48 protein-coding genes and 1 pseudogene are annotated in these 43,756 nt (G+C 67.8%); 37 read left to right on the top strand and 12 right to left on the bottom strand.

The features are described from left to right. A partial coding sequence (locus tag GX543_RS03720) for a helix-turn-helix domain-containing protein (RefSeq protein ID WP_290849874.1) occupies positions 1–152 on the top strand: 152 nt, incomplete at its 5' end. Between the two features lie 10 nt (positions 153–162). Here GX543_RS03720 and GX543_RS03715 read toward each other — a convergent pair. Then, positions 163–1,026 carry a hypothetical protein gene (locus GX543_RS03715; RefSeq protein WP_290849869.1) on the bottom strand — a complete coding sequence of 288 codons (864 nt, stop codon included), beginning with the start codon at positions 1,024–1,026 and terminating at the stop codon, positions 163–165. Between the two features lie 80 nt (positions 1,027–1,106). Here GX543_RS03715 and GX543_RS03710 point away from each other — a divergent pair, with 80 nt between their 5' ends. The 9 genes from GX543_RS03710 (at position 1,107) to GX543_RS03670 (ending at position 8,883) form a co-directional block, all read left to right on the top strand. Then, positions 1,107–2,057 carry a Ppx/GppA phosphatase family protein gene (locus GX543_RS03710; protein WP_290849867.1) on the top strand — a complete coding sequence of 317 codons (951 nt, stop codon included), beginning with the start codon at positions 1,107–1,109 and terminating at the stop codon, positions 2,055–2,057. Between the two features lie 98 nt (positions 2,058–2,155). Then, complete coding sequence (locus tag GX543_RS03705; RefSeq protein WP_290849866.1) at positions 2,156–3,103, top strand: hypothetical protein; 948 nt, start codon at positions 2,156–2,158, stop codon at positions 3,101–3,103. A 19-nt stretch (positions 3,104–3,122) separates the two neighbouring features. Continuing rightward, on the top strand, positions 3,123–3,986 hold the full coding sequence (locus tag GX543_RS03700) for a sugar phosphate isomerase/epimerase (RefSeq protein ID WP_290849865.1): 864 nt from the start codon (positions 3,123–3,125) through the stop codon (positions 3,984–3,986). Continuing rightward, positions 3,986–4,846: a thioesterase family protein gene (locus tag GX543_RS03695; protein WP_290849864.1), complete on the top strand. Its 861-nt coding sequence runs from the start codon at positions 3,986–3,988 to the stop codon at positions 4,844–4,846. Before GX543_RS03700 ends, GX543_RS03695 begins: the two co-directional genes overlap by 1 nt. Before the next feature lie 79 nt (positions 4,847–4,925). Further along, complete coding sequence (gene proC / locus GX543_RS03690; protein WP_290849863.1) at positions 4,926–5,804, top strand: pyrroline-5-carboxylate reductase; 879 nt, start codon at positions 4,926–4,928, stop codon at positions 5,802–5,804. A 183-nt stretch (positions 5,805–5,987) separates the two neighbouring features. After that, complete coding sequence (locus GX543_RS03685; RefSeq protein WP_290849862.1) at positions 5,988–6,227, top strand: helix-turn-helix domain-containing protein; 240 nt, start codon at positions 5,988–5,990, stop codon at positions 6,225–6,227. A gap of 237 nt (positions 6,228–6,464) precedes the next feature. After that, complete coding sequence (locus tag GX543_RS03680) at positions 6,465–6,566, top strand: AURKAIP1/COX24 domain-containing protein (protein WP_003402602.1); 102 nt, start codon at positions 6,465–6,467, stop codon at positions 6,564–6,566. A 93-nt stretch (positions 6,567–6,659) separates the two neighbouring features. After that, entirely contained in the window at positions 6,660–7,718 is a 1,059-nt protein-coding gene (locus tag GX543_RS03675; protein WP_290849861.1) for an NAD-dependent epimerase/dehydratase family protein, read from the top strand. An 88-nt stretch (positions 7,719–7,806) separates the two neighbouring features. Beyond that, a complete protein-coding gene (locus GX543_RS03670) occupies positions 7,807–8,883 on the top strand; it encodes a lysophospholipid acyltransferase family protein (protein ID WP_290849860.1) in 1,077 nt (358 codons plus the stop codon). Between the two features lie 49 nt (positions 8,884–8,932). Here the strand turns inward: GX543_RS03670 and GX543_RS03665 are convergent, their stop codons facing one another. Next, entirely contained in the window at positions 8,933–10,111 is a 1,179-nt protein-coding gene (locus GX543_RS03665; protein WP_290849859.1) for an HAD-IB family hydrolase, read from the bottom strand. A gap of 113 nt (positions 10,112–10,224) precedes the next feature. Between GX543_RS03665 and GX543_RS03660 the strand changes: the two genes are divergently transcribed. From GX543_RS03660 to ccsB, 15 genes are all read left to right on the top strand, one after another. Beyond that, on the top strand, positions 10,225–10,485 hold the full coding sequence (locus GX543_RS03660; protein ID WP_290849857.1) for a glutaredoxin family protein: 261 nt from the start codon (positions 10,225–10,227) through the stop codon (positions 10,483–10,485). A 176-nt stretch (positions 10,486–10,661) separates the two neighbouring features. Then, positions 10,662–11,996 (top strand): glutamyl-tRNA reductase, encoded by a 1,335-nt coding sequence (locus GX543_RS03655; protein WP_290849855.1) that lies wholly within the window; start codon positions 10,662–10,664, stop codon positions 11,994–11,996. 110 nt (positions 11,997–12,106) lie between these two features. Then, on the top strand, positions 12,107–13,075 hold the full coding sequence (gene hemC, locus GX543_RS03650) for a hydroxymethylbilane synthase (protein ID WP_290849853.1): 969 nt from the start codon (positions 12,107–12,109) through the stop codon (positions 13,073–13,075). 102 nt (positions 13,076–13,177) lie between these two features. Next, positions 13,178–14,785 carry a bifunctional uroporphyrinogen-III C-methyltransferase/uroporphyrinogen-III synthase gene (locus tag GX543_RS03645; protein ID WP_290849851.1) on the top strand — a complete coding sequence of 536 codons (1,608 nt, stop codon included), beginning with the start codon at positions 13,178–13,180 and terminating at the stop codon, positions 14,783–14,785. Positions 14,786–14,795: 10 nt separating this feature from the next. Continuing rightward, positions 14,796–15,782 (top strand): porphobilinogen synthase, encoded by a 987-nt coding sequence (hemB, locus tag GX543_RS03640; RefSeq protein ID WP_290849850.1) that lies wholly within the window; start codon positions 14,796–14,798, stop codon positions 15,780–15,782. Between the two features lie 28 nt (positions 15,783–15,810). Continuing rightward, complete coding sequence (locus tag GX543_RS03635; RefSeq protein WP_290849848.1) at positions 15,811–16,368, top strand: hypothetical protein; 558 nt, start codon at positions 15,811–15,813, stop codon at positions 16,366–16,368. Further along, complete coding sequence (locus GX543_RS03630; protein ID WP_290849846.1) at positions 16,365–16,838, top strand: hypothetical protein; 474 nt, start codon at positions 16,365–16,367, stop codon at positions 16,836–16,838. The genes GX543_RS03635 and GX543_RS03630 overlap by 4 nt, the downstream gene beginning before the upstream one ends. Beyond that, the gene (locus GX543_RS03625; RefSeq protein ID WP_366929048.1) at positions 16,835–17,470 is read left to right on the top strand and encodes a DUF3093 domain-containing protein; all 636 of its coding nucleotides are present in this window, start codon (positions 16,835–16,837) and stop codon (positions 17,468–17,470) included. The genes GX543_RS03630 and GX543_RS03625 overlap by 4 nt, the downstream gene beginning before the upstream one ends. 3 nt (positions 17,471–17,473) lie before the next feature. Beyond that, a complete protein-coding gene (locus tag GX543_RS03620) occupies positions 17,474–18,415 on the top strand; it encodes an SGNH/GDSL hydrolase family protein (protein WP_290849845.1) in 942 nt (313 codons plus the stop codon). 106 nt (positions 18,416–18,521) lie between these two features. Then, the gene (hemL, locus tag GX543_RS03615) at positions 18,522–19,865 is read left to right on the top strand and encodes a glutamate-1-semialdehyde 2,1-aminomutase (protein WP_290849844.1); all 1,344 of its coding nucleotides are present in this window, start codon (positions 18,522–18,524) and stop codon (positions 19,863–19,865) included. Continuing rightward, positions 19,865–20,491 (top strand): histidine phosphatase family protein, encoded by a 627-nt coding sequence (locus GX543_RS03610; RefSeq protein ID WP_290849843.1) that lies wholly within the window; start codon positions 19,865–19,867, stop codon positions 20,489–20,491. Before hemL ends, GX543_RS03610 begins: the two co-directional genes overlap by 1 nt. Before the next feature lie 4 nt (positions 20,492–20,495). Continuing rightward, positions 20,496–21,116 carry a TlpA disulfide reductase family protein gene (locus GX543_RS03605; RefSeq protein WP_290849842.1) on the top strand — a complete coding sequence of 207 codons (621 nt, stop codon included), beginning with the start codon at positions 20,496–20,498 and terminating at the stop codon, positions 21,114–21,116. Then, positions 21,113–21,922, top strand: a complete 810-nt coding sequence (locus tag GX543_RS03600) for a cytochrome c biogenesis CcdA family protein (RefSeq protein WP_290849840.1) — start codon at positions 21,113–21,115, stop codon at positions 21,920–21,922. The genes GX543_RS03605 and GX543_RS03600 overlap by 4 nt, the downstream gene beginning before the upstream one ends. Beyond that, entirely contained in the window at positions 21,919–23,547 is a 1,629-nt protein-coding gene (locus GX543_RS03595) for a cytochrome c biogenesis protein ResB (protein WP_290849838.1), read from the top strand. The genes GX543_RS03600 and GX543_RS03595 overlap by 4 nt, the downstream gene beginning before the upstream one ends. 34 nt (positions 23,548–23,581) lie before the next feature. Continuing rightward, on the top strand, positions 23,582–24,616 hold the full coding sequence (gene ccsB, locus GX543_RS03590; protein WP_290849836.1) for a c-type cytochrome biogenesis protein CcsB: 1,035 nt from the start codon (positions 23,582–23,584) through the stop codon (positions 24,614–24,616). Positions 24,617–24,723: 107 nt separating this feature from the next. On the opposite strand, the gene GX543_RS03585 is transcribed toward ccsB, so the two are convergent. Both GX543_RS03585 and GX543_RS03580 read right to left on the bottom strand, forming a co-directional pair. Next, the gene (locus GX543_RS03585) at positions 24,724–24,888 is read right to left on the bottom strand and encodes a hypothetical protein (protein ID WP_290849835.1); all 165 of its coding nucleotides are present in this window, start codon (positions 24,886–24,888) and stop codon (positions 24,724–24,726) included. Positions 24,889–25,105: 217 nt separating this feature from the next. Beyond that, entirely contained in the window at positions 25,106–25,327 is a 222-nt protein-coding gene (locus tag GX543_RS03580) for a BldC family transcriptional regulator (RefSeq protein WP_290849834.1), read from the bottom strand. A gap of 217 nt (positions 25,328–25,544) precedes the next feature. Between GX543_RS03580 and GX543_RS03575 the strand changes: the two genes are divergently transcribed. From GX543_RS03575 to GX543_RS03550, 6 genes are all read left to right on the top strand, one after another. Continuing rightward, the gene (locus GX543_RS03575; protein ID WP_290849833.1) at positions 25,545–25,874 is read left to right on the top strand and encodes a DUF4229 domain-containing protein; all 330 of its coding nucleotides are present in this window, start codon (positions 25,545–25,547) and stop codon (positions 25,872–25,874) included. A gap of 13 nt (positions 25,875–25,887) precedes the next feature. Continuing rightward, positions 25,888–26,994, top strand: coding sequence for a PLP-dependent cysteine synthase family protein (locus GX543_RS03570; RefSeq protein ID WP_290849871.1), 1,107 nt, complete (start codon positions 25,888–25,890; stop codon positions 26,992–26,994). Positions 26,995–27,033: 39 nt separating this feature from the next. Beyond that, positions 27,034–27,717, top strand: coding sequence for an ABC transporter ATP-binding protein (locus GX543_RS03565; RefSeq protein ID WP_290849832.1), 684 nt, complete (start codon positions 27,034–27,036; stop codon positions 27,715–27,717). A gap of 1 nt (position 27,718) precedes the next feature. Continuing rightward, positions 27,719–30,259 (top strand): FtsX-like permease family protein, encoded by a 2,541-nt coding sequence (locus GX543_RS03560; protein ID WP_290849830.1) that lies wholly within the window; start codon positions 27,719–27,721, stop codon positions 30,257–30,259. Positions 30,260–30,476: 217 nt separating this feature from the next. Beyond that, positions 30,477–30,746, top strand: a complete 270-nt coding sequence (locus GX543_RS03555; RefSeq protein ID WP_290849829.1) for a helix-turn-helix domain-containing protein — start codon at positions 30,477–30,479, stop codon at positions 30,744–30,746. Beyond that, on the top strand, positions 30,739–31,482 hold the full coding sequence (locus tag GX543_RS03550) for a Clp protease N-terminal domain-containing protein (protein WP_290849828.1): 744 nt from the start codon (positions 30,739–30,741) through the stop codon (positions 31,480–31,482). The genes GX543_RS03555 and GX543_RS03550 overlap by 8 nt, the downstream gene beginning before the upstream one ends. Positions 31,483–31,543: 61 nt before the next feature. Here the strand turns inward: GX543_RS03550 and GX543_RS03545 are convergent, their stop codons facing one another. After that, the gene (locus tag GX543_RS03545) at positions 31,544–32,413 is read right to left on the bottom strand and encodes a 1,4-dihydroxy-2-naphthoate polyprenyltransferase (RefSeq protein ID WP_290849827.1); all 870 of its coding nucleotides are present in this window, start codon (positions 32,411–32,413) and stop codon (positions 31,544–31,546) included. A gap of 264 nt (positions 32,414–32,677) precedes the next feature. On the opposite strand from GX543_RS03545, the gene GX543_RS03540 reads away from it, so the two are divergent. Beyond that, positions 32,678–34,003, top strand: coding sequence for a PE-PPE domain-containing protein (locus GX543_RS03540; protein WP_290849825.1), 1,326 nt, complete (start codon positions 32,678–32,680; stop codon positions 34,001–34,003). An 11-nt stretch (positions 34,004–34,014) separates the two neighbouring features. Here GX543_RS03540 and menE read toward each other — a convergent pair whose 3' ends face one another. The 4 genes from menE to GX543_RS03520 are packed head-to-tail and all read right to left on the bottom strand — an operon-like array spanning position 34,015 to position 37,093. Beyond that, positions 34,015–35,133 carry an o-succinylbenzoate--CoA ligase gene (gene menE / locus GX543_RS03535; protein ID WP_290849823.1) on the bottom strand — a complete coding sequence of 373 codons (1,119 nt, stop codon included), beginning with the start codon at positions 35,131–35,133 and terminating at the stop codon, positions 34,015–34,017. Positions 35,134–35,177: 44 nt separating this feature from the next. Continuing rightward, positions 35,178–35,519, bottom strand: a complete 342-nt coding sequence (locus GX543_RS03530; RefSeq protein WP_290849822.1) for a DUF3349 domain-containing protein — start codon at positions 35,517–35,519, stop codon at positions 35,178–35,180. Positions 35,520–35,561: 42 nt separating this feature from the next. Next, positions 35,562–35,834 carry a hypothetical protein gene (locus GX543_RS03525; RefSeq protein WP_290849821.1) on the bottom strand — a complete coding sequence of 91 codons (273 nt, stop codon included), beginning with the start codon at positions 35,832–35,834 and terminating at the stop codon, positions 35,562–35,564. A gap of 29 nt (positions 35,835–35,863) precedes the next feature. Next, entirely contained in the window at positions 35,864–37,093 is a 1,230-nt protein-coding gene (locus GX543_RS03520) for an inorganic phosphate transporter (RefSeq protein WP_290849819.1), read from the bottom strand. A 270-nt stretch (positions 37,094–37,363) separates the two neighbouring features. Here GX543_RS03520 and GX543_RS03515 point away from each other — a divergent pair, with 270 nt between their 5' ends. Beyond that, positions 37,364–38,425: an LLM class F420-dependent oxidoreductase gene (locus GX543_RS03515; RefSeq protein WP_290849818.1), complete on the top strand. Its 1,062-nt coding sequence runs from the start codon at positions 37,364–37,366 to the stop codon at positions 38,423–38,425. A 138-nt stretch (positions 38,426–38,563) separates the two neighbouring features. Here GX543_RS03515 and GX543_RS03510 read toward each other — a convergent pair whose 3' ends face one another. Both GX543_RS03510 and GX543_RS03505 read right to left on the bottom strand, forming a co-directional pair. Beyond that, positions 38,564–39,055, bottom strand: a complete 492-nt coding sequence (locus GX543_RS03510) for an SRPBCC family protein (RefSeq protein WP_290849816.1) — start codon at positions 39,053–39,055, stop codon at positions 38,564–38,566. 50 nt (positions 39,056–39,105) lie between these two features. Beyond that, positions 39,106–40,041 (bottom strand): 1,4-dihydroxy-2-naphthoyl-CoA synthase, encoded by a 936-nt coding sequence (locus GX543_RS03505; RefSeq protein ID WP_290849815.1) that lies wholly within the window; start codon positions 40,039–40,041, stop codon positions 39,106–39,108. 164 nt (positions 40,042–40,205) lie between these two features. Between GX543_RS03505 and GX543_RS03500 the strand changes: the two genes are divergently transcribed. Genes GX543_RS03500 through GX543_RS03485 form a run of 4 tightly spaced genes read left to right on the top strand, consistent with a single transcriptional unit; the run spans position 40,206 to position 43,470 of the window. Then, positions 40,206–41,279 (top strand): enoyl-CoA hydratase/isomerase family protein, encoded by a 1,074-nt coding sequence (locus GX543_RS03500; protein ID WP_290849814.1) that lies wholly within the window; start codon positions 40,206–40,208, stop codon positions 41,277–41,279. Positions 41,280–41,304: 25 nt separating this feature from the next. Beyond that, entirely contained in the window at positions 41,305–42,081 is a 777-nt protein-coding gene (locus GX543_RS03495) for an enoyl-CoA hydratase (RefSeq protein WP_290849812.1), read from the top strand. 13 nt (positions 42,082–42,094) lie between these two features. Beyond that, complete coding sequence (locus GX543_RS03490; RefSeq protein WP_290849811.1) at positions 42,095–42,817, top strand: TetR/AcrR family transcriptional regulator; 723 nt, start codon at positions 42,095–42,097, stop codon at positions 42,815–42,817. Continuing rightward, positions 42,814–43,470 (top strand): PaaI family thioesterase, encoded by a 657-nt coding sequence (locus GX543_RS03485; protein WP_290849810.1) that lies wholly within the window; start codon positions 42,814–42,816, stop codon positions 43,468–43,470. The genes GX543_RS03490 and GX543_RS03485 overlap by 4 nt, the downstream gene beginning before the upstream one ends. A gap of 28 nt (positions 43,471–43,498) precedes the next feature. Here the strand turns inward: GX543_RS03485 and GX543_RS03480 are convergent. After that, positions 43,499–43,756, bottom strand: a pseudogene (locus GX543_RS03480) (enoyl-ACP reductase); the annotation flags it as partial.

Raw genomic sequence — 43,756 nt, 5'->3', positions numbered from 1 at the left:
TGATCGACCGAGTCTGGGGCGCCGACTACGTCGGCGACACCAAGACCCTCGACGTCCACGTGAAGCGCCTGCGCTCCAAGGTGGAACCCGACCCGTCACAGCCCCGCCACCTGATCACGGTGCGAGGTCTGGGGTACAAGTTCGAACAATGAGACGGAGTCTTTACAACTGCTCGTACTTGATGTCCGTCTCCCGCCGCGAGGTGGCGGCCTCGGTCGCCGGATGCACGGCGATCAAGCCGAGGCCGTTGCGTCGTCGGCACGCGGCGGCGAGCACGTCGTAGGCCGGTTCGCCGATCAGTTCGATCAGTTCGGGACGGTACGACTCGAAGACCTGCTTGGCGCCGGTGTGGGCTTCGGGAGACCCCGAGCAGTACCAGTCGAGATCGTGCCCGCCCTCCCCCCAGCCGCGACGGTCGAACTCGGTGAGCGAGGTCTTCAAGATCTGCGTGCCGTCGGGCCGGTCCACCCACTCCTCGGTGCGCCGCATCGGTAGCTGACAGCACACCTCGGGCTTCACGGTCAGCGGCTCCAATCCCCTGCGCAGGGCCATCGAGTGCAGTGAGCACCCCTGGCCGGCGGGAAAGCCCGGGCGGTTGAGGAAGATGCAGGCACCGTCGTGCAGCCGGGTCTTGAGCGCGGGCTCGTCGTCGAGGTCTTCGGCCTCCTCGAGGTAGCCGCGCTTGCCGAGCGGATCCTTGCCGGAGCCGAGGGGATGAAACTCCCAGTCCTCGGGGGTCAGCATCGCCACGCCCGCGGCGAGCTTCTGGCGGTCGTCGTCGTCGGTCAGGTAGGCGCCGTGCGTGCAGCAGCCGTCGGGCTGGCGGCCGGCGATGATGCCGTGGCACGCCGGGGTGCCGAAGACGCAGTTCCAGCGCGACAGCATCCAGGTGAGGTCGGCGTTGATCAGGTGCTCGGGGTCCGCCGGGTCGATGAACTCGTACCACTCGCGTGGAAAGTCCAGGGGTACTTCGGGAACCGGGGCCCCGGGCCGCGCGCCCCCGGTCTTCTTCTTTGAGCCGGTCACGGTGATTCCTCCAATGATTCAACGCACCACGGTAGTCGTTCGGTTAGCGCGGACGCTTCCGGCGCAGTAATTTTGATCGCGTGCGACTAGGAGTGCTCGACGTGGGCAGCAACACCGTGCATCTGCTGGTGGTCGATGCACATCGGGGCGGTCATCCGAATCCGATGAGTTCGACCAAAGCGGTGCTCCGTCTTGCCGAGGAGATCGACGACAGCGGCAAGATGACCGAGCGCGGTTCGGATGCCCTCACGGCGACGGTCAAGGACTTCACCCGGATAGCCAAGGCATCGGGATGCGAGCAGGTGATGGCGTTCGCCACCTCGGCGGTGCGCGATGCCACCAACACCGACGAGGTGCTGGCTCAGGTCAAGGAGGCCTCCGGGTTGACGGTGGACGTCCTCGAGGGCATCGATGAGGCGCGACTGACGTCGTTGGCGGTGCGCCGCTGGTACGGCTGGAGCGCCGGCCGCATCCTGACCTTCGACATCGGCGGTGGAAGCCTGGAGATGACGAGCGGGGTGGACGAGGAGCCCGAGGTGGCGCTGTCGCTGCCGCTGGGCGCGGGACGTCTCACGCGCGAGTGGCTGCCCGGTGATCCGCCGAGCAAGCGCCACGTGTCGGTGCTGCGCGATTGGCTCGACGCGGAACTCCGCGAGCCTGCCAAGGAACTGCGGAGCGCGGGAAAGCCGGACATCTCGGTCGGCTCGTCGAAGACCTTCCGTTCGCTCGCACGCCTCACCGGCGCCGCACCGTCGGGAGCGGGTCCTCGGGTCCGGCGGACGCTCACCGTGAGCGGCTTGCGCCAACTGATCGCGTTCATCTCCCGGATGACGGCTGCCGACCGCGCGGACCTGGAAGGGGTCAGCTCCGACCGGGCGTCGCAGATCGTCGCGGGCGCGCTGGTCGCAGAGGCCGCCATGCGCGCGACCGGTGTGGATACACTTGACATCTCGCCGTGGGCCCTGCGCGAGGGCGTGATTCTGCGCCGCCTCGACGCCGAGCCCGCGGGAGCGCTGGTCACCACCGACTAGCCGAGTAGTGTCGGAGCGGGCGTCGGTCGGAAGCATCTCGCGACCGTCCGGCAGGCCGAGACCGAAACACGATCGATCCACGAGGGGAGCTCCCAGACATGGCTAAGGAATCCGAGCCTCGCTCGAAGCCGATCACGGTTTCCGAGTTGATTGCGCGGTCCGAACCGGCAGGATCGGCGTTCCCGAAGTCCGTGTCCGACGAGGCCTCCCGCACCAGGAGGCCGATCGGGGCCTCCGGCATGCCGTTCCATGCTCCCGCCGAACCGGCGGCGGTCGAAGACAGTGAGCCCGGCCCGGAGGCGAACGTGGTCACCGGCATCATCCCGGTGGTCAGTGACGAGCCCGCTGTCGATCAGACCGCAGGCCTGCAACGAGTACCGTTCGACGACCTGGTGGGCGTCGAGTTGCCCGCGGTCGAGATCCGCGAGGCGGAGCTGCGCGCGGCAGCCGCCGAAACCGGACCGGTGCCGGTTGTCACGTCGCCCGTCGCCGAATACGAGGGCGATTACACCGACCCCGAGACATATCAAGACCCCGAGACTTATGAAGACGACTACGGGGACGAGGACTACGGGGACGAGGACTACGGGGACGATAACTACGGGGACGAGGTCGAGCCGAGCGCCGACGACGGCACTGAGCACCGGCACGTCGCCTCGTCCGCTGAACTGCTGGCCGCACAAGAAGCGGAAGACGAGGCAGCCGCCGAAGCGCTCGAGCGGGATCGAGCCGAGAAGGCGGAGAAAGCCGCGGCGAAGAAGGCTCGGAAGGAACGCGACCGGTCGGAGAAGTCGCCGCTGATGGGCTGGCTGACGCTGATCGGCGAAGTGGTGCTCGGCCTGGCTGTCGGCGCGGGACTGTTCTGGGGCTTCACCGAATTGTGGAAGCGCTACATCTACCTCGCGCTGATCCTGGCGGTCGTCGTGATCTTCGCGATCGTCACGTTCGCGCACATCCTGCGCAAGCGGGACCTGCCGACGACGCTGCTGGCGCTGGGCGTCGGGATGCTGGTCACGATCGGGCCGCTGGTCCTGTTGGCGGCTTGAGTCGGTAGACGTGTCCCAAATGCGTTTCCCGATTCCGATCGGTTTGTCGACCGCATCGGTCTACCCGCAGAACACCGAGGCGGCGTTCGCATACGCCGCCGACCTCGGGTTCGACGGCGTGGAACTGATGGTGTGGGGCGAATCGGTGAGCCAGAACGTCGCGCAGGTCGCGCACCTCTCGCAGCGCTACCAGGTTCCGGTGCTGTCGGTGCACGCCCCGTGCCTGATCATCTCGCAGCGGGTGTGGGGCCGCGATCCGGCGGCCAAGCTCCGGCGGTCGGTCCAGGCCGCCGAGGACCTCGGCGCGACGACGGTCGTCGTGCATCCACCGTTTCGCTGGCAGCGCGAGTACGTCCGGGCCTTCGACGACCTCGTCACCGAACTGGAGGCGTCGTCCGACGTCTCGGTCGCCGTCGAGAACATGTTTCCGATGCGAGCCGATCGGCTCTTCGGTGCGGGGGAGCGGTCCGCGCGTCGAATGAGTGACCGCGGCGGGAGCCCGGGCGCCAGCGCGTCGGCGTTCGGCAAGTCCATCGACCCGACGGTGGACGGCTACGACCACTACACGCTCGACCTCTCGCATGCGGCCACCGCGGGCGTCGATGCCCTCGGCCTCCAGACCCGAATGGGCACCGGGCTCGAACACCTGCACCTCACCGACGGGACGGGTGCGGCGCACGATGAGCATCTGATTCCCGGTGACGGTTCGCAGCCCTGCATCGAGGTCTGCCGCCGGCTGGCCGACAGCGACTTCTCCGGGGCGGTGGTCCTCGAGGTGCACACCGGCTCGGCGCGAACCAAGAACGAGCGTGCGGCGATGCTCGCGCGCTCGCTGGACTTCGCCCGCACACACCTCCACCGTGAACAGAAGGAACTCGTCTGATGACGATTGAGTTGTCGCCGACGACGCTGGACTCGTTGATCACACTGGACGGCCTCACCCGCGGCAGCGGCGACGCGGCATACCGCGGGAACCTCGATCCGACCTTCACCATCGGGCCCAAGGTGCACGGAGGCAGCATCCAGATGATGATCGCCGCAGCCGCCCGTCGTGCGCTGTCGGAACTCGCCGACCCCGCCGACGAGGTGGCGGTCATCGCCATCGCCAGCGACTTTCTGGCCGCGCCCGATCCCGCACCGGTCGAATTGCATGCGAGCCTGATCAAGACCGGCCGCACCGTGTCCCTGATGCGCGTCGACGTCCGCCAGAACGATCGGCTGATGGTGACTTCCACCGTCACGCTGGGACGTCCCGACCACGGCGATGCGCGCTTCCGCGGTCCGACGCCGGTCTCGGACCTCGACGTGGCGCCGCCCGCGGACGCGCCGGGGCTGTATTCGACGTCGGTCGGCGAGGTGGTCCACCTCGGTGCGGCGATCGAGGTGGTCCTGGACATGGACCACTTCCCGGCGCTACGCGGTGAGACCGGCGAACCGCTGGTGCGGGGATGGACGCGACCGAAAGCGGCAGACGTCCCCGCAACCGTGCAGGCCGGCTTCCCGGTGCTGGTGTGCGACCTCTCGCCGCCCGTCGTGATGAACCTCGGCATGTTCGGCTGGGCGCCGACCGTCCAGCTGACCACATACGTGAGCCGGGTGCCTGCAGCCGGTTGGCTCCGGTTCGCGGCGTCGGCTCAAGAGGTCGGACAGGGCATGTTCGCCGAAGACCACGTGGTGGTCGACGCCACCGGGGCCACGGTGGCGCAGTCGCGCCAGCTCGCGCTGATTCCGGCCGCACGCTAGTTTCCGGGCCCTCGTCGTCGCACGGGAGCCGAATCACCTTCTCCAGACGCTAGAAACAACTTCGAAAGGCAGTGATCACATGACCGAACGGGTCGCGATTATCGGTGGCGGCAAGATCGGTGAGGCCCTGCTGGCTGGTCTGATCGGCGCGGGCAAGCCTGTCCGCGACCTGGTGGTGGCGGAACGGTCTCCGGACCGTGCCGCAGAACTGGGAGAAGACTACGGCGTCCGCGTCACCGACGACATCTCGGATGCGGCCGAGGGGGCCCGCGTGGTGTTCATCGCGGTGAAGCCGGACGCGGTGGACGGCGTGCTGCAGACGCTGTCGGTGACGGACGACGAGGGTGAGCTGGAACGCATCACGGTGACCCTGGTCGCAGGCATCCCGACGACGCGCTACGAGGCTGCTCTCCAGGCAGGCTCGCCGGTGATTCGAGTGATGCCCAATACCCCGATGCTGGTGAACGAGGCGATGTCGGCCGTCAGCCCGGGCCGGTACGCCGAAGAGGAGCAGGTGGCGCTCACGGTGCGGCTGCTGGAGTCCGTCGGCAAGGTGATGGTGGTCCCGGAGAAGCTGATGGACGCCGTCACGGCGATCTCCGGTTCCGGGCCCGCCTACTTCTTCCTGATGGTCGAAGCGATGATCGACGCGGGCGTCGCCCTCGGCCTCACGCGTCCCCAGGCGAGCGAACTGGCGGTGCAGACCATCAAGGGTGCAGGCATGCTGCTCAGCGAATCGGGCCTCTCCCCGGTGGAACTGCGCGCTGCGGTCACCTCGCCCGCGGGCACCACCGCGGCTGCGCTGCGCGAGTTCGAAAGGGCAGGCCTGCGTCATGCGGTCAACGAAGCGACGGCGGCCTGCGCGGAGGTCAGCGCCAAAACTGCACGTCGAGTGGAAGTTGAGGGTTCAGGCCAAGGCGTCCAGCTCGGCGCCGAGACGGCAAGCGAGCAACTGTAGCGCCTCGGCCTGCGGATATGCGGGATCTTTGATGGGCGTGGCGAGTTATCCCTCCGGAGTTTCGCCACTCACGTCGCACTTTTCACATTGGTCACGCTAAGCTGCTGGCAGCACGTACGTGTCTGATGTCCGCCGGAGGGGAAGCCGGTGGCCGCGATGCGTGCACTTAAGGTTGGTATTTTCATGGCTGCAGAAAAGCCCGGCGACCGGAACGACTTCGCAGACCGCGGAGCCGCGAACGCATCCGCCACTCAGTTCCTGACCGTCGCAGAGGTCGCGTCCCTGATGCGCGTCTCGAAGATGACCGTCTACCGGCTCGTGCACAACGGCGAGCTGCCCGCGGTGCGCGTGGGACGTTCGTTCCGCGTCCACGCCAAGGCTGTCCACGAGTACCTCGAGACCTCGTACTTCGACGCAGGCTAGAACGACGATCATGCCTCCGAACCCCCTCCGGCCTCATGGCCGAGGGGTTCGTCGGCATTTCTGCCGCCGATGCGTTGAAAGCCGATATGGGGCCGAATTCGCCTCAGCTTCATCGGGTCGGTAATATTGTTCGTCAGGTCGCTGTCGCCTGGTTGTAACCCCTGTCGGCGACGGCTCGGCCACAGGTTCTCGGACCCGGCCACATGAGTTCATCAGTACCGATCGTAGGGAGACCCCATGGGTTCCGTTATCAAGAAGCGTCGCAAGCGCATGTCGAAGAAGAAGCACCGCAAGCTGCTGCGTCGCACGCGAGTGCAGCGTCGTAAACTCGGCAAGTGATAGACCAGAACCCGCCTCTCGAGGCGGGTTCTGTGCGTTCAGGGGTTGTTCCTCGCGGTGGGCGCGTCACGCGCAGGCGATAGGCTGAGGAGCATGACCGACGACAACGGCAGCCAGACGACTCCGCGCTCCGTTCTGGTGACCGGCGCCTCCACCTTTCTCGGCGGGTACCTGGTGGCTCGACTGGCCGCGAACCCGGACATCGAGCGTGTCGTGGCCGTCGACTCGCGGGTGCCGACCAAAGACCTGATGCGGCGGATGGGGCGCGCGGAGTTCCTGCGTCTCGACATCCGGCGGCCGGCCATCGCGAAGGCCATCTCGAACTACGAGGTCGACACCGTGGTGCATGCTGCGCCGTCGATCATGGATTCGGTGGAGCACTCGGCGGCCATCAAGGAACTCGACGTGGTCGGCACCATGCAGGTGTGTGCGGCCTGCCAGCGGAGTCCCTCGGTGAAGCGGCTGGTGCTGCGGTCGAGTGCGATGGTGTACGGCGCGGGCCCGAGCGATCCGGTGGCGTTCACCGAGGGCACTCCCGCGCGGAAGGAGCCTCGCCGCGGGTATGGTCGCGACCTCATCGACATGGAGGGCTATGCCCGCGGGTTGTCGCGCAGGCGGCAGGACATCGGGGTCTCGATCCTGCGGTTCCAATCGATCCTCGGGCCGCGAATCCGCACGCGGATGAGTTCGTACCTGTCGATGCCGTTGGTTCCCACCGCGTTCGGCTACCAGCCTCGGCTGCAGTTTCTGCACGAGGAGGACGCGCTCGCCGCGCTGGAACACGCGACGCTGAACCCCCGGCCGGGAACGTTCAACGTGGCGGGCGAGGGCATCGTCACGCTGTCGCAGTCGGTGCATCGGGCGGGGCACCTCAAACTGCCGGTCCCGCAGCCCCTGATCTCACCGCTGGTGAGCGTGCTGCAGAACGGTCGCCTGCCCGGCATCCGGTCGGACAACACGCCGTATCTCTCCTACGGTCGGGTCCTCGACACGACGCGGATGCGCACCGAGTTGGGATTCGCGCCGAAGTACTCGTCGATCGAGACGCTCGACGATTTCGTCGCCCGCGGTCGTACCGGACCGGTGATCTCGTCGGAGACCTGGCGCGGCCTGGAGCAGCGGGCCGTGGCGGCGGCCACGCGGCTGCAGTGACCGGGTATGTCCGAAGTAGTATGTGGAACGACTGTTCCACGGGCCGACGACGTCGGTACCCGGTGATTTCCGAGCGGAGGTGTCGACCATGGCGGCAGCTGAGAAACCAGGCGAATCACGCACAGCGAAGGTGATCGCGCTCTACACCGATCCCAATGTGCAACGACGTTCGGCACACATCGGGCACCCCAACACCGACGACTTCGGTCGGCCGGCGGCCGAGGTGACGCCGATCCACGAGGGCATCGAGTTCCACGACGAGCCGAGCGCTCCGGTCGACCCCGCGCGCAGCGCTCCGCTGTTCAGTCTCGGCGGGATCAGGGGAGCCATCGCCGACTCGCTGATGGCGACCAGCGGCTTCATTCGTGAACGGATGACCGGCGACTACGCCGTCGACGAGTTCGGTTTCGATCCCCACTTCGCCGAGTCGGTCTGGTTCCCGGCCGTCCGCCAGGTGTACGAGAAGTGGTTCCGTGTCGAGGTCACCGGTATCGAGAACCTCCCGGCGACCGGGGCGGGACTGCTCGTCGCCAACCACGCGGGATCGATTCCGATCGATGCCGTGATCACCTCGCTGGCGGTTCGGGACAAGCACCCCAACGAGCGCTATCTTCGGATCCTGGCGGCCGACATGGCATTCGAGACACCGGTGGTCTCCGACGTCGCTCGCCGCATCGGAGCCACGCTGGCCTGCAACGACGACGCCGAGGAACTGTTGCGTCGCGGCGAGCTGACCGCGGTGTGGCCGGAGGGCTACAAGGGCATCGGCAAGCTGTACAAGGACCGTTACCGGCTGCAGCGTTTCGGTCGGGGCGGCTTCGTCACCACGGCATTGCGCACCAAGGCGCCGATCATCCCGGTCTCGATCGTCGGGTCCGAGGAGATCTACCCGATGATCGCGGATCTGAAGCCGTTGGCGCGTGCGCTGGGGCTGCCGTACTTCCCGATCACCCCGCTGTTCCCGTGGCTCGGTCCGCTGGGGGTGATCCCGCTGCCGTCCAAGTGGCACATCCACTTCGGTAAGCCGATCCGAACCGACGACTACGACGATTCGGCCGCCGACGACCCCATGGTCGTCTTCGACCTCACCGACCACGTGCGCGAGGAGATTCAGCAGACGCTGTTCCGGATGCTGAGCCGCCGAGGCAGCGTCTACCTGGGCTGAGCGGGTCTACCTGGGCTGAGCGCCGCGGTGTGCTACCCGGCCGCGGGGATCAGCCTCGGCGCAGGGTCTTGGCGGCGACGGCGGCCGCGCCACCGGCGGCGCCGACGATCATGGCTGTCTGCATGCCGTACTTGGCCGCCTTGCGGGCGGTCCGGAAGTCGTACTGCTCCCAACCCCGGACGCGCGCGACCTCGCGGAGGTCGGCGTCGGGGTTGATCGCCACGGCGGTGCCGACCAGGGAGAGCATCGGCACGTCGTTGTGCGAGTCGGAGTACGCGGTGCAGCGCTTGAGATTGAGACCCTCGCGGACCGCGATGGTGCGCACGGCGTGCGCCTTGCCGGGGCCGTGCAGGATGTCGCCGACCAGGCGGCCGGTGAACACGCCGTCGACGCTCTCGGCGACGGTGCCCAGCGCGCCGGTGAGACCGAGTCGCTTGGCGATGGTCTGGGCGAGTTCGACGGGCGTCGCGGTCACCAGCCACACCTGCTGGCCCGCATCGAGATGACGCTGGGCCAGCGCTGCGGTGCCGGGCCAGATCTTGTCCGCGATGTACTCGTCGTAGATCTCCTCGCCGAGCTGAACCAACTCCGCGGTCTCGCGGCCTGCGATGAACGAGAGGGCCTTGTCTCGGCCCTCGGCGACGTCGTCGGCGTTCTCTTTGCCGGTGATCCGGAACTTGGCCTGCTGCCAGGCGAACTCCATGATGTCGCCGTAAGAGAAGTAGTTCCGCGACGCCAGACCGCGTGCGAACAGCACGATCGACGCGCCGTGCACCAGGGTGTTGTCGACGTCGAAGAAGGCGGCGCCGGTGAGGTCGGTGACCTGCCCGGCATCGGTGTCGGGGGTGCGGGCGCGCAAGGATTCGATCGCGGCCTTGGCGGCTGCCTCGCCCGCGAGCATCTGCCGAAGCTCGCCCGCGGTCTGGCGGAAGCGTCCGGCGCGCTCGCTGATCCACTCGGTGACCCGTCGATCGTCGGTCTCGGTGTTCGCCGCGTCTGTGGCCTCTTGGTCGAACACCGCTTGATCGAACACAGCGCCGTCGCGATCCTCGTGAGGCTCTTCCGGATGGTCGACGTCGAACTGCTCCGACTCGAGCTCAGCGCCCTCGGCCAGGTCGTCGACCAGTGCGTCGGCCTCATCGGTAGTGAGGTCGTCGTCGGAGCCGTTGACGATCTGCTCCAAGTCGTGGTCACTCGAGTCGGGACGATCCATAGATTCGCGGCTCACCGGCCACCTCCTTCGCCATGGAAACGATTGGGCTCCAGCCTATCGCGGGCAGAGGCCGGTTGCCGCCGGGCCGGGCGGCGCACGGCGGCGTGACCTTTCGTACACTCGCCATCATGGATGCAGTGATCGAACTGATGTCGCGGACGGGCTGCTCGGCGTGTGCGCGCGCAGAGGCGGAACTGGCCCGGATCCTGCCCGACTACGGGCTCAGCGCCGCGCTGATCGACGTGGACCAGCGTGCCGCCGAGGGCGATCCGCTACCGCGTGCCGAATACGGTGATCGGGTACCGGTCGTGGTCGTGAACGGGGTCGAGCACAGCTATTGGGAGGTCGACGAACCGCGTTTGCGTGCCGACCTCGATGCAATGTCGTGACGTGAGGCGACGTCCGCCACAGGTGGGGGGCGTGCAATCGGGCGGGGGATTGATCTAGCCTAGAACGGCATGTCCACTCGGTCGACCGGCCGAGTCTGGAAAGAGAAGAGAGCGCCGGTAGGTGGTCTGCGGGCATCGGTGATGCAGGCATATCCGCGGGCGGGAGGCTTGTCACTGTGAGTGTCTTGTTGTTCGGTGTGTCGCATCGGAGTGCTCCGGTATCGGTTCTCGAACGACTCGCAGTCTCCGACGACGATCGACGCAAGCTGGTCGACGCCCTTCTCTCCTCCCGTACGGTGTCCGAGGCGATGCTCGTCTCCACGTGCAACCGCGTCGAGATCTACGCGGTCGTCGACGCCTTCCATCCGGCGCTCGAGGCCGTCGGCCAGGTGATCGGCGATCACAGCGGTCTGAGCGTCGCCGAACTGACCGACCACGCCTACGTCCGCTACTCGGAAGCCGCCGTCGAGCACCTCTTCACCGTTGCCGCGGGCCTGGACTCAATGGTTGTCGGCGAGCAGCAGATCCTCGGCCAGATCCGGACCGCCTACTCGGATGCCGACACCAACCAAAGCGCAGGCAGCACCCTCCACGAGTTGGCGCAGAAGGCGTTGCGCGTGGGGAAGCGGGTGCACACCGAGACCGGGATCGATCGCGCCGGTGCGTCGGTGGTCTCCGTGGCCATCGGCCGGGCGGGCGTCATTCGCGGGGATCAGCCGCCGATGCGTTCCGCGGTGGTGTTGGGGGCGGGCGCCATGGGGTCGCTCGCCACGAGTCAGCTCGCCGCCGACGGGATCACCGACATCACCGTCGTCAACCGCACGGCGGCCCGGGCCGACGAAGTGGCGGCGACCGTCGCTGAGAAGTACGGGATCGCTGCGCGCGGTGCCACCTTCGACGAGGTGGCCGCCGTGATGACCGACACCGACATCGTCGTCACCTGCACCGGCTCCATCGCTGCCGTGGTCCAGGTGGGCGACGTGCATTCGGCGCTGGCCCGTCGAGTGAACCAGGCCCCGTTGATGATCTGCGACCTCGGGTTGCCGCGCGACGTCGATCCGACCGCCGCCCGCCTGCCCGGCGTCCACATCGTCGACATCGAGGGCCTGCGGGGCGATGAGAAGGCTCGTGCGGCCGAGGACGACACCCTCGCGGCGCGTTCGATCGTCTCGGGCGAGCTCGCCGAGTACCTCGCGGTGCAGCGTCAGGCCGAGGTGACCCCGACCGTCGCCGCGCTCCGGCAGCGCGCGGCCGATGTGGTCGAAGCCGAGATCCTGAGACTGCAGGGCCGGTTGTCCGACCTGGACGACGACCAGCGCGACGAAGTGGCCAAGACGGTCCGTCGGGTGGCCGACAAACTCCTTCACGCGCCGACGGTGCGGGTGAAGCAACTCGCGTCGACGGGCCGCGGCGACCATTACGCCGAAGCCCTGCGCGAGCTCTTCGAACTGGCTCCCGGCGCCGCCGAATCCGTCTCGGCGTCCGACGCGGGCATCGAAGACCTCCGCTGACCCGCCTCTGTTGAACCCGACTCGGCTGAACCGAATCTCTGGGCGCTGAACCGAATCTCCGGGCGGCGCAGGCTCCAGGAAGTACTCACCTCCACAGACAGGACCACATCGTGCAGGACACCGGCCGACCCGTCAGCAGCTACTCGGGTGGGACCATCCGCATCGGAACGCGCGGCTCGCACCTGGCGACCACGCAGGCGCAGGGCATCGCCGACCAGTTGACTGCCGCGGGACACCCTGCGGAACTGGTGATCATCAGTACCGCAGGCGACACCTCGACGGCACCCGTCGCGCAGATCGGCGTCGGTGTCTTCACCACCGCCATTCGTCAGGCGCTGCGCGCAGGCGAGTGCGACGTCGCGATCCACTCGTATAAAGACCTGCCGACCGCACCCGAGGACGACTTCGCGATGGCGGCTGTCCCGCCGCGCGTGGATCCGCGAGACGCGCTGGTCAGCCGCGGTGGCATGGTGCTGGGCGAGCTCCCGTCGGGCTCGGTTGTCGGAACGTCGTCGCCGCGACGGGCCGCACAGCTTAGAGCACTGGGTCTCGGTTTGGAAATTCGCCCCCTACGGGGCAACCTTGACTCTCGGTTGGGCAAAGTCGCGAGCGGAGAGCTTGACGCCGTTGTGGTAGCCCGAGCCGGACTGGTGCGCATCGGTAAGGCCGATGTCGTCACCGAGGCACTTGACCCGCTGGTCATGCTGTCTGCGCCGGCTCAGGGGGCCTTGGCAGTGGAATGTCGTTCCGACGATGCCGAACTGGTGAGAATTCTCGCCGAGTTGGACGATCCGTCCACCCGCGCAGCGGTTGACGCCGAGCGTGCGATACTCGCGGCCCTCGAGGCCGGATGTACCGCACCGGTCGGCGCGCTGGCAGAGGTGGTCGAGTCGATCGACGAGGACGGGCGCATCTTCGCCGAACTGTCGCTCCGCGCGGTGGTGGCGGCCGAGGACGGATCGGAAGTGATCCGCGCTTCGGTGGTGGGCCCCGTTGAGCGGGCCGAACAGCTCGGACGAGATCTCGCCGCCGAACTGCTCGAGCTCGGTGCCGCACCTCTGGTTCCCAAGAGAGCCTAGACCGCGGTCATCCGGCCTCGTGCAGGAGGACGACTTTATCCCGTTGTGGCGGGGTAGGAACGAACTGCAGCCCCGGGGGCGGGGCAGGAGAGTGCGAGAAGCATGAGCCGTACGAAGAATGCTAATCCGGGCCGGATCCTGTTTGTGGGGTCGGGTCCCGGAAATCCGGATCTGCTGACCGTGCGAGCGCAACAAGTACTGGTGAACGCGACGTCGGCCTACGTGGACCCGGACGTGCCGTCCGGCGTCATCGCAGTGATCGGCTCGGCGCACGCCGCCGACGAGCCCGCGCCCACTCGGGCCGGGCGCAAGGCTGCGGCAGAGAACGCCGCCGAAGCTCCCGACGTCATCAGGCCCGCGCTCGGCGATCCGACGCAGGTGGCCAAGATGCTGGTCGCGGAAGCGAAGACCGGAGTCAACGTCGTCCGCGTCGTCGCAGGCGATCCGATGTGCTCCGACGCGGTGCTCGCCGAGGTGACTGCGGTGGCCCGCACCAGCGTTCCGTTCGAGGTCTTGCCGGGCATTCCAGCCGCCTCCGCCGTTCCGACCTTCGCGGGCATGCCGCTCGGCTCCGGCCACACCGTCGCCGACGTGCGCGGCGACATCGACTGGGCCGCCCTGGCCGCAGCGCCGGGACCGCTGGTCCTGCACGCCACCTCCGGTCACCTGGCCGAGCTGGCGAGCGCACTCACCGAGCACGGCCTCGCACCGCAGACTCCCGTGGCCATCACCGTCAACGGAACCACCTGCTCGCAGCGCACCATCGAGGCCACCCTGGCCACCGCGAACGAGATGGGCAATGCCCTGTCCGGGCCGCTGGTGGTCACCGTCGGCAAGATCGTCGGCCAGCGCAACAAGTTCTCCTGGTGGGAGTCCCGCGCCCTCTACGGCTGGACCGTCCTGGTGCCCCGCACCAAGGAGCAGGCCGTGGACATGAGCGAGCGCCTGGTCTCCCACGGCGCCATCCCCAAGGAAGTGCCGACCATCGCCGTGGAGCCGCCCCGCAGCCCGGCCCAGATGGAACGGGCCGTCAAGGGTCTGGTCGACGGCCGGTACCAGTGGGTCGTCTTCACCTCGACCAACGCGGTCCGCGCCGTGTGGGAGAAGTTCGCCGAGTTCGGTCTCGACGCCCGGGCCTTCTCCGGCGTCAAGATCGCGTGCGTGGGCGAAGGCACCGCGGCCAAGGTCCGCTCGTTCGGTGTCGAGCCCGAACTGCTGCCGACCGGCGAGCAGTCGTCGCTGGGCCTGCTCGAGGTGTTCCCGCCGCACGACGAGGTCTTCGATCCGGTCGACCGCATCCTGCTGCCCCGCGCAGACATCGCCACCGAGACCCTCTCCGAGGGGCTGCGCGAGCGCGGCTGGGAGATCGACGACGTCACCGCCTACCGCACCGTGCGCGCGGCTCCGCCGCCGGCCGAGACCCGCGAGATGATCAAGACCGGCGGATTCGACGCCGTCTGCTTCACCTCGAGTTCGACGGTCCGCAACCTGGTCGGCATCGCAGGCAAGCCGCACGCCCGGACAATCGTCGCCTGCATCGGACCGAAGACCGCCGAGACGGCGCTCGAGTTCGGCCTGCGGGTGGATGTTCGCCCGGAGAACGCCTCGATCGTCGAGCTGGTGGACGCGCTCGCCGCGCATGCCGCGCAGCTTCGCTCCGAGGGCGCCCTCCCTCCGCCGCGCAAGAAGTCCCGTCGCTCCCGTTCGTGAGGTCGATTCGATGACCGGTCCGGTTAACCGTCCCCGTCGCCTCCGCCAGAACCCCGCGATGCGGCGGCTGGTGGCCGAGACGCGGCTGCACCCCTCGCAGCTGGTGCTCCCGATGTTCGTCGCCGACGGCATCGATGCGCCGCAGCAGATCGGGTCGATGCCGGGCGTCGTCCAGCACACGCTGGACTCCCTGCGTGCGGCCGCCGCGGATGCGGTGACCGCGGGCGTCGGCGGCGTGATGCTGTTCGGCGTGCCGAAGCCCGAGGACAAGGACGCGACCGGTTCGGTGGGTGCCCGTCCAGACGGGATCCTCAACCGCGCGCTGTCGGCGCTGCGGTCGGATCTGGGCGACGACACGGTGATCATGGCCGACACCTGCCTCGACGAGTTCACCGATCACGGTCACTGCGGAGTCCTGACCGGCTCGGGGGCCGTCGACAACGACGCCACGCTGCGGCGCTACGAAGAGCTCGCGGTGTCGCAGGCGAGCGCCGGCGCCCATGTGGTGGGCCCGAGCGGCATGATGGACGGCCAGGTGGCAGCCATCCGCGATGCGCTCGACGCCGAGGGATTCATCGACACGACCATCCTGGCGTACACCGCCAAGTACGCCTCGGCGTTCTACGGGCCGTTCCGCGAGGCCGTCGGTTCGTCGTTGCAGGGTGATCGTCGGACCTACCAGCAGGACCCGGCGAATCGTCTGGAGTCGGCGCGCGAACTGCTCGCGGATCTGGAGGAGGGGGCCGACATGGTGATGGTGAAGCCTGCGATGAGCTTCCTCGACATCGTCCGGGACGTTGCCGATCGCACGGACCTGCCCGTCGCCGCTTACCAGGTCAGCGGTGAGTACGCGATGATGGCCGCCGCAGGGGAGCGCGGATGGATCGACTTCGACGCGGCCATCGACGAATCGGTGCTCTCGATCGCCCGAGCCGGCGCCTCGATCATTCTCACCTACGCTGCGCCCGACGTGGCACGGCGACTGGCGCGGGCGTGAACCCGCACCGCGTGATTAGGCTGGTGTCATGACTGCTCCCGGACTGCCGATCGCAGACCCGTCCGCGCCGCCGAAACGCCCGGACAGCATCGTGCTGGCCGTACAGCTGTGGTTCGGCGTGGTCGTTCTCCAGATCGTCGCCATGGGCGCGCAGTGGAATGTGTTCAAAGCAGACTTCAAGAACCGGCTCGAAGACTTCAGCAAGGAGCGCAACGAGCCGGAGCTGACCGCGAACCTCGACGTCACCTTCGTCATCGGGATGGTCGGCGTCGCGGTGGCGCTGACCGCGGTGGCCGCAGTGCTGATGTGGTTCACCTACGTCGGTTACACCTGGGCCCGGCTGATCCTCGGCTGGGCCAGCGCCTTCGTGACGGTGAACCTGGCCTTCTCGCTCATGGCGCTGTTCGTCGACGCGCCGACGGATTCGAAACTGCCCGATCCGCCGTCGTGGGCGATGATCCCGGGAATACTCGGCGGTGTCTGCGCGGTGGGTGCCCTCGCCGCGCTCATGCATCGCGACAGCGCGGCCTTCTGCCGCGACAGCGCCACGCATCGTTCCCGCAAACGGCAGAATGGCTTCCGATGATTGAAGTACCTGCTCGACGTCGTCGACCCGAACGACCGGACCCGAAGGACCGCCCCTCGCTGGTGGTCTGGGCGCTCCGCCTGTGGCTGCTCTCGGGGGCCTTGCTGATCGCTCTGGGCGTCCTCGCCGTGGTCGCCGACATAGTCAACCTCGGGCTCGAGTTCGGCGTTCTCGCCGTCGACTGCCTGGTGATCGTTCTGGGCGTCGTCTACTTCCTGCTGGCCGCCAAGACCTACCGCGGCGCGGTGGAGTGGCGATCGTCGTTGTCCGCGCTGACCTGCGTCGTGGTCGCGATGCTGTTGCCGCTGACGATCGGTTTCCAGAGCCCGGGCCTGGCCGTGGTGCTCGCTTCGGCGGTGATCGGCCTGTTCGGGTCGCTGCTGGCGTACCGGCCGCCCGCCGACCGCTGGTTCAAATGCCAGGTCGGCGATTGTGCGGCGGATGAGCCTGCCGAGAAAGCGGCCAAGTGAGCGACGCTCCGGAGAACGGCGACGCTCCCAAGGACGCGGAACCCAAGGACGCCGACCCGGATCGGGAGGATGCCGAGTCGGGCGCCTCCGACCCGATTCCGAAGACGCTGAATCCGCGCAAGAAGCACGCGTCCGATCCGCCCGTCGATCCGGGGGCGACGCTGCTCTACGAATCGGGCGGCAGCTGGTGGACGGTGGCGATCGGGCCGGTCCTGGTGGCGGTGATCCTCGTCTTGGAGATCATCGGTGAGGGACAGATCCATTGGCAGGTGTTGCTGGCCTTCGGTGCGATCCTCACCGCATTCGCGGTGGTGCAGAAGATCGCGGCACGCCACCACGTCTCGATGCATCTCACCGAGACCACGCTGCGCCAGGGCCAGGAGACCGTCGAGATCGCGGACATCGTCAAGATCTTCCCGGAGAACAACGGCACCGAGCCGCAGGACTGGCAGAGCGCCCCGGCGCTCGGTGAGCTCCACGGCGTGCCGCGGCGGCGGAAATCGGTGGGCGTACGCCTGGCCAACGGACGGTTGGCCCAGGCTTGGGCGCGGGACGTCGACCGGCTGCGGACCGAGCTGACCGAAGCGCACCTGGCAGTGAAGATGGGGCTGCCGCCGAAGGGGAAAACTTAAGCGGTGGCAACGGAGGGAGACCGGCCGCAGGCGGATCAGCCGAAGCGGGAACAGCGCACCGCGCTGCTGTCCGCGGTCGCGGTGTTCGCGGTGCTCCTGCTGGCCGTCGGCGGGGCCATCTGGATGACGTCCGACGTTCCGAGTGATCGTGAAGCGCCCGAATCGGCGGAGGCGGCGGCCGACCACCGGCCCCTGCTGATTCACCTCGGCGACAGTTACGCCTCCGGCGCGGGTACCACGCCGTTGGTCGAGGACTCGCCCTTCCAATGCCAACGGTCGAGCCGGAATTTCGGCCAGCTGACCGCGAAGAAGCGGGACCTGCGGGTGCTCGACGTGACGTGTGCCGGTGCGACCAGCGATGACTTCTATCAGGAGCAGTACGACGGGGTGGCGCCGCAACTGGACGCGGTCACCGAGGCCGCGGACTACGTGACGCTGACGATCGGCGGCAACGACTCGGCGATCTACACCGTGATGGTGGGGGAGTGCACCAGACTGGCGGCCGACGATCCGACCGGGGCGCCGTGCCGGACGACGGTGGGCGGTACCCCGTTCCGACAGATCGCGGAGACCCGGAAGAGCGTCGAACGGGCGCTTCGCGACATCCGTGCCCGCGCTCCGCACGCGGGGATCCTGATCGCCGGATACCCGTGGCTGATGCCCGCGACAACCGCCTGCCGCCCCGCGGTCGGCGTCGCGGACGGCGACGTCGCCTACGTTCATCGGGTCCAGGCCGCACTGAACGACGCGATCGCCGAGGCCGCAGCCGCCGCGGGCGCGACTTTCGTCGACATGTCGACTCGGTCGGTCGGTCACGAGGCCTGCGCGCCGCGCGGCACGCGGTGGATCGAACCGCAGATCGGCGCCGATTCGCCGATCGTCATGCACCCGAATGCGCTGGGCCAGCAGGCCATCGCCGACGCGGTGGCCGGCCACCTTCGGTGACTCGGGACTCCCCACCTGCGACATAACGTGCATTCCCACGGCATTTCGGTGTGACGTACGAGGCAGCGATTGGGCGGCGGCGCTAGGATTTGGAACACTGGAGCCCATGGCCCCATCACTCGAGGATCCCGTTCAGGACACCGCCGTCAGCGCAGAATTGTTCGAACGGGCGACACGAGTGACCCCCGGCGGCGTGAACTCGCCGGTCCGGGCCTTCTCCGCGGTCGGCGGCACCCCGCGCTTCATCACCGAAGCCAGCGGCTGGAAGCTCACCGACGCCGACCGAAACAGCTACGTCGACCTGGTCTGCTCCTGGGGTCCGATGATCCTCGGCCACGCTCACCCGGCCGTCGTCGAAGCCGTCCAGCAGGCGGCGACCACCGGGCTCTCGTTCGGCGCACCGACCGCCGCCGAGATCGAGCTCGCCGAAGAGATCATCGACCGCGTCGATCCCGTCTCGCGGGTCCGGCTCGTCAACTCCGGTACCGAGGCGACGATGTCGGCGGTCCGACTGGCCCGCGGTTTCACCGGGCGCACCAAGATCGTCAAATTCTCCGGCTGTTACCACGGGCACGTCGACGCGCTCCTGGCCGACGCGGGGTCGGGGCTGGCGACGCTGGGACTCCCGACGTCTCCCGGTGTCACCGGCGCCGCAGCTCACGACACCGTCGTCCTGCCCTACAACGACCTCGCCGCGGTGGAGCAGGTGTTCGCCGAGCACGGCCCGGACATCGCCGCGGTCATCACCGAGGCCGCCGCTGGCAACATGGGGGCCGTCGCGCCGGTCGCAGGCTTCAACGAGGGGCTCCGCCGCGTGACCGCCGAGAACGGCGCCCTGCTGATCATGGATGAGGTGATGACCGGCTTCCGCGTGAGCCCCGCGGGCCACTACGGCCTCGACGGCGTGGCCGGCGACCTCTACACCTTCGGCAAGGTGATGAGCGGCGGTCTGCCCGCCGCGGCGTTCGGCGGTCGTGCCGAAATCATGGAGCACCTGGCGCCGATGGGGCCGGTGTACCAGGCGGGCACTCTGTCCGGTAACCCCGTTGCCGTCGCTGCGGGTCTGGCGACGCTGCGCAACGCCACGGCCGACGTCTACACCGCCCTGGACGCCAACGCCGACCGACTCGCGACGATGATCGGCGACGCCCTCACCACCGCCGGTGTGCCTCACCGCGTGCAGAAGGCGGGCAACCTCTTCAGCGTATTCTTCACCGACTCCGCGGAACCGGTGGTGGACTACGCGGGCGCCAAGGCCGCGCAGACCTGGCGTTTCGCACCGTTCTTCCACGCACTGCTGGCGCGCGGCGTGTACGCGCCGCCCAGCGCCTTCGAAGCCTGGTTCGTCTCCGCAGCGCTCGACGACGAGGCGTTCTCGATCATCTCCGACGCGCTGCCGGCCGCCGCCGCAGCGGCCGCAGCAGCAACCGACCCTGGAAAGGGAGCCTGATGAAGACGATCGTCCACATGATGCGACACGGCGAGGTGCACAACCCCGAGGGCATCCTGTACGGCCGACTGCCGGGATTCCACCTCTCCGACACCGGTGCCGCGCAGGCGCAGCGAGTGGCCGACGTCCTCGCCGACCACGACATCGCGCACGTGTTCGCCTCGCCGCTGCAGCGGGCGCAGGAGACGGCGACGCCCATCGCCGCGGCGCACGGTCTCGACATCACGACGATCGACGACCTCATCGAGGCCGACAACCAGTTCGAGGGCCTGAAGGTCTCCGTCGGCGACGGCGCGCTCGGCAAGCCGCGCCACTGGCTCAAGATGCGCGACCCGTTCACCCCGTCGTGGGGCGAGCCGTACATCCAGATCGCACACCGCATGCTGGCCGCCGCCAACACCGCGCGCGATGCCGGTCGCGGACACGAGGTGATCTGCGTGAGCCACCAGCTGCCGGTCTACACCCTGCGCCGCTTCCTGGAGGGACAGCGTCTGTGGCACGACCCCCGCGTCCGCCAGTGCTCGCTGGCCTCGCTGACCACCCTGATCTATGACGACGACGCCCTGGTGGACATCGTCTACTCCGAACCGGCGGGCGCATCGGATCCGCGGATCACCGGAGCGTGACGGCATGACTGCAACTCGGCCGACGACCCGCGGCCGACGGCGGATGGTGACTGTCGTGCTCGCGGCACTCGTCTCCGCGTCGATCCTGACCGGCTGCGCCGTCGGCGACGACGCCGTCTCGCCCAACCGCGGCAACCAGTTCGTCTCGCCTGACGGCAAGACAGTCATCGAGTACGCGGTCGGCGACCGCAAGGACATCGGCGCCGTCGAGGGCGAGAACCTGATGGGCGACGGCACGGTGAAGCTCTCCGACTACGCGGGCGATGTGGTCGTGGTGAACGTGTGGGCCTCCTGGTGCCCGCCGTGCCGCACCGAGTTTCCCCACCTGACGAAGGTGTACGAGGAGACCAAGGACAAGGGCGTCCAGTTCGTCGGCATCGACTTCCGCGACTCCCGCAACAGTGCCAAGGACTTCGTCACCGACCGCAAGGTTCCTTACCCGTCGATCTACGACTACGGTGGCGCCACCCTTGCAGCCCTCGGTGTGCCCGTCGGCGTGGTGCCGACCACGGTCGTTCTCGACCGACAGCACCGCCCGGCGAAGGTCTATCTCCGTGCCATCGGCGAGGACGAACTGCGTGACGCCGTGCTGAGCGTCGCTGCCGAGAGCCCGGCGAAGAAATGACGCAGGTGTATCTGGCCGATCTGGGCACCACCTTCGCCTCGACGGTCACCAGCGGACCGCTGCTGCTCGCGCTCGGTGTGTGCGTCCTGGTCGGCTTGATCTCCTTCGCCTCGCCTTGCGTGGTGCCACTGGTCCCCGGGTACCTCTCGTACCTGGCCGGGCTGGTCGGCGCCGAAGCGCCCGCGGTCCAGGCGGGGGAGGGCGCCAAGTCCGGCCGGTGGCGGGTGGTCGGCGCCGCCGGTCTGTTCGTCCTCGGGTTCACCGTGATCTACGTCCTCGCGACCGCCGCCCTGTTCGGCGTCACGTCGGTGTTCCTCGACACCGATCGCCTGGAGCTGATGCAGCGCATCGGCGGCGTGATCACCATCATCATGGGGCTGATCTTCCTCGGGATGATCCCGTTCCTGCAGCGCGACGTTCGCATGGCGCCGCGTCGCTACTCGGGCCTGATCGGCGCCCCGATCCTCGGCGCGGTCTTCGCCATCGGCTGGATCCCGTGCAGCAGCGCGACTCTCGGCGCCGTCCTCGGCATCGCCATGAGCACCGAGGGCAACAGTCCGCTCCGCGGCGCCCTGATGGTCACCGCGTACTGTCTCGGCCTCGGCATCCCGTTCCTCCTTCTGGCGCTGTCCTCAGCGTGGGCCGTGCGCAGCCTCGGCTTCGTTCGCCGCCACGCACGCACCATCCAGATCATCGGCGGCGTTCTCCTCATCGGCGTGGGCGTGATGCTCGTGACCGGCATGTGGAACGAGTTCGTCGACTGGATTCGAATCACCCTCATCAACGACGTGGAGTTGCCCGTATGACTCAGGCCGGCAAACCGTCCCCGCTGCAACGCTTCGTCGTCGCACCTTCCCGGAAGGTCTGGCGGGGTCTGACTTCGATGCGCACCGCGCTGGCGCTGCTGTTCCTGCTCGCCCTCGCGGCGATCCCGGGAGCGATGCTGCCGCAGCGCGACCTCAACGAGTCGAAGACCCTCGAATACATCGAGAAGCAGGGCGAGCTCGGCGTCTGGATGGATCGCCTGCAACTGTTCGACGTCTTCTCGTCGAGCTGGTTCACGGCCATCTACGTGCTGCTCTTCGTCTCGCTGGTCGGGTGCCTGACGCCCCGCATCTGGGAGCACCTGCAGTCGCTGCGGACCAAGCCGGTCAAGGTGCCGCGCAACCTCAAGCGCATGCCGCGGCACATCTCCGAGACCGTCGACGGCGAGCCCGCCGAGATCGGCGCGCGGATCGAGAAGAACCTGCGCGGCTGGCGCACCGACGTGCGCACCGTCGAGCCGTCGACCAAGTACCCGGACGGCGCGGTCGAGGTGTCGGCCGAGAAGGGCTATCTGCGCGAGTTCGGCAACCTGGTCTTCCACTTCGCGCTGCTCGCACTGCTGGTGGCCATGGCGATCGGCAAGTTGTGGGGCTACGAGGGCACCCGCACGCTGGTGGCCGACGGTGAACAGGTGCTATGCAACACGTCCACCGCCGTGTACGACTCGTTCCGGTCCGGCGCGATGGTCGACGGCACCGGCCTCGAGCCGTTCTGCATCCGGGTCGACGAGTTCTCGGCGACGTTCCTGCCGAGCGGTCAGCCGGACATGTACGACTCCAAGATCGCGCACACCACCGACCTGTCGTTGCCGGGCGACGAGTGGCCGACCACTCAGGTCCAGGTGAACAATCCCCTGCGGATCGCGGGCGACCGCGTCTACGTCCTGGGCAACGGTTTCGCGCCCACCTTCACAGTGACCTTCCCGAATGGTGAGAAGCGTACCGAGACGACCCCGTTCATCCCGCAGGCCACGCAGACCATGCTGTCGGAGGGTGCAGTTCGCGTCGACACCCCGGCGGGCATGTACCCGAACGAGGACGACCGTCGCAAGAACCAGATCGCGATCGAGGGGCTGTTCGCGCCCGACGCGGTGTTCCCGCACGCCAACCTGCTCGACTCGGCGTCGCCGGAGCCGCACAAGCCGACCGTCGCCATCCGCATCTACAAGGGCGACACCGGTCTGGACACCGGTCGGCCGCAGAACGTGTACTCGCTCGACCAGCGGTTGATCGACCAGGGGCGACTGACGCAGCAGGCGTCGGTGAACCTCGGCATGGGTGCGGAGACGGTTCTGCCGGACGGCACGCGCGTGCGCTTCGACGGCTACGAGCGCTGGGCATCGGTCCAGGTCTCGCACGATCCGATGCAGACCGCGGTGCTGGTGTCGTCGGTCGTGATGGTCCTCGGACTGGTGATGTCGCTGATGATTCGCCGCCGACGGGTGTGGGCCCGAATCGTGCCTGTTGCCGAGGGCGACAAACGACGTACTGTAGTAGAGGTCGCCGGCCTGGCCCGTACTGACCAGGCAGGCTGGGGCGAAGGCTTCGAGGAACAGGCCAGGGGTCTGTTCGCCGAGGACGCCCCGAAGAACCGGGCCAAGCTGTGACGGCCCGGAGTGAAGACGAGATGAGGAATCGTTCATGAACGATGAAGCCGTGGGCTACGTCAACGAGACGCTGGCTCGCTATTCCGACTGGCTGTACGCCACCAGCATGACGGTGTACGTGATCGCCATGCTGATGTTCCTCGGAGCACTGGCCGGTGCCCGCTACCAGCGGATCGACGCGAAGTCGGAGAGCCTCGTCGGTGCGACGGCCGGTTCCGCCACCTCGTTGACGAAGGATTCCGCCGACGACCGCGTCCCCGGCCGCATCTCGGGGCCGGCGCAGCGTCGCCCGTTCGGGGAGAAGCTTGCAGCGATGGCTTTCCCGGTGGTGTGGGTCGGATTCCTCGCTCACCTGGGATCGGTGGTTCTCCGCGGAGTCGCCACCGATCGCGCGCCGTGGGGCAACATGTACGAGTTCATCTCGCTGACCTGCCTCGCGTGCGTCGCCGCCGGACTCGTCATCCTCCGCGCTAAAGAGGCGCGACCCCTGCTGAGCTTTGTGCTGGTCCCCGTCGTGCTGCTGATGTTCATCGGCGGGCGGTACCTGTACACCCAGGCCGCACCGGTGGTTCCGGCGCTGAAGTCGTACTGGCTCGCCATCCATGTCTCGATCATCTCGGTCGCGTCCGGCGTGCTGCTGGTGGCCGGTGTGGCCAGCATCCTGTACCTGGTTCGCAGCAAGTGGCCGACTCTCGGTGTCGTGGACGAGGCCGCAGCCGGTCTCGGAGCTGCCGGACGACGTCTGTTGGGCCACCTCCCCAGCGCAGAGGCGCTCGACCGCACCGCGTACAAGTGCACGGTGATCGGCTTCCCGCTCTTCGGACTCGGCATCATCTGCGGCGCCATCTGGGCCGAGGCCTCGTGGGGCCGCTTCTGGGGCTGGGACCCCAAGGAGACGGTGTCGTTCATCGCGTGGGTGATTTACGCGGCGTACCTGCATGCGCGCGCCACGGCGGGTTGGCGCAATGCTTCGGCATGGATCAATATCGCGGGCTTCGTCGCGCTGCTGTTCAACCTGTTCGCCATCAACCTGGTGGTCTCCGGCCTGCACTCGTACGCGGGTCTGTAGATCCCAGATCACTCCGCAGAAACGAACGACAGCGCAGAAACGAAACGACCGCGCCCGTTGAAGACGGGCGCGGTCGTTGGTTTTCGATCGACTGTGCGGGCTGGGCGTCAGCGGCGGTCGAGCGAACGCAGGAAGTCCGGATCATCGTCGGGACCGCGAGGCGCGGGCCGGCGACTGCCGCTCGGGCTCTGCTCGTTGAGGCTGGTCTGCATCAGGCGCCACGACACGAAGGCGGCGACCGCTACGAGGGTGAGCACTAACAGGAACGGCACGGGCAGGGCACCTCGCACTTCACGTCTCGGGAGACTTCACAGTCGGGAAACTCCACATTTCGGATCGGTTCAGTGAAGTCTACCCGCAAACACTGAGGCCCAGTTCCTGAAGGACGAGGATCTCCGAGCCCTCAAGATGCGCGCCGGGAGGCGCGCATCGAGGACTGCGAGGAGATCGCGTCCGCCGGAACTGGGCCGAAGCGATGAGGAACTGTGGTCAGGAGCGGTTGAGGAGCTCCACGACGTCCGCTTCGCGGAAGCGACGGTGGCCGCCCGGGGTGCGGATGGACTTCAGGACTCCCGACGACGCCCAGCGGGCGACGGTCTTCGGGTTCACGTTGAACATCGCGGCGACCTGACCGGGGGTCAGGTTGTGCTGCGTGGCCAAGGCGGGGGTGATGATTCCAGTCTCAGTGGAGTTTTCGGCGACGGCAGTCATTTCAATCTCCTGTTTGCTATTTGGGTAACACCGGCGGTTTCGCCGCTACACCCACTTTGTACACGCATTTGTGCAGGTTGCTCGAACAGTCAGTCGTTAGTAAAGGGTCCGTAATGTTGGATTTCGGCCTGATTCTCCCCCTTGCGACCAGTGCCCGAAGTTGTCCTCCGAACGGTGTATTCGCTGGTCCCGGCGCGAGCGAAGTATTCTGGGGGACATGACAGACCAACGACCAGACCCCGATCTCACCGACCAGAACAAGCCGGCGACTATGACGAGCCTCATCCTCGCCGTGGTCTTGTACTCCGTGGCACGGATCGCGCTGGTGGCGGTGATCGCGACGGTGATCTTCTTCGGTGGGCAGGCCGTGAACGTCGACGTGCCGCCGCTGGTCGCCGCAGTCTTCGGCGTCCTGATCGCCCTTCCGCTCGGGCTGATCTTGTTCAAGTCGCTGCGACTGAAGGTCAACGACCAGATCGCGCAGGTCGATGCCCAACGATCGGCGCAGCGCGACGACCTTCAGGCGCGTCTGCGCGGCGAGGACTGACGTGCCCGCCTCGATGGTGGAACGCGTCGCGGACCGCAGTTGGACGAGCCGCGCGGTTCAACTCATCGAGGCCGACGCTCGTCGCAGTGCCGACACCCACCTGCTTCGCGTCGACCTGCCCGAGTGGGCGGAGCGCGGAGACGGGATCGACCTCTACCTGAAGGACGAGTCGACGCACCCGACGGGATCGCTGAAGCACCGACTGGCGCGCTCGCTGTTCCTCTACGGACTGTGCAACGGCTGGATCCGCGAGGAAACCACCGTCATCGAGGCGTCGTCGGGGTCGACGGCGGTCTCCGAGGCCTACTTCGCCAAGCTGATCGGTGTCTCGTTCATCGCGGTCATGGTGTCCGGGACGTCTCCGGCCAAGACCAGGCTCATCGAGGCGCAGGGCGGTGTCTGCCATTTCGTCGACTCACCGTCCGAGATCTACGCGGTGGCGCAGCGGTTGGAAGCCGAACTCGGAGGCCATTTCATCGACCAGTTCACCATGGCTGAGCGCGCGACGGACTGGCGGGGCAACAACAACATCGCCGAATCGGTCTTCGCGCAGATGAGCGCCGAACGACACCCGATTCCGGAGTGGATCGTCGTCGGCGCGGGGACCGGGGGCACCTCGGCCACCTTCGGCCGATATCTGCGGTACCGGCAGCATCCGACGCGCCTGTGCGTCGTCGACGTCGAGAACTCGGTCTTTCTGCCCGCCTATCAGACCGGTGACGGCACCATCACTTCGCCGACGGCGTCGCGGATCGAGGGCATCGGCCGCCCCCGGGTGGAACCGTCGTTCGTCTCGCAGGTGATCGATGCGATGGTGCCGGTGCCCGATGCGGCGTCGGTAGCGGCCATGCGCTTCCTCAGCGACCGGCTGGGACGACGCGTCGGCGGCTCAACCGGAACCAACTTCTGGGGCGTCTGCACGCTGATCGGCGAGATGGCGGCGGCCGGACGCAGCGGCAGTGTGGTGTCGCTGCTGTGCGACAGCGGTGACCGATACGATCACACATACTTCAACGACGACTGGGTGAGCGAGCAGCAGCTGGACCTCGGGCCGCCGACTGCGGCGCTGGAACGGTTCTACGCCACCGGGGTGCTGCCCGAGCCGTCGTCTCAGCGTTGACACGCGGCCCGGTGCGTCCGGCCGCAGATTGGGGACAGCGTGGCCGTCGTCGAGGCGTCGAATCTGGTTCGCGAGTATCGCATGGGAACGGAGACGGTGCGAGCGCTCGACGGCGCATCGCTGACGCTCGAGGGCGGTCAGTTCGTCTCGGTGGTCGGACCATCGGGTGCGGGAAAGTCGACGCTGCTGCACATCATCGGGGCACTCGACGTCCCGACCTCGGGGTCCATTCGCGTGGACGGCACCGACTTGGCTGGTCTCAGCGACGACGAGGCCTCCGCGTTCCGACGGCATCGGGTCGGCTTCATCTTCCAGTTCTTCAATCTGGTGCCCACGCTGACCGCCTGGGAGAACGTCGCGCTCCCCAGGCTTCTCGACTCCAAGTCGCTGCGAAAGGCCAAACCGCGGGCCGTCGAACTCCTTGACCGGGTCGGTCTCGGTGACCGCGTCGAACATCGACCGGCGGAACTGTCCGGCGGACAGATGCAGCGGGTGGCGGTCGCGCGGTCGTTGATGATGGACCCGAAGATCCTGCTGGCGGACGAACCGACCGGCAACCTCGATTCGAAGACCGGCGCCGACGTCCTGGCGCTGCTGTCGGAGGTGGCGCACGACGAACCCGACCGCCTGGTGCTGATGGTGACGCACGACAGCAACGCCGCGGCGGTCTGTGACCGAGTGGTGACGGTCCGCGACGGCAGGATCGACGGGCGGGACAGCTGAGGTGGGTGCGGTTCTCGCCGGACTCACGCGCGTCCGCATCTTCAACCTGCGTGAGCTCGCGGGTCACAGACTACGGGTGGTCACCTCGCTCGTCGTCGTGATGGTGTCGTCGGCACTGCTGGTCGCGGTGCTCGGCACCTACGGCTCCATGTCGGAGTCGGTGCGGCAGTTCAACGCCGCGCTGTCGGGCGATGCGACCGTCGAAGTCGCGGGAATCGCCGACTCGGGCGTCGACTCCGCCCTCGCGGGAGAGCTGCGCCGCGAAGTGCCCGGGGCGCGTGCCGTGGTGCCGCTGGTCCGCAGCACCGTGATCCTCGACGACGGGGCGCCCGCGGTGCTGGTCGGCTCCGACATGTACGTGACCGCGCTGTCGGGTGAACTGCGTGAGGTCGTCGACTCGGAGGCGAACTCCGCCGGTTCGGGATTCGCCGCCGAACGGCTAGACGATGGCATCGTGGTCGGCGCAGCGACCGGTTTGCGAGAGGGACAGGCACTGACCCTCTCGGGCGTCGACGTGACGGTGGTGGGCGTGGTGCCCGACGACGTCGGCCGGGTCCTCAACGGCGGCCGCTTCGTGTTCGCGTATCTCGGTCTGGCCCAGCGCCTCACCGGGCTCGACGGCGCGGTCGACTCGATCCTCATCGTCCCGAAGACGGGGGTGTCGCAGTCGGAGCTGAGCGCGCAGGTGTCGGCGGTGGTCGGCGGTCAGGCGAGCGTGGTGGATCCGAGCTTCCGGGTGAAGCAGGTGGAGGTCGCCAACTCGGTGACGCACGACTCCACCCTGCTGGTGGCCATGGTCTCGCTGATCATCGCCGCGTTTCTGGTCTTCAACACGATGAACATGGCGGTGGCCTCGCGTCGCCAATCCCTGGCGATGCTGCGCGCACTGGGCGCGCGGCGCCGCCATCTGGTCGGCGACCTGCTGGCCGAGTCGGCGGTCCTCGGTGTGCTCGGCGGGTTGATCGGCGTGCCGTTGGGGATTGTGGCCGGCCGCTGGATCATCGGGCGGCTGCCGGACTCGTCGGAAGCCGTCGGCGTGGCCGTCGACTATCACCTGCCCGGGTACGCACCCGTCGTCGCCGTTGTCGCGTGCGTCGTCGCGTGTGTCGGGGCGACGATCCTGGCGGCACGCTCGGTGTTCGCGGTGGCACCGGTGGAAGCGATGGTGCCCGGCGAGGCCTCCGACGCCAAGCCGCCCGCCGCCGGGCTGCTGGTGAGCAGCGGAGTCGTCGGAGCGCTGCTGATCGTCGCGGCGTGGACGATTGCGGAGACCGTGGACGGTCGTGCCGCCATTCTGGCCGGTGCCGTCTACTCGGTCGGCGGCCTGTTGCTCTGCTTCGCACTGATGTCGGTACTGGTCCGCGCGGTGTTGGCGACGTCGAATCGATGGCGTGGCCCCGGGCGGCTCGCAGCGGTCAATGCCGAACGCGCGCCGCGGCGCGTCTGGGCCACGGTGATGACGGTCGCGGTCGCGATCACTGTCGGCATCGGCATCTCCGGGGCGCTCAACAACATGATCGGATCCATCTCGACCTCGCTCGAGGGGCTCGCCGATCCGGACTTCTACGTCTCGTCGCGCACCGCTGACGCGATGCCGCTCGGCCCCGCGCTCGATCCGGCCATCGCCGAACAGGTCCGGCAGCTGCCCGAGGTCGACGCTGCGGTCGGCGGCCAATGGGCGTCGGTCAACATCGGCGATGCCCGCGTGCTGCTGCAAGGTCTGGTCCCCGGCTCGTCGGCGCCGTTCATCAAGAAGTCGTCCGACGACGCCGTCCGGCAGACGCTGGCCGGCGACGGGATCCTGCTCTCCAAGGTGCTCGCCCGCATGCTGGGCGTACAGTCCGGCGACACCGTGCGCCTCGCCACACCCACCGGCTACCAGTCGCTGGTGGTCCGCGACACCGTCAATTATGTTGCCGTCGACTCCGGGGTGGGCGCGGTCTCCAACAACCTGCTGCGTAAGTGGTTCAAGCGTGACGGCGACACCTATCTGCAGGTGATGCTCAAGCCGGGCGCTGACCACGAGCGGGTGCGGCGCGAACTGACCGCCATCGCCGATGCGCATCCGGGCCTCGGCAACCGACCGGTCTCGGTCTACACCGGGCAGGAGGCGCTCGACGCGACAAAGAAGAGCGTCGAGCAAGCCGGAGCCTTCACCGTCGCGATCCAGTGGATCGTCGCGGGCGCGGCGGCGATCGCGCTCCTCAACACCCTGCTCCTCTCGGTGCTGGAACGCAGTCGCGAGCTGAGCGTGCTGCGCGCGATGGGGGCGTCGCGTCGATTCATCTCACGCATGGTGCTCAGCGAAGCCGCATCGATCGCGCTGGTCGGCGCGGCGGTGGGGTTGGTTCTCGGCAGTGGATTGCACTACCTCGCCGACCGAATCCTGAGCCAGACCACGTCGATCGACATCGTCTACGCGCCTCAGCTGTCGGCGTTCGGCTATGTGATCGTTCCCGTCGCGCTCTGCCTGATCGGAGCCATGGTGCCTGCGGCGAGAGCGTCTCGTCTCAACATCTCGCAGCAGTTGACTGCTGATTGATGCCCGTGTGGCGTGGCAGGCGAAGCGGGCGGCGCGAAGCGGGGCGGGGCGATTGTTCCCGCTCGACAGTCCTCGGTCCTCGGCTAGCGCCTCGTCCCTGCGGAGAGCTCGCGTGAACAATCGCCCCGCCCCGCTTCGCTCGTCGTCCGATCGGTCGATCGTCAGCGATGTGTCAATAAATATTGACAGTTCGTGAACGTCAACATATATTGACATAATGCACGCAGATGATGAGCAGATGAACGACGACGATCCGATGGTGAGGGCCGCGGCAAGCGCGGATCCGGCAGTCGGATTGGGAGTGGTTCGGGCGCTGCGAACTCTCGCCGACCGGCTCGAGGACGTTCATGTGGCTTCGGCGAGGTCGCAGGGATGGAGTTGGCAGGCGATCGCCGAAGTTCTGCAGGTCAGCCGTCAGGCCGTGCATCAGAAGCATTCGTATCGAGAGGCCGCGGAAGCGGCTGGGAAGGACGGCAACGATGTTTGACCGTTTCAATTCAGACTCTCGAGCCGTGATGATGTTCGCGGCTCAGGAAGCAAAGGATCTCGCGCATCGCGAGATCGGCACCGACCACCTCATGCTCGGCATGCTGTGCAATGCGCGCAGCCCGCTGTTCGCCGTGCTGGCCGACCAGGGGCTCACCCTGGCGGGTGCACGCGAGGTGGTCGGGAAGAACCGGGAGGCGGAGCCCGAGGACGTTCGGGACCGCTACGAGGACGACCGAGTGGCCCTGCGCAGCATTGGAATCGACCTTGACAAGGTCCGCGAGGCCGTCGGGGACAGGTTCGGTGAAGACCTCGCCGAGGGCTGGGGACGACGACCCGAACGAGGTCGTGGTCGCGGTCGCGGACCGCACGGTCGCCGCGGTCCGCACCACGGTGGTCCTACCGGCGGACCCGGCGGATGGAGTGGTCCGTTCCGGGCGGAGGTGGGGCCCGACGGCATCTGGTTCGGGCCGGCCGAAGGCGGCCGGGGCCGTCGAGGCCCGCGAGGTCGCGGTCGTGGCGGGCGCCTCACCGAGCCGGCCCGCGAGGCGATCCGTGCCACGGTGGCGACAGCCCGAGAGGCGGGCGACTCGGACCTTCGCGTCGAACGCCTGCTGCTGGCCATGCTCGACGGCGGCGATCCCGCGGTGATCGCGGTGGTGGAGTCGGCGACGACCGTCGATCAACTCCGCGACGCGGTGATGGCGCTTCTTCAAGAGGCACCGGCAGCGGGCTGATGCCCCAGCAATGACGATCGGCCCCTCCCGAAGACTTCGGGAGGGGCCGATCGTCGCGTCACTAGCTCAAGCCGAGCGCGATCCCGGTCGCGAGGGACCACACCAGCATCGCGACTCCGGTCAGCGCGAGGACGGGGATCAGCTCGCGCCCCTGAGCTCCGCCCATGACCAACTTCAACGGTTTGACCAGGGGGATCGCCACCAGCAGGCCGGCCGCGGCCGCGGGAACGAAAACCGCCAGCACGATGCTGACGACGACTGGGACCGCGCACATCACGAGGTACAGCCTGCGCGTGGCGGCGTCGCCGAGTCGCACGGCGAGCGTCACCTTTCCGGATTCGGTGTCCGTCGGGATGTCGCGCAGATTGTTGGCGATCAGCACGCCCGACGACAGCGCGCCGACTGCGACCGCACACCCGACGCCGACCCAGTCCACCTTGCCCGACGTGACGAACTGCGTCCCAAGCACGGCCACGAGTCCGAAGAAGACGAAGACGGCGATCTCGCCGAATCCCAGATATCCGTAGGGGCGTCGACCGCCGGTGTAGAACCACGCGCCCAGGATGCACACGGCACCGATGAGGACCAGCCACCACGCGGTGGCGATCGCCAGTGCCAGCCCGGCCGCGGCACCGACGCCCAGCGCCGTGAACGCGGCGGCCTTGACCGCTCCCGGACGTGCGGCACCGGAGCCGACCAGACGGAGCGGGCCCACCCGGTCGTCGTCGGTGCCGCGGATGCCGTCGGAGTAGTCGTTCGCATAATTGACGCCGACGATCAGTGCGAGCGACACCACCAGAGCCAGCGCCGCCTTCCACCAGGTGACGCCCCCGACGTAGAGGCCGGCACCGGTTCCGGCAATCACCGGAGCGATCGCGTTCGGCAGGGTGCGCGGTCGTGCGCCTTCGATCCATTGAGCCACTGTTGCCACGCCGATATTGTTCCATCCTCGCGCGGCGCGCCGGCGTCGGCCGACCTCGATACCGCCACGCCGGGTGTCACCCGACCTGGTGTCAGCCCAACCCCTGACGCCGTTTCTGGGACTTACCTGAGGAATTCCTGCGTGATTCCATGAGGGCTCAGAATGTGGTGCTACCTGGGCGTTATCGGTGGCACCGGCTATCTCGCCCGGGGGAGAACTTCAGTGAAGCGCAAAATTGCGACGTCGGCTGCTGCATGTGGACTGTGCGCGGGAGTGATTGCTCCGCTGGCGTTCGCGCCGACGGCGATGGCCGCGGACGCGCCGTACATTCCCGGCGTCGATTCGTCAGTTGCCGCCAACGGTCCGACGCTGACCGCGCCCAGCGACGTGCTGTCTTCGTTGGTGCCAGACGCCGACTCGGACGCACTGGTCGTCCTCGTGCCGGGCACCGACGACACCTATTCGCCGCGTGTCAACAGTCTCGTCGCGGGGCGCGACCTCACCGTGGTCCAGTACCCGGAGTCGTTCTGGCCGATCATCTCCGGCAAGTCCGGAAAGCTGCCGTTCACCGCCCCGACCTACAACGACTCCCGCGATGTCGGCACGGCCAACACGCTCAAGGTGATGGAAGCCTTGAAGGACGCCGATCGCGTCATCGTGTACACCGGCTACTCGCAGGGCAGCGAAGCGCTCGGGAACGCGGCGGAGCAGGCGGCGGCCAAGGGGCTTCTGGGATCCAACTCGACGATCCTGCTGGTCTCCGATCCACGGGGGCCGTGGGGCGTCAAGTCCAAGCTGAGCCGGACGCCGTTCGCCACGCCGCTGCTGGGCCTGATCGGCGTCTCGAACGACGGCGCCCGCAATCCCGAGGACACCGGCGACGCCAAGGTTGTTCACGTCATCGTCCAGGGTGATCCCGTCGGCCACCTGCAGTGGGACCCGCTGCGGCCGGTGTCGTCGGTTGCGGTCAATGCCGCGGGGTTCCTCGCCATCCACTCCGGCACCGGCCGCGGCTCGTACGCCGATCTGGAGAACCTGGAGCAGGTCGCCACGTTCACCAGTGGCAACAGCACCTACCAGGTTTACGACACTTACCACCCGTTCGCGCTGCTGAACGCCATGATCTACGAATCCCTGGGCGTGCCGGTCTCGACCGAACAGCTCGAGTCGTGGGACAAGGCCGCCGAGAAGTTCTACCCGACGCAGGAGATCACGGCGGAGAACGCCGACCCGAACGTCCCGGTGACCAAGGTCTCGTCGCCGACTGCCACCGCAGACGAGACCGATGACGCCCCCGCGGCCAACCGAGTCGCGGGCAAGCGCCGCCTGCTGGACGACACCGGGCAGTGGGCCGAACCGCAGCCGCTCGAGGGCGGTACGTCATCGTCCTCGCCGCGCCACGCGCAGGTGGACGACGGGACCGGTGTCGACGCGGAGACTCCAACGGAGGAGCTCCCGCCTGCTGAGACCCCGCAGGATGAGACGCCCACTGCGGTGGAAGAGGACGCTCCGGTGACTCCGGAAGCGCCAGAAGAGATCAGCGCAGAAGAAGTGGACGCAGAAGTAGTGGACGCAGAACAAGAGAACGCAGCGGCCTGATTCCGCCGAACTCAGGCGAAGCGCTCGCGCAGCGCCCGGCGATCCACCTTGCCCGGGCCGCGGAGCGTAAGAGCGTCGAGTAGGAACACCTTTCGGGGCGCCGCATAGCGATCGAGGCGCTCGGTGACGAAGGCGCGCAGCACGGCGTCGTCGGGCCGCGGCCCTTCGGTCGCGGCGACCACCGCGACGACCACCTGCTCGCCCAGTCGTTCGTCCGGCACGCCGAACACCGCGCAGTCGGCGACGCCGGGCACCTCGGAGATGACTGCCTCGACCACCTGCGGTACCACGGTGAGTCCGCCGGTGGAGATCGCCTCGTCGGCGCGGCCGACGATCCGCAGCAGGTGATCGTCGAGCGCGCCCAGATCGTCGGTCAGGAACCAGCCGGGGTCGGCGAACGCGGGGTGGTCGGGCAGGTTGCGGTAGCCCTTGGCAAGGGTCGCGCCGCCCAGCGCCACGCGGCCGGCGCCGTCGTCGCCCGCTTCCATGATCCGCAGGCGGGTTCCCGGCAACGGCAGGCCGTCGTACACGCAGCCCCCCGCGGTCTCACTCATCCCGTACGTCCGCACGATAGGCAGTCCGGCGTCGAGGGCGCGGGCCGCGAGCGAAGCGCCGGTGGCCGCTCCGCCCACCAAGATCGCGTCGAGGTCGGCCAGCGCAGCTGACGCGCGCGGATCGTCGAGGGCCTTCCTGAGCTGCATGGGCACCAGCGAGGTGTAGCGCCGGTGACCGGGCATGGCGGCGATCTGCGCGGGCAGCGCGGCGGGGTCGAAGCCCGCAGCGAGGTCGAGGACCACCGGGTCGTATCCCGCGGCGAGAGAGCGGAGCAGCACCTGCAGACCCGCGATGTGGTGCGGGGGCATCGCGAGCAGCCAACTGCCCGGTCCGCCCAGGACCTCCGCCGTCGCGTCGATCGATGCGCGCAGCGAGGCCGCCGTGTGGACTGCGCCCTTGGGGGTCCCGGTGGTGCCGGAGGTCGAGACGACGAGGGCTGCGTCGTCGTCGATGGGCGAGCCGAGCGCGAGCGCCTCGGACAGTCGACGCACGTCGGCCGGGTTGTCGGCGGGGAGCGGCAGATACGCGGCGTCGCCGTCGAGCAGAGCCGTCAAATCCCGCCGAGCGTCGAGCACGGCGGGATTCGCGGGAAGTTCGAGAGGTCGAAGGACTCGCAGAGTCACTCCTCGGTCTTGCTCACGACGGGTTCGGCTGCGGTCACGCTCTCGCGGTCGGCGAGCGGCCAGCCTGCTGCGGCGAGACGTGCCGAGACCTGCTCGATCTCGTCCGCGGACGGAGCCTGCTCGGTGACGGCGTGAATCGCCTCGCGGATGCGCTCCGGGGTGGCGGGAGTGTCGGTGCCGTACTCGAGCGCGAGCCCGAGGACGACGTCGGTGATCTCAGACTCTGACAGAAGCGGAGTCAACAGCGCCAGCAGCGGCGGGTAGTCGGAGGCCGGAATGCCCTCGGGATATCCGGCGCGAATCCACCTGATGATGTTGTCGAACAGCGATGGTGCCATGTGTTGTCTCGGTGCCTTTCAAGACCCGGGATTACCCGGAGGTCACTTCTTGTAAGCGAAGTCGGGGAAGATGCGGAGGTCGAAGTAGTAGTCGAGCGTCTGTCGCGTGACCCACAGGATCCCCAGGACGATCACCACGACGGTCAGTCCGATCAGGGCGAAGCCGAGGTAGCGGATGATCGGGTTGGCGGGCTTGCCGAGGTCACCGTGGCCGATGGCTTCCAGGCGCATGCCGACCGCGAACAGTGCGGGGAGGCCGGCGCCGAGGACCAGGCCGACCGCGAGGACCTTGGAGATGGAGGAGACGATGTCCATGAGGTGATGAGCCTTTCGCGAAGTCGGAATCAGGCCTGAGCGGCGGGATCGGTGGCGGTCGGAACCGGCGTCTCTTCGCCCTCGGAGCCTTCGGCCCACTCGTCATTGACGTTCCGGTGGTCGACCTTCTGCTGCTGGGCGCGCCAGTACATGTAGGCGGACAGAGCGGCCAGGATCAGGAAGATGACGATGGCGCCCGGGGCGCCGCCGACCATGTTGGCGAGCCAGAAGCAGAGGGCGCCGACCAGTGCGGCGGCGGGCAGGGTGGTCAGCCAGGCGATCGCCATGCGTCCGGCGACGCTCCAGCGGACCTCCGCGCCCTTCTTGCCGAGTCCCGAACCGAGGATCGAACCGGTGGCGACGTGGGTGGTCGACAGCGCCATGCCCGCGACCGACGAGGTCAGAATGATGGCCGCAGACGAGGCCTCGGCTGCCATGCCCTGGGGCGCCTTGATCTCGACCAGGCCCTTGCCCAGCGTGCGGATGATGCGCCAGCCGCCGAGCCAGGTGCCGAGCGCGATGGCGGCGGCACACGAGGCGACCACCCAGAAGGGCAGTCCGTGCGAAACGGTCGAGGCGTCGAGGTGACCGGTGGCGATCAGCGCGAGCGCGATGACGCCCATCGTCTTCTGCGCGTCGCCGGTGCCGTGAGCCAGTGAGACGAGGGAGGCTGAAGCGATCTGACCGTGGCGGAAGCCGCCCTCCTTCTTCTTCTCGGACATGCCGTTGGTGATGGCGTAGACGAGCAGGGTGCCGACCGCAGCCACCAGACAGGCGATCACCGGGGCGAACAGCGCCGGAACGATCAGCTTGGCCAGGATGCCTTCCCAGTTGATGCCCGAGCTGCCGATCGCTGCCAGACCCGCACCGATCAGACCGCCGAACAGTGCGTGCGAGGAGCTCGACGGCAGGCCGAACAGCCAGGTGAAGAGATTCCACAGGATGGCGCCGATCAAACCGGCGAAGATGATGATCAGCGCGGTGTCCGCGCTGAGCCCGTCGACCAGCGCGCCCTTGTCGTCGCCGGACGTCTCCTGGATCTTCAGGACGTCCTTGGTGATGGTCGCGGCGACCTGGACGGAGAGGAAGGCGCCGACCAGGTTGAGGATCGCAGACAGGCCGACGGCGACCTTCGGCTTCAGCGCGCCGGTGGCGATCGATGTCGCCATGGCGTTGCCGGTGTCGTGGAACCCGTTGGTGAAGTCAAAGCCGAGTGCTGTGACGATCAGCAGAACGAGAATGAGCATCTCTGCGGTCATGCGACAACTATGACCGGCGATCGGTGGGGGTAGTCAACTCGATGCAACGTTCCGTTTGGGGCGTTGACCTGGGGATTTAAACTGTATCGGGGGTCGTTAACGGAATGTTCACCGAACCGTGGAGTGGACGTCACCCGGAGTTGCCCGTTCCGTTCGATCCGCAGGTGAAGGCAAGGTTAAGTCCAGGTGAATGACCTCGCGGGCGGCCGATGTCGAATCCCTGCCAACCGTCGATGAGACGATGTCACGCACGTGTGCCAGAATCAGCGCATGACGCCGATGACGCTGGGAATGCCGATCAACTACGCGGGCGACTTCCGCGAGACCATCGATAACCTCCGCGACTTCGAGGGGGTGGGCGTGCGCCGCGTCGCGGTGCCCGAGGCCTACAGCTTCGACGCCGTGAGCCAGCTCGGTTACATCGCCGCCCGCACCGAGACGATGGAACTGCAGACCGGCATTCTCCCGATGTATTCGCGGACCCCCACCAACCTCGCCATGACCGCCGCGGGCCTCGACTACATCAGCGGCGGTCGTGCGGTGCTGGGCATCGGCGCCTCCGGGCCGCAGGTGATCGAAGGATTCCACGGCGTCAAGTACGACTACCCGCTCGGACGTGCCCGCGAGAACGCCGAGATCTGCCGTCAGGTGTGGCGGCGCGAGCGCGTCGAGCACCGCGGCAAGCACTACCAGCTGCCCCTCACCAAAGAGGACGGCGGCAGCGGACTCGGTAAGGCGTTGAAGATCATCAACCACCCGGTCCGTGACCGGATCCCGATGCTGCTCGCCGCGATCGGACCCAAGAACGTCGAACTCGCCGCTGAGTTGTTCGAGGAACTGCAGCCCTTCCTCTACCACCCCGACCACGTCGACGCCGCCTTCGGCGAGCCGCTGGCGGCGGGCAACGCCAAGCGGGACCCGTCGCTGCCCGACCTCCGAATCGTGGTTCAGACCAGCGCGCTGATCACCGAGGACGTCGATCAGATCGCCGCCGCTCAGCACGCGGTCCGCCACCACAGTGCCCTCTACATCGGCGGAATGGGCGCACGCGGCAAGAACTTCTACAACTCGCTGGTGCAGCGATACGGCTACGTCGACGAGGCCAAGCTGATCCAGGACCTGTACTTGGACGGCAAGAAGGACGAGGCCGCTGCCGCGGTGCCGCAGGAACTGATCGAGGCCATGAGCCTGATCGGGCCCCGGTCCGCCGTCGCCGAGCAGGTGGAACGATTCCGCGAGAGCGGCGTCGGCGTCCTGCTGGCCTCGCCCGCCGCGTGGACGCATGAGCAGCGCGTCGAGGACATGCGGGTCCTGGCCGAACTCGTCGGCTAGACGAAGGCCGACAGGCGAGCACAGGTCTACAGGCGAGCACAGGTCTACAGGCGATCAAACGCACTATGCGTTGCTTCCCGCTCAGGCTTCAAGCCGTTGCGGGGAGCAACGCATAGTGCGTTTTCAGACAGCGGAGCGTCAGCCGATCGCAGCCTCGATCAGGTCGAGGTTCGATTCCATGCCGCGCCGCCAGACGCCGAGGCGGTTGTCGATGATGACGCCCTCCTTCTCCGGAGCGGCGGCGATGAAACCGCGGAACGGCGAGTCGCCGTCGCCGACCCGGGCCCACTGACGGACTACGGCCCCGACGCGGGAAGGGTCCACCTCGAAGCCCCAGGTAGCCCACGGCTCAGATCCTTCGACGCCCACCGACCAGGCCCAGCGGCGTCCCTCCTCCACCTCGGTGACGATGCTCAAGGTCTCCCATTCGCCCATCTGGTCGTTGGAGTTCCGGCCGACGAAGCGGGCGCCGACCGCCACCGCATCGGCGCCGTCGATCCACTCGGCGGCTTGCAGCTCGCCTTCGGCGCGGGTCGGCAGGGTGATGTCGGTGACCAGTTCCCAGGCCCGCTCCGGCGTGCACGGCAGCTTTCGGCTCACTTCGATGATGGGGTTGTCGCGAAGTCGCATGGTTCTCCCGGTAACAGTGTCAGTAGTAGGGGGGGTCAGTAGTTGGGGGGTCAGTAGTAGTAGGGGAAGGGGTCCCAGTCGGGATCGCGCTTCTCCAGGAACGCGTCGCGGCCCTCGACGGCTTCGTCGGTCATGTACGCCAGGCGGGTCGCCTCGCCTGCGAACACCTGCTGGCCCATCAGTCCGTCGTCGGTCAGGTTGAACGCGAACTTCAGCATGCGCTGAGCCGTCGGCGACTTCCCGTTGATCTTTCGTGCCCACTCGATGGCGGTGTTCTCGAGCTCGGCGTGGTCGACGACGCGGTTCACCGCCCCCATCCGCTGCATGGTCTCGGCGTCGTAGGCCTCGCCGAGGAAGAAGATCTCGCGGGCGAACTTCTGCCCGACCTGCTTGGCCAGGTACGCGCTGCCGTACCCGGCGTCGAAGCTGCCGACATCGGCGTCGGTCTGCTTGAACCGAGCATGCTCACGCGAGGCCAGGGTCAGGTCCGCGACCACGTGCAGCGAATGGCCGCCGCCTGCCGCCCAGCCGTTCACCACGGCGATGACGACCTTGGGCATGGTGCGGATCAACCGTTGTACCTCGAGGATGTGCAGCCGACCGCCCTCGGCCTTCACTCGGGCTTCGTCGACGCCGTCGACGGTCGCCCCGGCGACGTCGGAGTCGTGGCTCTGCGCGTACTGGTAGCCGCTGCGTCCGCGGATGCGCTGGTCGCCGCCGCTGCAGAAGGCCCAGCCGCCGTCCTTGGGCGACGGCCCGTTGCCGGTCAGCAGCACCGTGCCGACGTCGGGGGAGCGGCGCGCGTGATCGAACGTGCGGAACAGTTCGTCCACGGTGTGCGGACGGAACGCGTTGCGGACTTCGGGGCGGTCGAAGGCGATGCGGACGATGCCGTTCTCGCGGCCCTCGCCGACGTGGCGGTGGTAGGTGATGTCGGTGAGATCTTCGAAGCCGCGTACGGGCTTCCACTGGGTTTCGTCGAACATGACTTGACCTTAGTGGGATCGATCCGACGGTACGGTCCCGGACCGAATCAAGCCTGCTGTAGCAGCACTCAATTCGTCGTCACGCGGTCCGGGGCTTCTTTCGATCTATCGTGTTCAAGTAATATGTTTCGAACTGAGTGCCACTTGAGTTCAAGGGAGAAGCAGTGACGGAGAAGCCAGTATTGGTATCGCTGGACGGCGGCGTCGGGCGGCTGGTGCTCAACCGGCCCAAGGCGATCAACGCGTTGAACGACGAGATGGTCGACCTCATGGCGGCGGCGCTGCGGCAGTGGCGCGATGACGATGCGGTCAAGGCCGTCGTTCTGTCGGGCGCGGGCGAGCGTGGGCTGTGCGCGGGCGGCGACATCGTGTCGATCCACCGCGACGCCAAGCAGCTGGTCGAATCCGGTGGCGGCGACGCCGAAGCGGCGGCCTGCCCGTCGGCGGTCTTCTGGCGCGAGGAGTACCAGCTCAACTCCGAGATCGCGAAGTACCCCAAGCCGTACGTCGCGCTGATGGACGGCATCGTGATGGGTGGCGGCGTCGGCGTCTCTGCGCACGCGAACACCCGCATCGTCACCGACCGCACACGTCTCGCGATGCCCGAGACCGGCATCGGCTTCTGCCCCGACGTCGGCGGCACCCACCTGTTGTCGCAGATCGCCGACAACCTCGGTGTCTACCTGGGGCTCACCGCGACCTCGGTCAACGGCGCCGACGCCGTTGCCCTCGGCATCGCCGATCACTACGTTCTGGCCGCCGACCTGGATGCCTTCGTCGCGGCGATCACCGCCACCTCCGTCGATCAGGCCATCGCCGAGTTCGCGCAGACCCCGCCGGAGTCGGACCTGTATGCCCAGCGCGACTGGATTCGCGAGGCCTTCGCCGCCGACGACGTCGCCGAGATCATCCGCCGCTGTGAAGCGGTCGGCACCGAGTCGGCGGACAAGGCGGCCGCGACGCTGCGCGCCAAGAGCCCGACGACGCTGGCCGTCACCCTGCGGACCCTGCGGAATCCGCTGCCGACGCTCGACGAGGCGCTGCACCGCGAGTACCGCGTGTCACTGCGCTGCGTCGCCAACCACGACATGGCCGAGGGCATCCGCGCTCAGGTCATCGACAAGGATCGCAACCCGTCGTGGAATCCGGCCGACATCGCAGCCGTGACGCCCGCCATCGTCGACGCCTTCTTCGCACCGCTGCCCGACGGCCTCGAACTGACCATCGTCGAACCCTGATCCACCACCTCGAATGGAGAACCGGATGACCGAGTACCAGACCATCCTCACCGAGACCGACGGCCGCGTCGCCGTCATCACCCTCAACCGGCCCAAGGCCCTCAACGCGCTGAACACGGAGCTGATGGGCGAGGTCGTCGCCGCGGTCCGCGGGTTCGACGTCGACCCCGGGATCGGCGCGATCGTGATCACCGGGTCGGAGAAGGCCTTCGCCGCCGGCGCCGACATCAAGGAGATGCAGTCCAAGAGCTTCAGTGACGTCGCGGGCGAACAGTTCTTCGGCGCCTGGGACGACCTGGCTCGGACCCGCACCCCGATCATCGCTGCCGTCTCCGGGTACGCGCTCGGCGGCGGCTGTGAGCTCGCGATGCTGTGCGACATGATCATCGCGGGTGAGAACGCCCGGTTCGGTCAGCCCGAGATCAACCTCGGCGTCATCCCCGGTATCGGCGGATCGCAGCGACTCACCCGCGCCGTCGGCAAGGCCAAGGCCATGGATCTGATCCTCACCGGACGTCAGATGAAGGTCGACGAAGCGGAGAAGCTCGGTCTGGTCTCCCGCGTGGTGCCGACCGACGAGGTCGTCAGCACCGCACGCGAGGTCGCCGCGACCATCGCGAGCAAGTCGTTCATCGCGTCGTCGTACGCCAAGGAGGCGGTGAACCGCGCCTTCGAGTCCGGACTGACCGAAGGTGTGCGCACCGAGCGCAGCCTGTTCTACTCGCTGTTCGCCACGGCCGACCAGACCGAGGGCATGAGCGCCTTCGCGGAGAAGCGCGAGCCGAACTTCCAGCATCGCTGATCGGCCGGATTCGGTGATCGAGCGAGCGGCGGCCGGAACCAAGAGCGAGCGCACGCGCGCGACGGTCCGCGCCGCCGCCGCCGAGTGCTTCGCCGCGTCGGGCTTCCAAGCCGCGACGACGGCGGAGATCGCACGGCGCGCGGGGGTGTCGGAGGGCACCGTCTTCCTGCACTACTCCAACAAGTTGGGACTGCTCACGGCTGTGACCCGGGAGTTCTACGAGAGTCTCCAGCGGCAGGGGGAGCAGGCCGTGGCCGACGGCACGCCCACGGAACAGTTGCGGCGGCTGGTGTCGGACTGGTGCGCGATGATGGCCCAGAAGTGGGATCTGGTGCAGGCCTACATCCACGCCGCGCAGACCTTTCCGGGAACCGAGCTCGCCGAGGTCGTGATCGAGTCCAATCGGCGGTACACGCGGATCTACACCGGTGTCATCGACGAGATGAAGGCGGCCGGTGAGTTGGACGAGACCTTTCCGACGGCACTCGCGCGCGACATGATCTTCGGGACGCTGGAGCACAGCGCGCGCGGTCAGCGTTACGCCGGGCGCCCGGTGAACACCGTCGATGTCGGCCGACAGATCGTGGATCTGCTGGTCGGCAGCAGCAGGCAGTCCGCTTCGGACGAGAAGCTGGCACGGATCGAGAAGAAGCTCGACCGGCTCCTGGACCGGGAGTCGAGCAATATTGTGCCGACGGATGATCCTGTCGGACCGAGGGATACGGTGAAGAGATGAAGGGTGCACCCGACCAGAAGTGGAACGTGCCTGCCGAAGGCGACTCGCAGCACCAGGGCGGTTTCCGCGCTGAACTCGAGGTGACCGTTGAACGCGGCGGTCCCAGCTACGGCGAGATGATCGAGCAGGTTCGAACGTTCATGGACAAGGTGCGCTACGCGTCTCCGACTCCGGATCTGGCCGACGAGGTGATCGAAGACCTCAAGAAGCTCAACGCCAAGCTCGACACCATGCTGGTCGACGAGTGGACCTCGCCGTCCGGCACCCGCATCGACCTGCCGTCGCGCGGCAACATCACGCTGCCGCCGTACGAGATCCTCGACGGTGGTCCCGACGGTGTCGATGCGACCGTCACCTTCCGTCGTTTCCACCTCGGGGGCAACGGCGTCGCGCACGGCGGCCACGTGGCCATCGCGTTCGACGACCTCGGCGGCATGGCGGCCGCGCTGAAGCTTGGCGGCGTCGCTCGCACCGGGTACCTGACGGTGAACTACCGGTCGCTGACTCCGCTGGAGACCCCGCTCGCGCTGCGTACATGGGTCGAGCGCGTCGAAGGTCGCAAGTACTTCGTCCGCGGGACGCTGTACGACGGTGACCGCCTCTGCGCCGAGATGGACGCGCTGTTCATCGCTTTGAAACCAGGGCAGGCCTAGCCGCTCGAGCCCACCGACGACGACGCCCTCAGGTGAGCTCGTGCGCCTCGACGACGAAGCCCGCGGACCGTAGGCGGTCGATGAGTGCGTCGCCCATCGCCACGGCGGGGGTCAGGACGCCGGCGCGGTCGGGGAGGCGATCGCGGTCCAGTGCCAATGCCAGGGCGCTCTCACCGAGCATCACGGCGGTGGCCTTGTAACCGGGGTCGCCGTGCGCGCGCATCTGCGAGCGGTAGCGACGACCGCTGGTGGTCGTGGTGAAGGTCTGGGTCACGAAGTTGCCGGT

Origin of the sequence: Gordonia sp. (in: high G+C Gram-positive bacteria), assembly GCF_012515855.1 — a bacterium.
Lineage (GTDB): Bacteria > Actinomycetota > Actinomycetes > Mycobacteriales > Mycobacteriaceae > Gordonia.
Note: the sequence above shows the minus strand (reverse complement) of the source record. Positions and strands in the feature narration are given on the sequence as shown.

Coding starts and splice junctions, on each gene's coding strand:
- GX543_RS03705 (WP_290849866.1), top strand. CDS start 2,156: ATGGCTAAGGAATCCGAGCCTCGCTCGAAGCCGATCACGGTTTCCGAG.
- GX543_RS03700 (WP_290849865.1), top strand. CDS start 3,123: ATGCGTTTCCCGATTCCGATCGGTTTGTCGACCGCATCGGTCTACCCG.
- GX543_RS03695 (WP_290849864.1), top strand. CDS start 3,986: ATGACGATTGAGTTGTCGCCGACGACGCTGGACTCGTTGATCACACTG.
- proC (WP_290849863.1), top strand. CDS start 4,926: ATGACCGAACGGGTCGCGATTATCGGTGGCGGCAAGATCGGTGAGGCC.
- GX543_RS03685 (WP_290849862.1), top strand. CDS start 5,988: ATGGCTGCAGAAAAGCCCGGCGACCGGAACGACTTCGCAGACCGCGGA.
- GX543_RS03680 (WP_003402602.1), top strand. CDS start 6,465: ATGGGTTCCGTTATCAAGAAGCGTCGCAAGCGCATGTCGAAGAAGAAG.
- GX543_RS03675 (WP_290849861.1), top strand. CDS start 6,660: ATGACCGACGACAACGGCAGCCAGACGACTCCGCGCTCCGTTCTGGTG.
- GX543_RS03670 (WP_290849860.1), top strand. CDS start 7,807: ATGGCGGCAGCTGAGAAACCAGGCGAATCACGCACAGCGAAGGTGATC.
- GX543_RS03660 (WP_290849857.1), top strand. CDS start 10,225: ATGGATGCAGTGATCGAACTGATGTCGCGGACGGGCTGCTCGGCGTGT.
- GX543_RS03645 (WP_290849851.1), top strand. CDS start 13,178: ATGAGCCGTACGAAGAATGCTAATCCGGGCCGGATCCTGTTTGTGGGG.
- hemB (WP_290849850.1), top strand. CDS start 14,796: ATGACCGGTCCGGTTAACCGTCCCCGTCGCCTCCGCCAGAACCCCGCG.
- GX543_RS03635 (WP_290849848.1), top strand. CDS start 15,811: ATGACTGCTCCCGGACTGCCGATCGCAGACCCGTCCGCGCCGCCGAAA.
- GX543_RS03630 (WP_290849846.1), top strand. CDS start 16,365: ATGATTGAAGTACCTGCTCGACGTCGTCGACCCGAACGACCGGACCCG.
- hemL (WP_290849844.1), top strand. CDS start 18,522: ATGGCCCCATCACTCGAGGATCCCGTTCAGGACACCGCCGTCAGCGCA.
- GX543_RS03610 (WP_290849843.1), top strand. CDS start 19,865: ATGAAGACGATCGTCCACATGATGCGACACGGCGAGGTGCACAACCCC.
- GX543_RS03605 (WP_290849842.1), top strand. CDS start 20,496: ATGACTGCAACTCGGCCGACGACCCGCGGCCGACGGCGGATGGTGACT.
- GX543_RS03600 (WP_290849840.1), top strand. CDS start 21,113: ATGACGCAGGTGTATCTGGCCGATCTGGGCACCACCTTCGCCTCGACG.
- GX543_RS03595 (WP_290849838.1), top strand. CDS start 21,919: ATGACTCAGGCCGGCAAACCGTCCCCGCTGCAACGCTTCGTCGTCGCA.
- ccsB (WP_290849836.1), top strand. CDS start 23,582: ATGAACGATGAAGCCGTGGGCTACGTCAACGAGACGCTGGCTCGCTAT.
- GX543_RS03580 (WP_290849834.1), bottom strand. CDS start 25,327: ATGACTGCCGTCGCCGAAAACTCCACTGAGACTGGAATCATCACCCCC.
- GX543_RS03575 (WP_290849833.1), top strand. CDS start 25,545: ATGACAGACCAACGACCAGACCCCGATCTCACCGACCAGAACAAGCCG.
- GX543_RS03570 (WP_290849871.1), top strand. CDS start 25,888: ATGGTGGAACGCGTCGCGGACCGCAGTTGGACGAGCCGCGCGGTTCAA.
- GX543_RS03555 (WP_290849829.1), top strand. CDS start 30,477: ATGCACGCAGATGATGAGCAGATGAACGACGACGATCCGATGGTGAGG.
- GX543_RS03550 (WP_290849828.1), top strand. CDS start 30,739: ATGTTTGACCGTTTCAATTCAGACTCTCGAGCCGTGATGATGTTCGCG.
- GX543_RS03530 (WP_290849822.1), bottom strand. CDS start 35,519: ATGGCACCATCGCTGTTCGACAACATCATCAGGTGGATTCGCGCCGGA.
- GX543_RS03525 (WP_290849821.1), bottom strand. CDS start 35,834: ATGGACATCGTCTCCTCCATCTCCAAGGTCCTCGCGGTCGGCCTGGTC.
- GX543_RS03520 (WP_290849819.1), bottom strand. CDS start 37,093: ATGACCGCAGAGATGCTCATTCTCGTTCTGCTGATCGTCACAGCACTC.
- GX543_RS03515 (WP_290849818.1), top strand. CDS start 37,364: ATGACGCCGATGACGCTGGGAATGCCGATCAACTACGCGGGCGACTTC.
- GX543_RS03510 (WP_290849816.1), bottom strand. CDS start 39,055: ATGCGACTTCGCGACAACCCCATCATCGAAGTGAGCCGAAAGCTGCCG.
- GX543_RS03505 (WP_290849815.1), bottom strand. CDS start 40,041: ATGTTCGACGAAACCCAGTGGAAGCCCGTACGCGGCTTCGAAGATCTC.
- GX543_RS03495 (WP_290849812.1), top strand. CDS start 41,305: ATGACCGAGTACCAGACCATCCTCACCGAGACCGACGGCCGCGTCGCC.
- GX543_RS03485 (WP_290849810.1), top strand. CDS start 42,814: ATGAAGGGTGCACCCGACCAGAAGTGGAACGTGCCTGCCGAAGGCGAC.